We start from the raw sequence: 57671 nt of genomic DNA on the forward strand, positions 1-57671 counted from the left end.
TGTAAATGATGGAGGGCTGCCAAAGGGCACTGTTTTCTCATGCGGGCTCGTACTTGAAGAGGATGTTCCTCAAGGCCATAAGGTGGCCCTCACCGATCTCAATCAAGGGGACGAGATCGTGCGTTACGGAGAGGTGATCGGATTTGCTGATGAGACGATCAAACGCGGGAGCTGGATACGGGAAGCCCTCGTGAGAATGCCCGCTCCTCCGGCGTTAGACGATCTTCCTCTCGCAAACAGGGTGCCGCAGCCGCGGCCCCCACTTGAAGGATATACATTTGAAGGATACCGAAATGCGGATGGCAGTGCGGGGACAAAAAATATCCTCGGCATCACGACAAGTGTTCAATGTGTTGTTGGCGTTTTGGATTATGCAGTCAAACGAATAAAAGAAGAGCTGCTGCCGAAATACCCAAATGTCGATGACGTTGTGCCGCTGCATCATCAATACGGATGCGGCGTGGCGATCAATGCGCCCGACGCTGTCATTCCGATCCGCACGATTCAAAATCTTGCGAAGCATCCGAACTTCGGCGGTGAAGTAATGGTAATCGGATTGGGATGTGAAAAGCTCCTCCCGGAAAGAATTGCCTCCGAAAATGATGATGACATTCTATCGCTCCAGGATCACCGAGGTTTTGCGGCGATGATCCAATCCATTTTGGAAATGGCGGAGGAACGGTTAATCAGGCTGAACAGCAGAACCCGGGTGTCATGCCCTGTTTCGGATCTGGTTATCGGCCTGCAATGCGGCGGCAGTGATGCGTTTTCCGGCGTGACGGCGAACCCTGCCGTGGGGTATGCGGCTGATTTATTGGTTCGCGCAGGTGCAACGGTTTTGTTTTCTGAAGTGACAGAGGTGCGGGATGCCATTCATTTATTAACGCCGCGGGCTGTCAGTGAAGAGGTCGGACAATCGCTGATCAAAGAGATGAAGTGGTATGACAGCTATCTTCGGCGGGGAGACGCAGACCGTAGCGCAAACCCGTCACCAGGCAATAAAAAAGGCGGATTATCCAATGTGGTGGAAAAAGCGTTAGGTTCGGTAGCGAAATCAGGCACAAGCCCCATCTCCGGCGTGCTCGGCCCTGGTGAAAGAGCAAAGCAAAAAGGCCTGCTGTTCGCGGCGACACCGGCAAGCGATTTTGTGTGCGGCACCCTGCAGCTGGCTGCGGGCATGAATTTGCAGGTGTTTACGACAGGGAGAGGAACACCATATGGCCTGGCTGCTGCGCCGGTTCTGAAAGTATCGACGCGGCATTCCTTATCAGAGCATTGGGCTGATTTAATCGATATCAATGCCGGCCGAATCGCGACAGGAGAGGCCAGTATCGAAGACGTAGGCTGGGAAATCTTCAGGACGATTTTGGATGTGGCAAGCGGCCGCAAACAAACGTGGGCAGACCGTTGGGGTCTTCATAATGATTTGTGCTTGTTTAATCCTGCTCCAGTGACTTGATTCATGTTTTTATAGCGGAAAGATGGAATATGCTGTAAAATGAAAATCAGCGTATAGGAAACGGAGGGGTTACAGCATGGCATTCATTAGATTCCGAGTGACACGAATTCAATAGTGAACAACTCTCGCCTGAATGCGAGAGAATCGGGATGAATCCGCCTATGTATGAGCCCTTATATGGTTATCAAAAAAGAGGGTGGCGTGCCTGCCCTTTTTTGTGCCTTCAAGCATCCCTTCTCTCTACTGCAGGCCGGAGCATGAGAAAGGGGAAATGGGATGACAAACCTTAACGAAAAACAGCTTATCACTGAGATTGTCGGGCTTGCACGCAGCCAAGGTTTGACGGTTCATTCTGAGAACGCGCAATTGAATGAAACCGGAATGGACTTTCAAGTTGTATTTGCCAAGGACGACACAGGTATGCCATGGGTGCTGCGAAAACCGCGGCGAAGTGATGTTGTGGAAAGAGCATCTGCAGAAGGCATAACGCTTGCCTTTCTCCGCGCGAATCTGACTGCTGATGTGCCGGATTGGAGAATTCATACACCGGAATTGATCGCTTACCCCATGTTAAAAGGAACGCCGGCTGCTGGAATTGACTTGGAACAAAAGCAATATGTATGGAATATGGATCATCAGCCGCCGTCAGACGACTTTGTCCGCACACTTGCCGACATACTGGCTGAATTACATGGCACGGATCAAATATCTGCTGGGCAATCCGGAATAGAAGTGATAAGGCCAGAAGATTTCAGGCAAATGACAGCAGACTCTATGGTTGATGTGAAGAATAAGCTTGGCGTATCTACGACGCTTTGGGAAAGATGGCAAAAGTGGGTAGATGATGATGCATACTGGCCGGGTTTCTCTTCTTTGATACACGGCGATCTCCACCCGCCGCATATCCTTATCGATCAAAATGGACGTGTCACAGGACTTCTGGATTGGACAGAAGCGAAGGTTGCTGACCCAGCCAAGGATTTTGTTCTTTATCAAACCATTTTCGGAGAAAAAGAAACTGCCCGTTTGCTTGAATACTATGATCAAGCAGGCGGCCGAATATGGGCAAAAATGCAGGAACACATCTCAGAGATGCAGGCGGCGTATCCGGTGGAAATCGCCAAGCTAGCTCTGCAAACACAGCAGGAGGAACACATCAATATGGCGCTGGAAGCACTTGGTGTAACATCGGATTAAGAATTGACTTCGTTTCATGAACCGAGTATTATAAACTCTACAAATAATAGAACGGATTAACAATCGTGAGGAAGAGCAAGTACGCATCAGAATGGAGGTTCAGAGAGTCGGTGGCAGGTGTGAACCGATCCTCCCCTGATGCCGAATGGGCTTCTGAATTGCTTTGCTGAACGGATAGTAGGCGATGCCGGGTTTCTCTCCCCGTTACCAAGAGAGGAGTATCGAAACATAGGTTTTCTGTACTTAGAGTGAACGGCTGTATAGCTGTTAATAAAGGTGGTACCGCGAGACCCTCGTCCTTTGCATAGGACGGGGGTTTTTTGTGTTTCTTAAAGGAGGTGACGGCCAATGTACGATGGCTGGTGGTGGCATAGCAGATGAGTTAGAAAGGAGGATATCAAATGGTCATTGCAACTGATGATCTTGAGGTCGCATGTCCTAAATGTGAAAGAGCGGGAGAAATCGAAGGAACACCTTGCCCGGCCTGCAGCGGAAAAGGTGTTATTCTGACTGCTCAAGGATATACGCTTCTCGATTTTATCCAAAAGCATTTGAATAAGTAAAGGAGAAAAGCTGAGCTGAGATGAGAGCAGAAGAGCAGAGTAAGATTCGTGAGGCCGCAGCAGGTACGATTTTTTTGCTGATCGGAACAGTTTGTTTTGCGTCTAAATCGATTTGGATAAAATGGGCATACCAAATGGGTGCTGAGCCAGATGCCGTGCTGCTATACAGGCAGCTGCTGGCTGTTCCGCTGTTTTGGCTGATTTTTTTAATATACCGTCCTCCAATGCCAGACGGTAAGAAAAAAGGAGACCTATGGAAGGCTTGTGGCGCGGGAGTGTTTTGTTTTTTTCTGTCTCCCTTGCTTGATTTTATCGGGCTGAACCATGTATCCGCAATGGTTGAACGTATATTGCTGATGAGCTATCCGTTGTTTGTGTTTGGATTCACCGCGTGTCGTGACCGGAAAATGTCCTCAATTCAGGACCTTTTCGCAGTTCTGGCGGTCATGTTTGGGCTTTTCTTGGCGCTGGGCGGCTGGAATGCTGAGCTTTTCCAGGCGAATATGATTGGAGCTGTATTCATTTTGTTATCTTCGGCCGTCTATGCTGGTTATCTTGTCCTTTCCGGGCATCTCGTCCATCAAATCGGAGGGATCCGTCTCAATGCATACGGGATGACAGCTGCTGGAGCTGCCATGATGCTTTACACAGGGATAAAATCGGCGGCTGGCATGAATACGCCAATGGCAGCATATCCGCTTTCTATGTATGGTTTGTTCGCAGTAATTGCAGTCGTTACCACAGTGATTCCATTTGTGCTAATGCTTGAGGGCATAAAACGAATCGGGGCACAGCGAGCCGCCGCCATTTCAATGGCAGGGCCTATCCTGACGATTTTCTATGGAGCTTTATTTCTCGGTGAACGGCTCGGGCTCATTCAAGTCATTGGATGCGGTGGCGTATTTTTTGTCATTACGGGCATGGAATACAGGAAGCTGAAAACAGGAAAAAAAGAATAATTTTTATAAAACACACACGTTTTTCAATTACAATAAGTGTAATTACGTGTGTGTTTTTTGATTTTGTAAAGGTTAGGTGAGGAGATGCAGCGCATATTGCTTGTAGAAGACGACCACTCAATCAGTGAAATGGTGGATCATTATTTAACAAAAGAAGGCTTTGGAATTGTGCATGCTTTCGACGGAGAAGAGGGCATCCGGCTGTTTCAGCAGGGTTCATACGATTTGGTCCTCCTTGATATCATGCTCCCGAAGCTGAACGGCATGGATTTTCTGAAAATCATCCGGGAAAAAAGCAATATACCGGTCTTAATGATTTCGGCAAAAGATGGAGATGTGGACAAGGCATTGGGACTGGGCTTTGGGGCGGATGATTATATCGCCAAACCGTTTTCGATGATTGAGCTGACAGCCCGAGTAAAAGCCGCGATACGGCGGGCGACGCAATATTCGGCAGAGGAGCCGGCTGTGAATAAGGTGATCCGGATTCACCAGCTTGCGATAGATATAGACAATGTTTCCGTTTTGAAAAACGGAGAGCCGCTCCAGCTGACGTCAACAGAATGGCAGCTGCTGTGCTTATTTGCATCAAATCCTAAAAAAGTGTTTACGAAAGAACAAATCTACCGTTCCGTTTGGAATGAAGAGTACTTTGATGATCAGAACATCATTAACGTACATATGCGGCGGCTCAGAGAAAAGATTGAGGATGACCCCTCCTCCCCTCAATATATTAAAACGTTATGGGGCATCGGTTATAAATTAGGAGAGTTTTAGAATGACAGTGCTATGGGTGGCCGCTGTCATCGCTCTGGCGTGTCTGAATGTGATTCAATTCATAATGAAAAAGAAGCGGGACGGGAATCTGGCTTACACGGCTGACCAGCTTAGCTACATGCTCAGCCGGGATTCGGCAGGACAAATTTTGCTTCCTACAGACGATCATGCGCTCAAAGACTTGCTTGTTAACATCAATCTTATCGTTGAGAATCGTCAGCAGATCAGCGCCCAATTTGCCAAAACAGAGCAATCCATGAAGCGGATGCTGACCAATATGTCGCACGACCTGAAAACGCCGTTAACGGTCATTCTCGGTTATATTGAAGCCATTCAAAGTGACCCGAACATGCCGGACGAAGAGCGGGAAAGATTGCTGGGGAAGCTCCGCCAGAAAACAAATGAACTTATTCAGATGATCAATTCCTTTTTTGATTTAGCGAAATTAGAATCTGAAGATAAAGAGATCCCGATCACCAAAGTACATATGAACGACATATGCAAACGAAATATCCTGCACTATTATGACGCTGTTCAGTCAAAAGGCTTTCAAGCAGCCATCGATATCCCCGATACGCCGGTGTATGCGCAGGCGAATGAAGAGGCTCTGGACAGAATCCTGCAAAACCTATTGTCCAATGCGATTCAATATGGCGCGGCCGGCAAGTTAATCGGGCTGACGCTGTCTTATGATGAGAGGAACATCGCCATCACCGTATGGGATCGCGGAAAAGGGATTAGTGAAACCGATCAGCAGCGGGTGTTTGAGAGGCTGTACACACTGGAAGAATCCAGAAATAAAGCATTTCAAGGAAGCGGCTTGGGTTTAACCATCACAAAACGGCTTACAGAAAAAATGGGAGGCATCATATCCGTCCAAAGCAAGCCGTACGAACGGACTGCATTTACGATCACATTGAAACGCATGACATATTAATCGTAAGAATTTCTTAAGGTTTGAGAAATAAAAATGACAGGGCTCGCCGCTACAATAGAAAACAGGAAAAGAGAGGGAAGGAGAAACAAAGTTGACTTATATCGTACAAACAAACGGGCTGACCAAAACATATCAGGGCAAAGAGGTCGTATCCAATGTCAGCATGCATATTAAAAAAGGTGAAATCTATGGCTTTCTCGGCCCGAACGGCGCGGGGAAAACAACCATTATGAAAATGCTGACGAGCCTTGTCAAACCGACAAGCGGTGAAATCATCATCCTTGGGAACAAGTTCACCCACACGTCATATGAGGTGCTGGGGAACATCGGCAGCATGATTGAATATCCGATTTTTTATGAAAACCTGACAGCTGAAGAAAATTTAGATCTGCATTGTGAATATATGGGATACCACAATAAAAAAGCCATACAAGAAGTGCTGGATATGGTGAATTTAAAACAAATCGACAAAAAACCCGTCAAAACCTTTTCCCTCGGGATGAAGCAGCGCCTTGGAATTGCGCGTGCCATCCTCACGAAGCCGGACCTGCTTATTCTGGATGAGCCGGTGAATGGTCTTGACCCTCTCGGCATTAAAAAGATCAGGCAATTGTTTCAAGTGCTGAGCAAAGAGTACGGGATGACGCTGCTGATCTCAAGCCACCTGCTGGGTGAAATCGAACAAATCGCGGACACAATCGGCGTCATTCGGGACGGCAGGCTGCTTGAAGAGGTATCAATGGAGGATGTCAGGGGCCAGAACACTGAATACATCGAGCTTGTCACGCCGAATCAGACAAGGGCCTGCTTTGTGCTGGAGAAAGAGCTGCAATTAACCAACTTTAAAATATTAAATGAGAAAACGATTCGAATTTACGAGGCTGAAGCCTCTCAGGCTGCCATATCCAAAGCATTGATTTTAAATGATGTAGACATTGAATCAATGAACAAAAAGTATACGTCGCTGGAGGATTATTTTATCAAATTGATCAACGGCAATAGCATCAGTGCGTAAAGGAGGAGAGACACGTTGATGAATTTGATCAGAATCGAATTAAGAAAAATGAAAATGGGCTGGTATATCAGAGGTGCCCTCATTGCCAACGTGATCATTATGGGTTTTATGTGGCTGATCAGTTATTCCGAAAAAGCCGATGGCGGGGTTTCGTTCCAAAGTACGGATGAAGCATTCCTCATCATCGGCACCTTCGTCAGAGCGGTATTTATCGTATTTGGCGCTGTGCTGATCGTAAAATTGGTGATTTCGGAATATAAAAACAAAACCATTCTTGTGATGTTCACGTACCCGATCAGCCGTAAAAAGCTGCTCACCGCTAAGCTCATGATCGCGGGCGGACTGACGTTTATCACGATTTTACTTTCAAATATACTCATAGCCGCCGGTTTCTTTTGGCTGAACTCGATCTGCCATTTCATACCGGGAGAGCTTACTTCCGAGATCATTTCTCAACAGGCGGTCAAAATGGCGGTTTTCGCTTTTGGCGCCGCTGGAACCAGTTTAGTTCCCATCTTTTTTGGGATGCGTAGACACTCGGTTCCGGCGACCATCATTTCATCTGTAGTAATTGTGATGCTCATCAGCTCAACAAGTCCGGGCTTCTCGATTTCATCTGTTGTGTATATCCCGTTATCGTTAGCGGCATTCGGTTTGTTCTTTTCCTACATGGCGATCAGGAATGCGGACAAGCAGGATGCGTAAACAAAGGCGCCCAATATGTATAAAAGGCCGATGCTGTCAGCACCGGCCTTTCCATTATGAGTCTGTTCTTGTTTCAAGATAATGCTTCTTGCCAATCTCTTTGCTCATCATATAGAAATGGAAGCAATATTCACCGATTGCCATGACGATCGCGCCGAATAAAGCCGCCAATGCAACTTCACCGCCAGTCATCCCCATAGAAAGCGGCATGCCCATCAGCCAGATCACGAGAAAGGCCAAACCAAAATCAGCCAAAGTTGCAATCATATTATTCCATTTCGGCAATACATAAAGATCGCCCAGCAAATAAGAAATAACCCCTAACACAATCGTCATTAGCAGCGTATCACCAAACGTGAAACCAAAGCCCAGACCAAGCACCAGATACAACACAATAATCGTCATAATACCTTTAATAGCGAGCGCTTTCACATGTGTCATTACAATTCCTCCTTTTGTCATTTGATTTGTTATGTATAATTCCTCAAATGTAAAAAGTTAAACCTTATTTCTTTTCGGAGGCGGGTGCAAATCTGCTGGGGAGAGGTCAATGATGTGAATCCAGGAATTGAGGCTGCGGCGCTTCGACAGCGGAAACGTGAAGCTTGTACTGCACCGGACGCTGCTTTGATGCCCAACAGCCCATTATGTTTGCTGTTTTTAGATGAATAAATTTAAAAACTTCTCCTGTCCCTCCGTCATCACTTCTGAAGTAATGAAATATGATGAAAAGAGATCAAGGGGAGGTGACGTGATGGCGGTCGTGAGAGCAACGAGTGCGGATGTCGATTTGATGGCAAGGCTGCTCAGAGCGGAAGCGGAAGGCGAAGGCAAGCAGGGGATGCTGCTTGTCGGCAACGTTGGAATTAATCGGCTGCGGGCGAATTGCTCAGATTTTAAAGGCCTCCGCACCATCAGGCAGATGATTTATCAGCCACACGCGTTTGAGGCTGTGACTCATGGATATTTTTATCAAAGGGCGCGAGATAGCGAGCGTGCCCTTGCACGCCGGTCGATTAATGGTGAAAGGCGCTGGCCTGCAAAATTTAGTTTATGGTACTTCAGGCCGCAGGGGGACTGTCCAGCCCAGTGGTATAACCAGCCGTTTGTGGCCAGATTTAAGTCACACTGCTTTTATCAGCCGACGGCGGAGACGTGTGAAAATGTATATAACACATTTTAGAGACAGGACACCGTTCAAATTGAACGGTGTTTTTCTTTGAAAAGATGCAATGCAAAATATTCCTGTGAGATAATCAAAGAAAAAAGAGCTGACGGAGATGACAGAATGGCAACAATTGACCTGCAAAAGAAAAGTGTAAAGATCGTACTGGAGAAAAAGCAGTTAACGAAGGTGACGGCTCGTGTTGGACTGGTTCTTGATATTACGGGATCGATGAGACCGCTCTACAAAAACGGGACGGTTCAAAATGTGGTGGAGCGGATTTTGGCAGTGGCTGATCAGTTTGATGATAACGGTTTGCTGGATGTATGGGTGTATGATAATGAATTTTCCCGATTAAAGCCAGTTTCAGAAAAGGATTTTTCGGGCTATGTCGATCGTGAAATTTTAAATAATGACCGCTTGCATAAATTCGGCAGAAATGATGAGCCGCCAGTCATGAAGGACGTGCTGCGCAAATATGTTACGGAGGAACCGAGCTCGTATCCTGCTTTCATTGTTTTTATCAATGACGGGGGCTGTAAAAAGTCAATCAAACCGATAATTGAAGCTTCTTCTGATAAACCGGTGTTCTGGCAGTTTGTCGGCATCGGAAACGGAAACTTTGATTTTCTCAATAAACTGGATACGTTAGAAGGGCGTGTCATTGATAACACGAACTTCCTGCATATCGAAGAGATTGACCGCATTTCTGATGATGAGCTTTATGATGCTCTGCTTGCTGAATTTCCATTTTGGCTGAAAGAAGCGAAGGAAAAAGGGATTGTAAGAGAACAAGAGCCTCCTGCTGAAAAGCCGAAAAAGAAGGGCTTTTTCAGCAGATTGTTTTCGAAATAACTGATAAAGAGCACTGAGTCATTCTGCGAAATGGCTCGGTGTTTTTGTTTTTTTAAGATCATGTGAAGAAAAATAGGCCGAATGGGCGGCTTGCAAACGACAGGATATGCAGAAAACGCGTCATTCAGCCAGCTTTCGGCATGTTTCAGCAGCAGGCTTGTGAGGGAAGACCTGTTTTTAATGTTCAGCGCTTACAATCAGTTCACACTTCTTCACAGTCGTTTAACAATGATTTCCTATAATGGAGACGATCAATGAGGAGAGAGGGGATCTTGAATGGCATACGACAGTCGTTTTGATGAATGGGTACAGAAACTGAAAGAGGAAAGCTTTCAAAACAATACGTTTGACCGCCGCAAATTTATTCAAGGAGCGGGGAAGATTGCAGGACTTTCTCTTGGATTAACGATTGCCCAGTCGGTTGGGGCCTTTGAAGTAAATGCTGCGCCTAAATTCTCAAGCTATCCGTTTACATTAGGGGTAGCGTCAGGTGATCCGCTTTCTGACAGTGTCGTGCTTTGGACACGTCTGGCACCAGATCCGCTGAATGGCGGGGGAATGCCGAAGCAAGCAGTGCCTGTCAAATGGGAGGTCGCAAAGGATGAGCATTTCCGCAAAATCGTAAGAAAAGGCACTGAAATGGCTAAACCAAGTCTTGCCCATTCCGTTCATGTGGAAGCGGACGGGCTTGAGCCAAACAAAGTGTACTATTACCGTTTCAAAACCGGCCATGAACTAAGCCCTGTCGGAAAAACAAAAACACTGCCTGCCCCTGGCGCCAATGTGCCGCAAATGACCTTTGCATTTGCTTCCTGCCAGCAATATGAGCACGGATATTATACGGCCTACAAGCATATGGCAAAGGAAAAGCTTGATCTTGTCTTCCATCTCGGTGATTACATATATGAATACGGCCCAAATGAATATGTATCAAAAACAGGCAATGTCCGCACGCACAACAGCGCGGAAATCATTACGCTGCAAGACTATCGGAACCGTCACGCTCAATACCGTTCTGACGCCAATCTTAAAGCTGCACATGCGGCATTCCCTTGGGTTGTAACTTGGGATGACCATGAAGTTGAAAACAACTATGCCAATAAAATACCTGAAAAAGGACAGTCGGTTGAAGCATTCGTGCTCCGCCGCGCGGCAGCATACCAGGCATACTATGAACATATGCCGCTCCGCATTTCCTCTTTGCCGAATGGCCCAGATATGCAGCTGTACCGGCACTTTACGTACGGAAACCTGGCGTCCTTCAATGTGCTTGATACCCGCCAGTACAGGGACGACCAAGCCAATAACGACGGCAATAAGCCGCCTTCTGATGAATCGCGCAATCCGAATCGGACTCTGCTTGGAAAAGAACAGGAGCAGTGGCTCTTCAACAATTTGGGCAGCTCGACAGCCCACTGGAATGTGCTGGCGCAGCAGATTTTCTTTGCCAAGTGGAATTTCGGGACAAGCGCAAGCCCGATCTACAGCATGGATTCGTGGGACGGCTACCCGGCTCAGCGCGAACGGGTTATCAATTTCATTAAAAGCAAAAATCTGAATAATGTTGTCGTACTGACAGGTGATGTACACGCAAGCTGGGCATCGAATTTGCATGTCGATTTCGAGAAGACAAGTTCAAAAATATTCGGAGCCGAATTTGTTGGAACCTCGATCACTTCCGGAGGGAACGGAGCGGATAAGCGAGCGGATACGGACCAAATTTTAAAAGAAAATCCGCACATCCAGTTCTTTAACGACTATCGCGGATATGTCCGCTGTACAGTGACGCCTCACCAGTGGAAAGCCGATTATCGGGTGATGCCATTTGTGACCGAGCCGGGCGCAGCCATTTCCACGCGGGCTTCATTCGTTTACCAGAAAGACCAAACCGGGTTGAGAAAGGTATCATCCACAACAATCCAAGGCGGGGTGAAGCAATCCGATGAGGTCGAAGAGGATCGTTTCTTTTCGCACAACAAAGCCCACGAAAAACAAATGATTAAGAAGCGTGCAAAAATCACGAATTAAGGAGTGGAAATTATGTTTTCAAACATTGGAATACCGGGCTTGATTCTCATCTTCGTCATCGCCCTCATTATTTTTGGCCCTTCCAAGCTGCCGGAAATCGGGCGTGCCGCCGGACGGACACTGCTGGAATTTAAAAGCGCCACAAAATCACTTGTGTCTGGTGATGAAAAAGAAGAGAAATCAGCTGAGCTGACAGCGGTAAAGCAGGACAAAAACGCGGGCTGAATGCTGATGAGGCAGACACCGGGTCTGCCTCTTTTTTTATGAAAGGGAGGGCTTTTTTGAATGGATAAAAAAGAAACCCATCTGATCGGGCATTTAGAAGAGCTTCGCCGCCGGATTATCGTCACCCTTGCGGCATTTTTTCTATTTCTCATCACGGCTTTTTTGTTCGTACAGGACATTTATGACTGGCTGATCAGGGATTTGGATGGAAAGCTGGCTGTGCTAGGACCGAGTGAAATCCTCTGGGTGTATATGATGCTTTCCGGCATTTGTGCCATTGCGGCTTCTATCCCTGTTGCCGCGTACCAGCTGTGGCGTTTCGTTGCACCGGCGCTGACTAAAACGGAGCGCAAGGTGACGCTCATGTACATACCAGGTTTATTTGCGTTGTTTTTGGCGGGCATCTCCTTCGGATACTTTGTCTTGTTTCCGATCGTGCTCAGCTTTTTGACTCATTTATCCTCCGGCCACTTTGAAACGATGTTTACGGCTGACCGCTACTTTAGGTTTATGGTGAATTTGAGCCTGCCGTTCGGCTTCTTGTTTGAGATGCCCTTGGTGGTGATGTTTTTAACAAGGCTGGGCATCTTAAATCCTTACAGACTGGCCAAAGCGAGAAAGCTTTCCTATTTTCTGCTGATTGTCGTGTCCATATTGATTACACCGCCTGATTTTATTTCTGATTTTCTCGTGATGATCCCGCTTCTTGTCCTGTTTGAAGTGAGTGTCACCCTATCGGCGTTTGTCTACAAAAAGAGGATGAGGGAAGAAACAGCGGCGGCCGCTTAGTGCAGCGTACCACCCGGTGACTTCACATCCTCATCATATTGTGCGGCCGTAACAGCGGCGATTCTCAATGCCCGGACAATCGTGTCCAGGCTGAGGCTCGGCGCTGTTTTGTCGATTGTTTGCTGCGGAATGTAAGGAATATGAATAAAACCGCCGCGAATGTGTGGGGATGTCCGGCTAATGTGATCCATTAACCCGTAGAACAAATAGTTGCATACAAAGGTCCCCGCTGTGTAGGAAACCGCAGCTGGAATGCCGTGTTCCTTCATCTTAGCAGTCATTCGTTTCACGGGAAGCCTTGTCCAGTAAGCGGCGGGCCCATCTGGAGAAATCTCTTCATCAATCGGCTGATGTCCTTCGTTATCGGGGATTCGCGCATCTGCAAGGTTGATTGCCACTCGTTCCGGTGTAATCTGCATCCGTCCTCCTGCTTGGCCGACACAAATTACGATATCTGGCTGATGTTTTTGAATGGCTTGGCGCAGAGTGTCCAGAGCGGATCTAAAGACGGTTGGAATTTGTTCCGCTGTAATAATGGCTTCTTCTGTCTCGAAGCCATTAAGCCGTTTCGCCGCTTCCCATGATGGATTGACGGTTTCTTTGTCAAAAGGGTCAAAGCCTGTGATCAGCACTTTTTTTCTCATTCTCCCATCTCCTTTTTCTTTTATTCTATTGTTTATTTATGGGTTTTTCATCAAAATAATGTAAAGGAGTGAATCATAATGGAGCATTTGCCGGAGCAGTATCGCCAGTTATTCCCAACCTTGCAGACGCATACGATGCTTGCCAGCTGTTCTCAGAGCGCATTGGCAGAGCCTGTATCAAGGGCGATCCAGGATTATTATGATAGCCTGCTGTATAAAGGGACGAACTGGAAAGAAGCGATTGAAAAAACAGAGTTTGCGAGAAACGAGTTTGCAAAGCTGATCGGGGCTGAACCGGATGAAGTGGCGATTGTGCCGTCAGTTTCTGATGCACTGGTTTCTGTAGCATCGTCCTTAACTGCATTTGGAAAGAAGCACGTTGTATATACAGATATGGATTTTCCGGCGGTGCCTCATGTTTGGCAGGCACACTCCGATTATACCGTATCCGTCATTCCATCAATAGACGGCGTGCTGCCGCTTGAACAATATGAAACGCATATTTCGGATGAAACAGTACTGACGTGTGTTCCTCACGTTCATTATCGTGACGGCTATGTTCAGGATATAAAAGCGATTGCCGAGATTTCTCAGAGAAAGGGCTCTTTATTGTTTGTAGATGCTTATCAATCAGCCGGGCATATTCCCATTGATGTGAAGGAATGGGGCGTAGATATGCTGGCAGCAGGCACCCGGAAGTATTTGCTCGGCATACCGGGTGTGGCGTTTCTTTATGTGAGAAAGGAGCTGGCTGACGCACTGAAGCCGAAAGCATCAGCTTGGTTCGGAAGAGAGAGCGGATTTGATGGGGCTTATGCAAAAGTCGCGCGCCGTTTTCAAACGGGCACCCCAGCTTTTATCAGCGTATACGCAGCTGCAGCGGCTTTATCGCTGCTGAATCATATTGGGGTTTCTCATATCAGGGATCATGTGAAAACGATCTGTGCCGATGCAGTTCAATATGCCGCTGAAAAAGGCCTGCAGCTGGCGGCGGCACAAGGTGGGATTCAGCCGGGCATGGTTGCGATCCGGGATGAGCGGGCATCGGAAACGGCGGGGTTGCTGAAGAAGAAAAAAGTGATTTGCGCGCCGCGGGAAAATGTTATCCGTCTCGCTCCCCATTTTTATAATACGAAGGAGGAAATGCGGCACGCGATTGATGAAATCGCGGCGAAAACGATCCACAAGTAAACATGAAAAAGCCCCTGAACACTAGTCAGGGGCTTTTCATATTAATGATCTACTTTAACGCGTTTCATAAAGAAAGCGCCAATTAAACCGATAATGGCAACAATCATTGCAAACACAAATGCGTGCTGTACGCCTGCTGTCAAAGCTTGCGGGATGACTGCCGGATCGGCAGGGTTTTTAACTGTACTCATATAATCATGCTGGCCTGCAGCCATAATGCTGACCGCAACCGCTGTTCCGATAGCGCCGGCCATTTGCTGCAGCGTGTTCATAATGGCGGTGCCGTCTGGATAAAATTCACGCGGCAGTTGGTTTAAACCGTTTGTCTGTGCAGGCATCATGATCATAGAAATCCCGATCATCAAGCAGGTGTGCAGGATGATAATCAGCACAGCTGTTGAAGTGGTCGTGACATTTGAGAAGAACCATAGTACAACGGTGACAATCACAAATCCCGGAATGACAAGCCATTTCGGCCCGTATTTATCGAACAAGCGGCCTGTAACAGGGGACATAAATCCATTTAAAATACCGCCCGGCAAGAGAACAAGACCAGATGCAAATGCAGTGAGGACTAAGCCGCCTTGCAGATACATCGGCAGAAGCAGCATAGATGACAGAATGACCATCATACAAATGAACACCATGATCACACCCAAAATAAACATCGGGTATTTGAACGCACGGAGGTTCATCATAGGCTGCTTCATTGTCAGCTGGCGGATTGAAAATAAGATAAGGCCGACAACGCCGACAATCAGCGACACGATAACAGTCGGGCTGGACCATCCCCCGGAGCCTTCACCCGCGTTGCTGAATCCGAATACAATGCCGCCGAAGCCAATCGTCGACAGGATGATAGACAATACATCGATTTTCGGCTTTGTCGTTTCAGATACATTTTGCATATATGCGATACCGAAAACAAGCGCCAGCACAAGGAATGGAAGAGAGATCCAGAAAATCCAGTGCCAGTTGAGATGCTCCAGAACCAATCCTGAGAAAGTTGGGCCGATGGCGGGCGCGAACATAATGACAAGCCCGATCGTTCCCATTGCGGCACCCCGTTTATGAGGCGGGAAAATCACCAAGATTGTGTTAAACATCAGCGGCAGTAAAAGACCGGTTCCAAGTGCCTGAACGATCCTTGCCGCTAATAAAAACGAGAAGCTCGGCGCAAGCGCCGCAATGAATGTACCTAAAATTGAAAAGATAAGTGACACGGTAAAAAGCTGTCTTGTTGTGAACCACTGCAACAGCAGTCCTGAAACAGGAACAAGGATACCGAGTACAAGCAGGTAGCCCGTCGTTAACCATTGGACGGTTGCCGCTGTAATGTTCAATTCCTTCATAAGGTCGGTTAACGCAATATTCAGCGCTGTTTCACTGAACATGCCGATAAAACCGGCCAACAGCAAGGAAATCATAATCGGCATCACTTTGTATTGCTGAGATGCTTTAGCTGTTGTTTCCAAAATCATTTCCCCTCTCTATCAACTGCATGTAGTATGTCGTTTTTTTTATCTCTTCAGCAGGTCAGGAATGCAGCTGGAGATATGAAGGAGCGGCGTACTGTTTTTTGCCGTCAAAGATAAAAGGATGCCGCCTTCAATCATCGCGTTAACCACAGTGCTGGCTTCTTTTGCACGGCTCTCGCTGCAGCCAGTCTGCCGCAGTTTTTCCTCATACACAGAGGCCCATTCTTTGTAGGCTTCATGACAGGCTTCGCGCAACGGTTCGCTTTTCAATGACGTCTCAGCCGCTAGCAAGCCCACAGGCAAGCCTTCAATGTCTTCCGTACATGAAAACTGGCAGGAGAGCTCCTTCAAAAAGGCTTGAATGCCTTCCGCTGGATCGGTGCAGGCTTCCATGCAGTCCGCGATTTTCTGACGGATATACTCCTTCATCTCATTCACGGCTTCGATCGCAAGCTGTTCTTTACCCCCGGGAAAGTGGTAGTAAAGAGAGCCTTTAGGCGCGCCGCTTTCCTTTATAATCTGGTTCAGCCCCGTGCCGTAATACCCTTGCAGCTGAAAAAGCCGGGTAGCTGCCGAAAGGATTTTCTCACGGGAATCTCCATAACTCATAACATTCCCACCTTACTGAATTGCAATCAAAAATATAGTGACTGGTCTATTATCTTGATTCAATCATCAATTGTCAAGAAAAATTCATTGTATGAAAAGACAAAAAAAGAAGGATATGACAACAAAAAATACTGAGAGAAAAGCTGACTGATCTTTTGACTGAATAGATAAAATGTACAATGATTAATCATCATATGGATGTAAGGAGAGAAATAGATGAAAAAACAACGAATGCTCGTACTTTTTACCGCACTATTGTTTGTTTTTACCGGATGTTCACATTCTCCTGAAACAAAAGAATCCCCGAAAGAAAAAGCTCAGACACAAAAAGTCTCTTCGGCTTCTGCCTCTGAAAAAAAGGATCTGCCAAACATTAGAATTTTAGCGACAGGAGGCACGATAGCTGGTGCCGATCAATCGAAAACCTCAACAACTGAATATAAAGCAGGTGTTGTCGGCGTTGAATCACTGATCGAGGCAGTTCCAGAAATGAAGGACATTGCAAACGTCAGCGGCGAGCAGATTGTTAACGTCGGCAGCACAAATATTGATAATAAAATATTGCTGAAGCTGGCGAAACGCATCAACCACTTGCTCGCTTCAGATGATGTAGACGGAATCGTCGTGACTCATGGAACAGATACATTGGAGGAAACCGCTTATTTTTTGAATCTTACCGTGAAAAGTGATAAACCGGTTGTTATTGTCGGTTCGATGAGACCTTCCACAGCCATCAGCGCTGATGGGCCTTCTAACCTGTACAATGCAGTGAAAGTGGCAGGTGCCCCTGAGGCAAAAGGGAAAGGGACGCTTGTTGTTCTTAACGACCGGATTGCCTCAGCCCGATATGTCACCAAAACAAACACAACTACAACAGATACATTTAAATCAGAAGAAATGGGCTTCGTCGGAACAATTGCAGATGATATCTATTTTAATAATGAGATTACCCGTAAGCATACGAAGGACACGGATTTCTCGGTTTCTAATCTTGATGAGCTGCCGCAGGTTGACATTATCTATGGATACCAAAATGACGGAAGCTACCTGTTTGACGCTGCTGTAAAAGCCGGAGCAAAGGGGATTGTATTTGCCGGTTCTGGGAACGGGTCTTTATCTGATGCAGCCGAAAAAGGGGCGGACAGCGCAGTCAAAAAAGGCGTTACAGTGGTGCGCTCTACCCGCACGGGAAATGGTGTCGTCACACCAAACCAAGACTATGCGGAAAAGGACTTGCTGGCATCGAACTCTTTAAACCCCCAAAAAGCACGGATGTTGCTGATGCTTGCGCTTACCAAAACAAATGATCCTCAAAAAATCCAAGCTTATTTCAATGAGTATTGAAGAAAAGAAGGCGAATAAGCCTTCTTTTTTTTGGCTTTTTAGGACCAATAATGACCTCTGAATCTTAAAATTTCTTTAAAAATAAGCCAAAATTACCCTTTACTTAATTAATTTGGTAACGTAATATAATTGGAGAATTTGTTACAAAAAAAGGAGGATATTATGAAATTTGTAAAAAGAAGGATCATTGCACTTGTAACAATTTTGATGCTGTCTGTTACATCGCTGTTTGCGTTGCAGCCGTCAGCAAAAGCCGCTGAACACAATCCAGTCGTTATGGTTCACGGTATTGGAGGGGCATCATTCAATTTTGCGGGAATTAAGAGCTATCTCGTATCTCAGGGCTGGTCGCGGGACAAGCTGTATGCAGTTGATTTTTGGGACAAGACAGGCACAAATTATAACAATGGACCGGTATTATCACGATTTGTGCAAAAGGTTTTAGATGAAACGGGTGCGAAAAAAGTGGATATTGTCGCTCACAGCATGGGGGGCGCGAACACACTTTACTACATAAAAAATCTGGACGGCGGAAATAAAGTTGCAAACGTCGTGACGCTTGGCGGCGCGAACCGTTTGACGACAGGCAAGGCGCTTCCGGGAACAGATCCAAATCAAAAGATTTTATACACATCCATTTACAGCAGTGCCGATATGATTGTCATGAATTACTTATCAAGATTAGATGGTGCTAGAAACGTTCAAATCCATGGCGTTGGACACATCGGCCTTCTGTACAGCAGCCAAGTCAACAGCCTGATTAAAGAAGGGCTGAACGGCGGGGGCCAGAATACGAATTAATGAAAAACAAAACCTTGAAGAATGCTATTCTTCAAGGTTATTCTGCTTTCAGCACAATGGTTTTCGCAGCCATATCATGAACGGTTTGTTTTTTCTTCGTAAATGCGGCAGTCAAATAGATCAGGCGGGAGAACACATGCACCCACGCTATCAGGTAACGGACAATGGCTTGCGGGAAGGATATTTTTTTATATGTTTCGTCCCTCACGATTTGCAGCCCGATGATTTTTTTGCCCAGTGTGCCCTTCCAATTTGTCAGCGGCATCAGCAAAGGGTACACAATCAGCATCAATATGGCGACAATAATGACACCGGCGGACCCATCGCCAAACGTAAATCCGGCTGCCAAAATCACTGCTGCGGCAATGATTACATCAAGTAAAAGAGCGCAGGCGCGCAGCATGAAACCAGCTAGTTCCAATAGAAACACTCCTTAAAATGTTAAATAAACACCTAATGATTGTAAAAAAGAAGGGCCTAAAGTGGGAATAGGTGATAAGCCTTAAATCACAAAAGTTGGTGAAAATGTCATAGGTAAATTGGCATAATCAGCCAGCTTATCACATTACCAAATTCTTTTTTAGCCCGAAACCAAGCCCTCAGAAGTTATTTTTGTTAAAATAGAAAAGTTACAACAGAATTCGGAGGGTTTATTGTGGGAAAAGTGAAACGAAATGCCCCTTGCCCATGCGGCAGCGGCAAGAAATATAAAAAATGCTGCGGAAGTAAAGTTGTCGACTTCCCGGCGGAACTAGCGGCAAAAGAAGCGAAACAAATTCAGGAAGACTTAGTGGAGTATGCCTTCACAGTACATAGAGAAAGCATTTCAGGCTTTATCAACCAGCATGATTTTCTTTCTGCTATGGACAGACAGACGAAAGACATCAGCGTATTTAACTTAGGAATCTGGGGAATCTTCTTCCACCCGCTTGCTGGTGAGAAGACAATCTTCGAAGAGTACCTTCAGAAAAAAGGCGATTCGATCACTCGTCCGAAAACGCGTGAGATCGTAGAATCATGGCAGAGCATGACGCCTGCTTTATTGCTGCTGAAGGACCTGAAGGAAGGCATCATTCACTTTGAAGATGTCATTACGGCAAAACAATTCGAAGTGGAAATGGACGCCAGCAATCAAGACCTTCCTCCAGTGGGAAGCCTGATTCTTGGATACCCAATCCACGAAGCGGAAAAAGCAGAATTCTTCATGCAGTTCACGATCTTCCCGGTGAAGAGAACAGAAGCGCTGATCAGCAAGGTGAAGAAATATGCGGATGCCGCTGTGAAGGACGGCAAAACGCCGGAGGACTTCATGAAGCAGGAATTCAACAACGTTCTGTTCGCGTTGTTAGCTGAGAAAGATGAAGAGCCACAAGCAGAGAAAGCGGAAGTAAGCACTGTTGAGTGGGCAAACGACTTGGAGAAAGAAACCGCTGCGGCTATTGAAGAAGGCATGAGCGGGGAAGAGTATCCGACTGAATTGATCCCAGCTGTTATTGACATCTGGAAAACATTCTGCGAGAAAAAATCACCTGTCATCAGAAAGCCGGAAGCTTTTGCGGCGGCAGTTGAATATTATGTAAACGCAATTTCTCTTAACGGCGCGTCCGTTTCCCAGGCTAAACTGGCGAAAAAATACGGCGTTAGCGCATCAACGATTTCCAGCCGTTACAAAGAAATTGAAAGCACGCTGCAAGATGAAGCAGATCGTTTTGCACAAGCGTTATCCTCATAATGGAAAAAACCTTGAAAAGCCAGGCTTTTCAAGGTTTTTTTATTTCTGAAACGGAATTTTGATTTCTAACCGGAAGATGGGGTGGCGGTAGGTAAAATCCAGCCTGCCAAAAGCGCCCTTCACCAGTTTTTGAATGATATATGTGCCCATGCCTTCATGAGCGCCGTTTTTCGTTGAGCGGCCAAACGATTGATAAATTGTATCGAGCACTTTTGGGTCCATCCCGGGAGTGCTGTTTTCACAAGTCAGTACATAAAGCCCGCTGCGCAGTGAAGTCTCCAGTTTAATCTCTGCTTTTTCTCGGGCCTCCGCCGCGCTGTCGAGCGCATTTTCTAATATGTTGCCGACCAAGCTGACCTGATCAGCAGGCGAAAACGGAAGGGAAGAAAGCGGTGTATGCATATGCAGCGAAACACTCACATTCGAGGCGCGGGCTTTTTCTAAAAAATCATAAAGCACCCCTGCAACGTACGCGTTCTCTCCTTTCAAAAAACGGTCATATTGGCTGTATTGATCCGCCCAGTTTTGAATATATGCTTGTGTATCTGCCTTGGGCTGAGCTGATTTGATTGCAGTGATATGTTTCATTGTGTCATGATTCCGGCTTCTGACATCAATCAGCATTTGATTGGCGTGCTGTTCAGCTTGAGTCAGCTTATCAATTTGATCAGAAAGCCTTGCCTGCAAAGCAGACTGTCCGATACGGAGCCCTTCACACCCTGCAAATATCGCGATTACACATAATACCGGCATGATGTCTGTGCCAATCAACACCACTCCCACCGACATCACTTGAATCACCGCAATCCACGCACAAAGCCCTGAGGAACAGTGTTTCCACACCCGCTTCGTATTCCAAATGTACAATCCTGCAGCAGCTGCGCCTAAAGCAGCGGCGAGCCAAGAGGCGGCTGTGCTGTGTGAAAAAGCAGCAGCTCCCTGATAACATATGAAACTAAATAAAATCAGATAAAGACATTGAAAAAGGGTAATCACGTACTAAACTCCTCAAAAATAGTAGTTTTGAAAATAATCAAGCTGCTGCTTAGTGATCATCGCTTTTTTAGACGTTCCCTCAAAGGAAACTGTGAATGAATGCTTGGTATAAGCGGAAAAATGCTTTATGTAATGAATGTTGATAATAAAGGAACGATGCGAACGAAGAAAATCTTTTTCGGGCAGGTCGCCTTTAATATCATTTAATGTTTGATACGTTTGCACCTCTTCGGCGGTTGTCACAATCGTCGTCGAACGTCCCGTCCGTTCTGCGAAAATAATATCCTTCTTTTGCAGGACGTGCATTTCAGACTTTTGCTTTATCAATATACGCCCATTCAAACTCGTTTCCGTTTTCTTTTTCAAGTACCGGTCGAAGGAAGCGGCCAGACGGTCGGCATAGTACGGCTTCATAATATAATCATGGACGTTCAGGTCAAAGGCGTGAACCGCATAACCGCCGTGGCCGGTAACAAAAATCACATCCACATCAAGTGAATGGGATTTGATCAAATCAGCAAGCTCGTAGCCAGACATATGGGGCATCTCGATATCGGCAAGCAGCAGATCAATGTCTCCGTTCTTTACCCGCCTGTAGGCTTCCTTCGCTGAATCGGTGGAAAAGACAATTTCGACGTCCTGCATTCTGGACACGATCGCTTCTAACTTCTCTAAATCTACTCGATAATCATCTACAAGTCCGACTTTTACCATTATCATTCCCCTAGTTACATAGAATCATCTTTATTCTATCCCATTTCACGACATAAAAAGAACTCTTCGCGACAACTTTATCCAACTAATCCAGCTTTTCGTATATAGTCATTACTAGAAATAAAGATAAGGGAGATTGTGACATGATTACACTGACCGATTGCAGCCGCAGGTTTCAGGATAAGAAAAAAGTAGTCAAAGCGGTGCGAGATGTAAGCTTAACAATTGAAAAAGGAGAAGTCGTCGGCATTCTCGGAGAAAACGGTGCCGGCAAAACGACGATGCTGAGAATGATTGCTTCCTTGCTTGAACCATCACAGGGTGTAATCACAGTAGACGGCTTTGACACGGTCAAGCAGCCGGCTGAGGTCAAACAAAGAATCGGTGTCTTATTCGGAGGAGAAACCGGGCTTTACGACAGGATGACCGCTAAAGAAAATCTCCAATACTTCGGCAGGCTGTATGGGCTGAACCGCCACGAGATCAAAGCAAGAATAGAAGATTTATCGAAACGGTTCGGCATGCGCGATTATATGAACCGGAGAGTGGGCGGGTTTTCGAAAGGCATGAGGCAGAAAGTCGCCATTGCCAGAGCGCTGATTCACGATCCGGACATCATTTTATTTGATGAGCCGACAACTGGGCTTGATATTACGTCAAGCAACATCTTCCGCGAATTTATACAGCAGCTGAAAAGAGAACAAAAAACGATTCTTTTCTCCAGCCACATTATGGAGGAAGTGCAGGCGCTCTGTGACAGTGTCATCATGATTCACAGCGGAGAGGTGATTTACCGAGGGGCGCTTGAATCACTATACGAGAGCGAGCGCAGTGAGGATTTGAATTACATCTTTATGTCTAAGCTTGTCAGGGGGATTTCTTAAATGCTGAGCCATATTTATAAAAAAGAAATGATCGACGCTTTACGCGACAGAAAAACGATATTACTCACAATCTTAGTGCCGATGATTATGATGCTTGGACTTGTCTTTTTTTATGAAAGCATGCTGTCCGACAAAGGGGAGCAGTACACGCTGGCTGTCGGCCATTCGCTTCCGCCCGCACTGGAAAGCAAGCTTAATGAGATTGACGAAATCAGCGTAAAAACATTTGCAAAGCCTGAAGAGGCAGTTGATGAAGGAAAAGCAGATGCCTATCTGAACGTCCCGAAAGAGTTCGACTCATATGTCAACAGCATGACACCTTTTAAGGTTGATGTTTACGGCAATTCAATCGATCAAGGGTCGTCAAATGCCATGCAGCTTGTGCAGTCTGCCTTAGATCAGTACAAAAATGAAATTGTGCAGCAACGTTTAACAAATAAGCATATTGATCAATCGGTGATCCAGCCGTTTACAATTCAGCAAAAGGAAGCGGATGAGGAGAAAGGGACTTCCGCTATTATGCTTTCCGCCATTCTGCCCATGCTGATTCTGACTTCCATTGTTTCCGGCGCAATGCCGATCGCTCTTGATATCATGGCCGGTGAAAAGGACCGAAAGTCAATCGAGGCGCTGCTATTAACGCCAGTCAGCAGAAACAAAGTGCTGGTCGGCAAGTGGCTTGCGGTTTCCACTTTTGGCGTGGCTTCAGGTGTATTTGCTTTGGTGTTTTTGATTTTGTCCACCGTGTTATTTACCGAAAATTTAAAAACGGCCTTCCAGCTGGGAGATCATATGTGGAGTGTAATCGGCGCTTCAGCCTTAATCATTGTGCTCTCTGCATTGCTGATATCTGCGATGGAGCTTTTCATCAGCATCATGTCCAGCTCGGTAAAAGAAGCGCAAAGTTATATGTCTCTCGTCGTCTTTCTGCCTGTGTTCCCGATGTTTTTCATCTTCAGCAAGGCACCGAACCAATTTGACTTATCATACTTTCTCATCCCGTTTCTGAACCTGCATGCGTTATTTAAACAGCTTTTATTCGGGATGGTTGACCCGGCTACCATTTTGTCTACGTCAGGAACCATCGCCGTGCTCATCGCCATCTTCTTTTTACTAGCCAGAGCCTGCTTCCTGAAAGACAAATGGGTTCTTCCAAAATAAACTTGCGAAAGGAGAAATACACTTTCTCCTTTTTGTATATCCTGAAAAAAGAAGGAAAATAGAAAAAGGATATCTAATACAAAAAGTGACCCTGCACTATTTTTCATCAAAATTGGTTTCAAAGGAGAAGGAACAATGGATCAAACACGTACACTCGGCAAAACGAAGCTGAAGGTGAAGCGGATCGGATTCGGCGCGAATGCGGTCGGCGGGCATAATCTATTTCCAAATCTAAATGATGAAACAGGGAAGGATTTAGTGCGCACGGCATTGGATGGCGGCGTCAATTTTATCGATACCGCCTTTATATATGGATTGGGGCGATCTGAAGAATTAATCGGCGAAGTCGTACAGGAACGCGGCGTGCGGAATGAGCTCATCATCGCCACCAAAGGAGCTCATAAAGAAGTGGACGGCAGCATTGAATTAGACAATAGCCGGGAGTTTCTTCGCAGCGAGGTGGAGAAGAGCCTGAAGCGGCTGAAAACAGATTACATTGATTTGTATTATGTTCACTTTCCGGATGGAAAAACACCTCTCGCTGAAGTGGCGGGCACTTTGAAAGAGCTGAAGGATGAGGGGAAAATCAAAGCGATCGGCGCTTCGAACCTCGATTATCAGCAATTGCAGGATTTTAATGCTGACGGCTATTTGGAGGTCTTCCAGGCCGAATATTCTCTCATACAGCGTGATGCCGAGAAAGAGCTTCTTCCATACTGTGAAAAACAAGGCATCTCCTTTATTCCTTACTTTCCGCTTGCGTCCGGACTGCTGACAGGAAAATTCACGCAAGACACAGTCTTTGATGATTTCAGAAAGGATAAACCTCAATTTCAGGGTGAAACGTTTATCCACAATCTCAAAAAAGTAGATAAGCTGAAAGCAGTAGCGGAGGAAAAACAAGCGGATACGGCACATGTCGCCTTGGCGTGGCTGTTAACGAGACCGGCGATTGATGCCATTATTCCAGGAGCTAAACGACCGGAGCAATTACAGGATAACCTGAAAACCTTGAACATTGAACTGACCGAAGATGAAGTGAATTTCATCAGCGACATTTTCAAATAAAAAAGGAAATAGCCGTCATGGCTATTTCCTTTTGGTGTTTTATTCTTTGATGAATGCTTCGACTAATTCTGCTGCTCTGTAATCATCCATATCAAGCTGCCATTGGTCGATGTCATTTTTCTTCATTTTCACTTCAACTGTTTTTTCAGATGAAGCAGGTCCAAGCTTTTTGAATTCCTCAGGATAGACTTGAAGCGCGTATTTCACTGCCTCTTCATAGCTGGCACTAGAGTTTTTACTGTAGTAGTCTTTCACTTTGTCTTCGATGCGGTCTGAAAGAGAAGATGCATCTACAGGTTTAACTGTGGCTTCAACAATTGCTTCGTCTTTAGAGATTGAAGTCGTTTTTGCTTGAATGGAAGAGTTTTTGCTTAATCCCTCTTTAATGCCGTTCACGATATTATCAAGCGCTTTGCTGTCCGCATATGTGCTGGAAAGGCCGGAAGCTGAGAGATAACCGTCTTTGGCTGATTCATTAAAATCATTTACAATTTCATTTTTGTTAGCGCCGGTGATTTTTTCGAAATCGGCGTTATCTTTGCCGAAAAGAAGGACATCAACATAAGCTGATAACGCTTTTGCAGAATCTTGGAGCTTATCTGCCGTCGCCAGGATTTTTTTGTCTTTTCCGTCAATTTTAAAAGTAACTGATTTTGGCTTTTTATCACCGTAAGATTCCGGCGTATAGTTAAGCTCGTATTGCTTGCCTTTATCTACAACGAAGAAAAGATTTCCTTCAACGGATTTGTCAGCGTTAATCGTGCTGCCCTGAAGCTTTTCGCTATAGTCTTCAGGGTCTGTGTCAGACATTTTGGTATCACCTTGATACAATGTGAAATCCATACTGTCTACATTCAGCGGGTCTTTTCCTGTGTTTTTCACCGCGACATTGACTTTTAACACAAGCTGGTCATCTGAAGTGGACTTATCATATTTAGACGGAAGTGTGTAAGAGACATCCTTGATTTTGACTTGAGCTATATCTGAGCTTTTTTCTGTTTCTGATTCTTTCTTCTCCGCGCTTGTTTTGCTGCCGGAACAAGCAGCTGTAAACATCATCAGCAGAAGAATTAGGAAAACAGCGTACGTTTTTTTCTGAAACATTCATTTTTCCTCCTCAAATGGTTTAGGAAAGGGGAGTCTTTTGTCTTTGAGAAATGGATCTTTTTGAATGGATTAGCATCATATAACCAAAAAAATCAGTTCTTTTCTCACGGTTTTCACCGGATTTTCTGGAAACTCCGCCCTCCTTTGTCATGAATGGACCTATAAAAAGTTACAACGGAATTAATTTTAAGATTATTAGCTTTTATATTGAATAGGTTCATCATCCTATTTTTGGTGAAAAATGTTCTGGTAAAACTGGTAAACTCAGAAAACTGTGTATTTTAGACTATTACTTTTTGATTAGTTGGAGGGAACTTAAGAAGGATGAAAGGGGCCGCCTTTGTGAAGAAAGAGGGACTGAAACAAAAAGCACTGGAAATCGGCCGGGTGCCGACACACTTAAAACTGGAAATTGAAGATTATGGCGGTGATGATAAAAGAGCTCATTTTTGTTGGGCAGATCCTCAGGATGAGAATACCGGCATTATCGTGGAGCTTGGACCGGACGGAGAGCTGGAATCCCTTTCCCGTGATATTGAGCCTGAAAGCGGAGAAAGGCTGTCTGAGGAGAAACTAGAGGATATCATGCGCCAATTTGTCGAGACTCATCATCCGGGGGCACTCTCTGCCTTTGTTCGTGAAGAAAATGACCGTGCATACGGCGATAAAGTGAGATTTTCATATGTTCAAATGGAGGCTGGGCTTCCTCTCCCCATGAGCGGATTTATGGCTGATGTTTCCTTATCAGGTGAGATTGTTTACTTCCGTTATTACGGCGAAGCGGGCAGCATCATCAAGCCAAAGCGGGTCGCGGATGTTGAAGAGGCACTTGCCTTTATCAAGAAGGACGTGGAGTTCGACCTTTTGTTTGAGGTTCTCCATCGTTCTGTTTACAAAAACGGAGATGATCAGCCGCATTTGGTGTACGAGCCTGAAGGTAGGGCGATTACCGTACCTGCGGATTTGGTTCAAGAAGAACAAGCAGTTGATGATGACGATGATTACAGGGAGCCGGAGAGCTTTCCTCTCCCTTTATTCGAGGGCATCCGCGAAAAGGCCGATCCTGACAGCATGATTGGTATTGAAAATGGGTTTGTCAAAGAGCGGGAAGCGGATTTGGGAGATGGGAGAATTGGAATCGTTTGGCGGAATCCGGATGACCCTGTGTATCAGCCGGCGGATAAAAGCATGGACAGCTGGTTTAAGGGACGGACTCATCAAGTGCTGAAAACCATCTATAACAAAGAAACCGGAAAACTCGAAGGCGTCATGTCATTTATGGAGAAAAAAGGGCCGCTGACAGTAACCTTGGCAGAGTGTGAAAAAATCGCGCTTCGCTTTCTATTTGCTTTATTTCCGAATGCCGATCAATATTTTAGGATCAGATACGACGAAAAAGATGAAGAAGAAAACGCAGTCGCTGGTTTTACGTTTGAAGCGCATTGTCACGGAGTTCCGCTCCGATTTGGGCAGATCAGAATTTGTGTCAGCCGCCAGACAGGGTATATCACCGTTTATATGGGACCGGATATTGACCCAAATAAGCTGGCAACCATTGATCCTGTGCCGGCTATTTCAGTTGAACAAGCCAAGTCTATCTTTTGGCAGCATTTTAAAGTTGAGCTTGGCTGGGAAAGAGAGTACGGGGATGATGAAGAACACAGCTACCGGCTCGTCTATAAGCCGGTGTATCCGCATTTTATCGATGCACATACAGGGGAGCCTGTCTTCAGCATATGGTGAAACAGCCAAAAGTCACGCAATTGCCTCAGATATAGAAGAGAGTATGTGATGAAAGTAACAGAAAGAATCTCAAAAAACAATGACAATAATAGAAAAGGACCTTTCTTCACTTTAAATGAAGAAAGGTCTTTTTATATAATAAACAGGATTCTCTTTGTCGTAGACTCTTTGAAAGGGATGACTTCATTGGTTAATAAACAGCTGAAAAAGAAGGCGCAGGAGATCGGAAATGTACCGACGCATTATGAGCTTGAGATAGAAGATTACGACCAAAAGCAAAAGAAGTACGGGCAGGCATATTTTATCTGGAAGGACCCTAAAGATCCGGAAAAGCACATTACAGTTGAACTTAGAAATGACGGCGCCTTGCTCACCTTTTCAACAACTGTCCACTCCGAGACAGACAAAAAACTTCCAGATGCCGAGCTGAAGCTGACGGCTCTTCAGTTTGCCGCTGCCAATCATCCCGGCACATTTATGAATTTTCATTTTCAAGGCAAGGAAGAAAGGGGGCAGCACATCCGGTTTGTCTATACCAAAATGGAGCTGGGGCTTCCGATTCCCAATTCAGGCTTTTTAATTGATATGACACGAAGCGGTCAGATTGTCCACTTTCTATATTACGGGGAAGGGCATAAAGCCGAAGTTCCGACGGAATTTGTAGCAAAAGAGAAGGTTGTATCCCATTACTTAAACACAATGTCTTTTGAGCTGATGTACGATGTCATTGATGGCGAACAGGAACCAAGGCTTGTATATGAACCGATTCTACCGGGATACAGCTATCCCGCAGATGTAGACGAAATTGTGCCCGACCAGCATATCGCAGATGAAAGAATAGAAAACACGGCGCCACTGCCGCCGCTTCAGAACAAGGAAGAAGTTGATATATTTGCCTTGCTGGGTTTTACCTCTGATATGCAGAAAGTCAGTGAAAGAGACTTTGGAGAACAAATTGGAAGCACGTGGCGCAGGGGCGCTGCGCCGGAGCGTAAGGATTTAAGCATAGGAAGCTATTTTGAAACGAGAAATAAAAATACAATCAAAATGAAGACGGATAAAAGAACCGGAAAATTAAAAGCAGCGCTTTCTTTTATGGACTGGCGGAACAACCTCCAATGCTCCACGGAAGAATGCCAAGAGATAGCGCTTCAATTTTTGTATGCCCTCTATCCGAGAGCGGCTGAGTTTTTCAGGGTGAATCCCGTCCGAATTGATGAAAGAGGGAGAGTCCGCAACCATTTTTCTGTCTGGTATAAAGGAGTGCCGCTGCGGTTCGGCGCTGCCCGCATCATTGTCAATCCGGAAACTGGGTTGATTGACGCTTTTATGGCGCCTGATATTGAACCTGAACAATTGGAAGCGATAAATCACAGGCCGGATGTTTCCGCTGAAGAAGCGAAAGAAGCATTTTTAGCCGCTTTTGATGTGAAACTGGAATGGCAGCCTGATTTTACAGCAGGCAGTGACCAGCACTGCAAACTTGTCTATAAGCCGGTTTACCCTTCCTATATTGATGCGCACATAAGGAAAAAGAAAAGGCTGTGAGGGGTGTCTAGTTAGGAATCATCTCCAAGTGGGGGTAGTCCTTGAATCGTTTCCAATCCCCGCCCCATTCGAAACCGAGTGTCTTAGCGATCTCGACAACCTCCAGCCAATCTGATTTTCCGTTTTGATTGCCGTCATATTCCATATCCCATATGATGCTGCCATCCTTTTTTTGAAGGGCGAAATCAATCGCTAAACCATAGTTATGATACGATTCCCCTCCTCTTGCATAGGTGACAATATTCCCTTTTTTTGTACGTCCCTGTTTATATAATTCATCTTGTTCCTTAAAGGACCTGAATCCTTCAGTAATGACGACGTCAATGCCTTTATTCGCTGCAGCGGCTTTGAGTGCATCGGCATTCTGCTTCACAATCGGATGAAGATCCGAGGGGACAGGCATGTCCTGCAAGGCGTTTTGAGAATGCCATTCATGCCGAATATAACTAAAACAAAGATCTAGAAGAAATAGAATACATAAGATAACAAATGTTTTTGCGGGTAAGTTCATATCGGTCTCACTTTCTCAAGATGTGCTGAATGTTAACGCTTTTAAGTGATTGACTCTCTCTAAAAGCGAACAGCTATGATAAAATATAACATAAATAGTAGCAGGAGGAAGGAGGCAGACCGATGAGAGCAAAGATTCCATCAGAAGAAGTAGCAGTAAAGCTGAATGAATGGTACAAGCTCATTCGCGCATTTGAAGCAGATCAAGCAGAAGCGTTAAAGCAGGAGATTGAATATGATTTAGAAGATATGGAAGAGAATCAGGACTTGCTTTTATATTTTTCTTTGATGGAATTCCGGCATCGAATCATGCTTGATAAGCTGATGCCGGTGAAAGACAGCGATACCAAGCCTCCGTTCTCTGATATGCTGAACGAAATTGAAAGCAATCAGCAAAAACTCACGGGCTTACTGGAATACTACTTTTATTATTTCAGAGGAATGTACGAATTCAAGCAGAAAAATTTCATATTAGCGATTGACCATTATAAACATGCCGAGGAAAAGCTCGAGTATGTCGAGGATGAGATCGAAAAAGCTGAGTTTCTTTTTAAAGTCGCAGAAGTGTATTATCACATCAAACAAACGTATTTTTCCATGAATTATGCGAGCCAGGCGCTTGATATCTATACGAAATATGAACTGTACGGTCGCCGCCGGGTTCAGTGTGAATTTATCATCGCCGGAAATTTGACCGATGTGTATCATCATGAAAAAGCACTGACCCACTTGTGCAGCGCTTTAGAACATGCCAGGCAGCTTGAAGAAGCGTACATGATCGCTGCTGCCTATTATAATGTCGGACACTGTAAGTACAGTCTGGGTGATTACAAAGAAGCGGAGGGCTATTTCAAAACAGCCGCCGCCATTTTTGAGGAGCACAACTTTCAGCAAGCTGTTCAAGCTGTATTTTCACTGACCCATATCTACTGTAAAGAGGGAAAATACGACAAGGCAGTAGAGGCTTATGACCGCGGGATAAAGAGCGCGGCTGAATGGGAGGATGACATGTACTTGACGAAATTCCGCCTCATTCATGAGCTGTATCTTGGAAGCGGCGACCTGAACGTGCTTACAGAATGCTTTGACCTGCTGGAATCCAGGCAGCTTCTTGCTGACGCCGAAGATCTGCTGCATGATACAGCGGAACGTTTCAATCAGTTGGAACATTACGAGTCCGCCGCTTTCTTTTACCGCAGGCTGATGAATATTAAAAAGAAGCTTGCCGAGCAGCGTTTTCAATAGGAAATGGCAGAGAACTACAGGTTCTCTGCTTTTTTTGTGCTGTTTTCAACTCGGAAAAACAGGGTATTTTCCACTGCATAGTGAGAAACAGAGGAGGATATCAAGTATGTACAAAGATTTAACCGGAAAAACAGCGATTGTGACAGGGTCTTCAAAAGGAATCGGGAAAGCCATTGCGGAACGGTTCGGAAAGGAGAAAATGAATGTTGTTGTAAATTACCACAGCGACCCGTCTGGAGCAGATGAAACTCTGGAAATCATTAAGCAGAACGGAGGGAAAGCCGTCTCAGTTGAGGCGGACGTGTCAAAAGAAGAGGGGATTCAGGCGCTCTTGGACACAGCTTTAGAGCATTTCGGCACGCTCGATGTGATGGTAAACAACTCCGGTTTTAACGGCGTTGAGGCGATGCCGCATGAGATGAGTCTTGAAGATTGGCAGAGAGTGATTGATGTCAATGTTACCGGAACCTTTCTGGGAGCGAAAGCAGCACTTAACCACATGATGAAAAACAATATCAAGGGCAATGTGCTGAATATCTCAAGTGTTCATCAGCAGATTCCGCGCCCTGTAAACGTTCAGTATTCCACATCCAAAGGCGGCATCAAGATGATGACGGAAACGCTGGCGCTCAATTATGCGGATAAGGGAATCCGCGTCAATGCGATAGCGCCCGGCACCATTGCCACAGAATCAAATGTTGATACGAAAAAGGAAGAGAGCAGGCAAAAACAATTGAAAAAAATCCCGATGAAAGCCTTCGGAAAGCCTGAAGAAGTGGCGGCAGCAGCAGCTTGGCTCGTATCTGAGGAAGCAAGCTATGTGACCGGCGCAACACTTTTCGTCGACGGCGGAATGACACTTTATCCATCTCAGCTTGAATAGAAGACAAAACAGGGGGATTGCGGGATGAAAACAGACTGGTGGAAGGATGCAGTGGTGTACCAAATTTACCCGAGAAGCTTTCAGGACAGCAATGGAGACGGAATTGGGGACTTGCGGGGGATTATTTCCCGTCTTGACTACATAAAGGAGCTCGGGGCAGATGTGATTTGGATTTGCCCGATCTATCCTTCTCCGAATGTTGATTACGGCTATGATGTGACAAACCATAAGGCGATTATGGATTCTTACGGAACAATGGACGATTTTCACGAGCTGCTGGACCAGGTGCATCAGCGGGGATTAAAGCTGGTGATGGACTTTGTGTTAAATCACACCTCGGTCGAGCATCCGTGGTTTAAAGAAGCGGAGCTGGACAAAAACAGCAAATACCGTAGCTATTATTATTGGCGTCCCGGCACAAAGAACGGCCCGCCGACGGACTGGCTCTCAAACTATGGATGCCCGGTCTGGCAATACGAAGAGCACACCGGAGAATACTATCTCCATATGAATGCCGTCAAACAAGCTGATTTAAACTGGGAAAATCCCGAAGTTCGCCAGGCGGTGTATGACATGATGAAATTTTGGCTCGATAAAGGGGTCGACGGTTTGCGAATTGATCAGCTCCATCTCATTTCTAAGAAAGAATATCTTCCTTCGTATGAGGACTATATCAATCAGCAGGCAGAGCCGAAGCCCTTTCAGCCAAATGGCGAACGAATCCATGACTATTTAAAAGAAATCACAGATGAAGTGTTTTCTCATTATGATGTCATGTCTGTCGGAGAGGTCGGCAGTGTCACACCGGAAGAAGGCCTGAAATATACGGGAACAGATAAGCATGAGCTGAATATGATTTTTCACTTTCAGCATATGGAGCTTGATCAGCAGCCCGGAAAAGAACATTGGGATTTGAAGCCCCTTGAGCTTTCTGATTTAAAATCGGTTTTGACAAAATGGCAAAAGAAGCTTGAACATCAAGGCTGGAATACATTGTTTTGGTGCAACCACGACCAGCCCCGGATTGTGTCCAGATTCGGAGACGATGGGGAATACCGCAAAGCATCAGCGAAAATGCTGGCAGCCGTAATTTATTTTATGAAGGGCACGCCGTATATTTATCAGGGAGAAGAAATCGGGATGACAAACGCGCCGTTCACCCGGATTGAAGACTACAAAGATATCCAAACGATCAATATGTATCATAAACGGGTGTTTGAAAAAGGCTATGATCCAAATGATGTGATGAGATCGATCTTAGCCAAAAGCCGGGATCACGCCCGGACCCCGATGCAGTGGAACAGCGGCAAAAATGCCGGATTTACTGACGGCACGCCTTGGCTGAAGGTCAATCCGAACTTCACCGCAATCAATGTGGAGGAAGCGCAGGGAGATCCTGATTCTGTCTTAAACTATTACAAAAAGCTGATCAGCCTGAGAAAGCAGTACGCTGACCTCATGAAAGGGAGCTTTGATCTTTTGCTTCCGGACGATCCGCAGTTGTTTGTATACATGAGAGAAAACAGTAAACAACAGCTTTTGTCGGTCAATAATTTTTCAAAAGAGCAGGCTGTTTTTCAGTGGCCTAAGAACTGCGGCAAAGCTCAGGCCTCACTGCTTCTCAGCAATTATAACAACGATGATCTTGATGACGAAATGGTGTTCCGGCCTTATGAGAGCAGGGTCTATCTTCTGGACAAAACAAACTAATGATTGAAGTAGCCCGGCATTTTTAGCCGGGTTTTTTTAGTACATATATTCGCTCTGCAGGCGGGAAGAATAAATGAAAATGAAATTTATTCTTGCAAAACGTAATGACTTCGGTTTATTATGATATAGGATTACAAAATCGTTATCATTTTGATTTAAAGTTACTGAAAAAGAGGGGATATACGATATGTTTAAAAAATGGAGCGGTTTGTTTGTGATTGCAGCGTGCTTTTTATTAGTTGCAGCATGCGGCAACTCATCAACAAAAGGGTCGGCGGATTCAAAGGGTGATAAACTGCACGTTGTCACAACGTTCTACCCGATGTATGAATTCACAAAACAAATTGTAAAAGACAAAGGCGATGTGGATCTGTTAATCCCATCTTCCGTTGAACCGCATGATTGGGAACCGACGCCGAAAGACATTGCCAACATTCAGGATGCTGATTTGTTCGTTTATAATAGTGAATACATGGAGACATGGGTTCCGTCAGCTGAAAAAAGCATGGGCCAAGGCCATGCCGTTTTCGTTAATGCAAGCAAAGGCATTGATTTAATGGAAGGCTCTGAAGAAGAACACGAAGAGCATGATCATGGGGAGCATGAGCACAGTCATGCAATGGACCCTCACGTATGGCTTAGCCCTGTTCTGGCACAGAAGGAAGTTAAAAATATTACGGCTCAAATCGTGAAGCAGGACCCGGATAACAAAGAATACTATGAGAAAAATAGTAAAGAATATATTGCAAAACTGCAGGATCTTGATAAACTATATCGTACAACCGCAAAAAAAGCGGAGAAAAAAGAATTTATCACGCAGCATACAGCTTTTGGCTATCTGGCAAAAGAATACGGCTTGAAGCAGGTTCCGATTGCAGGGCTTTCACCTGACCAAGAACCGAGCGCAGCCAGCTTGGCAAAGCTGAAAACATATGCCAAAGAACATAATGTAAAAGTTATTTACTTTGAAGAAATTGCATCCTCAAAGGTCGCAGATACGCTCGCCAGTGAAATCGGCGCGAAGACAGAAGTGCTGAATACACTGGAAGGCTTGAGCAAAGAAGAACAGGATAAAGGTTTAGGGTATATCGACATTATGAAACAAAACCTCGATGCCCTGAAAGATTCACTATTGGTTAAATCATAAGATAGTGTGCGCCGGAGGGGTGCACACTATTTCTTTGTGAGAAAGGAAGATTAACATGAATCTCGTCTCATTGAAAGATATCGTTTTCGGCTATTCCCATACGCCTGTTTTAGATAAAGTATCACTTGATATTGAAAGCGGTGAGTTCGTCGGCATCACTGGACCAAACGGCGCCTCTAAATCGACGCTCATAAAGGTAATGCTCGGCATGCTGAAACCGTGGGAAGGCACAGTGACGATCAGTAAAAGGAATACAGAAGGGAAACGCCTGACCATAGGGTACGTCCCGCAGCAAATTTCTTCATTTAATGCCGGATTTCCGAGCACGGTGCTGGAGCTTGTTCAGTCAGGCCGCTATACAAAAGGGAAATGGTTTAAACGTTTAAATGAAGAAGATCATCTTGAAGTAGAAAAAGCATTGAAAATGGTGGAAATGTGGGACCTCCGCCATCGTAAAATCGGTGATTTATCAGGCGGACAGAAACAGAAAATCTGTATCGCCAGAATGCTCGCCAGCAACCCGGATCTGCTGATGCTGGACGAACCGACGACAGCTGTTGATTACGACAGCAGAAAAGGATTTTACGAATTTATGCATCATCTCGTGAAAAATCACAACCGCACAGTTGTGATGGTTACTCACGAACAAAACGAAGTACAGCAATTTTTAGATAAAGTGATTCGATTAGAGAGAGGAGAAAAAGGCGGATGGAAATGTTTGACTTGGAATTCATGCGACGAGCTTTTCTAGCAGGCGGCATGATCGCCGTCATGGCTCCGATACTAGGAGTGTATCTCGTTCTCAGAAGACAGGCCTTAATGGCTGACACACTTTCACATATCTCATTGTCAGGTGTTGCCATCGGCTTTTTTCTCAGCACCAATATAACCGCAGCAAGCATAGTCGTCGTGACCATCGGCGCGATCGGAATTGAATACATGCGGCGGGCGTATCGGACTTATTCAGAAGTGTCCATTGCCATCTTAATGGCAGCTGGTTTGTCCTTCGCGATGTTTTTAATCAGCCTTTCCAAAGGCACAGCCAATATGAGCATCGATCAATACCTATTTGGATCGCTTGTGACAGTAAACCAGCAGCAGGTCTATATTATCAGTATTATCACACTGCTGATCCTGCTTTATTTTATTGTACTGAGAAGGCCGCTCTACCTGCTGACGTTTGATGAAGCTACAGCCAAAACATCGGGAATCAATACAAACGTTCTCTCGTTGTCATTCAGTATTGTCACAGGCCTTGCGATTTCAGTCATTATTCCGATCATCGGGGTCCTTCTTGTATCGGCCCTGCTCGTATTGCCGGCAGCCTTCGCCATCAGAATTGCAAAAGGCTTTAACATGGTTTTCATTACAGCCATACTCATTTCATTATTCAGCGTATTTACGGGACTGACATCATCCTATCAGCTCGGGACGCCGCCAGGTCCGTCTATTACCCTGCTATTGATCGTTTTGCTATTAATCGGATTTGCAGTTCAGGGAGTTTGGACGTTTATCAAAAAAGAAGCTCAGCGCAAAAAAAGAAGCCGATAACATGAAAAGCAGTTTTCCCTAGGGAAAACTGCTTTTTTTATAGAAACAATTCGGCAAGGCGCTCATAAGATTCTTTTTTCGCCTCAAAATCAAACACATTGCACAGAACCATGATTTCATTTGTTTCGTAGCAGCCTGTGAGGTCTAACAGCTGTTGTTTGACAGTGGTGGGAGAACCGATCACCATCCGCTTTCTGTTTTCTTCTATGAGTTTTTTATCGGACGCTGTATAGGGATGAGCTTTCGCTTCCTCGATGCTTGGCACGCGGCTGTCCAAGCCTTTTCCGACGCGAAGAAGCCACAGATCCTGGCTTAATGCGAGTTCTTCTGCCTCTTCATCTGTTTTTGCGCAAATGACAAAAATCGTAAACAGTGCGGATGGATTCGAAAAATGGGCTGAGGGCCGAAAGCTTTCCCGGTAGATGCGGAATGCATTTTCTCCTCGCTCGGGATTAATGAAATGCCCAAATACATATCCAATCCCCTGGTGCGCCGCGCGTCTTGCGCTGTTTTCACCAAGACCGAGCACCCATAGCTCGGGTGCCGTACCAATAAGGGGCGCCGCTTTGATTCCGGCATACGGATGGTCGGGAGGAAGGGAATCTGTTAGAAAATAAGAGACATCCTGCAGCTGTCTGTTAAATTCGGTTAAGCTTTTTTTCACCCCGTCCGTTAATGCAAGTCTGGTTTTTGTCGTGCCGCCGGGGGAGCGACCGACGCCGAGGTCAATCCGGTTTGGATACAGGGCCTCAAGCTGGCGAAAGGTTTCAGCCACTTTAAATGGGCTGTATTGGGGCAGAAGCACGCCGCCTGATCCGACACGAATGGTGTTTGTCTGTGCTGCGATGCGGGCGATCATGATTTCAGGCGCTGTGCTTGCCAGTCCTTTCGTGCTGTGATGCTCGGCAAACCAATAACGCTTATAGCCCCACTGTTCGCTTAATTGGGCAAGCTCAACCGAATGCTGGAGAGTTGTCACAGGGCTTTCTCCTTTAGAAACAGGTGCCTGATCAAGTATGCTTAAATGAATCAAAAGGCCGCTTCCTTTCTGTCTGTTTTTAGATGGTGACACCAGAATAGGCAAAATGACTTGCCCGCGTCAAATGGTTTGTTTAAGAAGCGCACTTTATAGCATTTGCAAATCATATATCAAATATGGAAGTTTTTTTTCGAGGTTTTTCGTCAATTATTCTTAACTTTTACGAAACTTTGATATAATAACAAACGTATATATTAGTAATTTACGGCTTATTTTCCTTGTGAGCGTAAAAATAAATGTGACTATCTTCACATTTTGATGAGTAGGAGTGAATCGTGTGGCAATTTCTTTAGAAAAAGGTCAACGAATTGATTTAACAAAAGGAAAAGCCGGTCTGTCAAAATTGATGGTCGGTCTCGGCTGGGACCCAGTGTCCTCAGGCGGAGGATTCTTCAGCAAACTGCTTGGCGGAGGCGGTCCGAATATCGACTGTGACGCTTCAGTGCTGATGCTGGAAAACGGAAAATTCACCGATAAGAAAAACCTGATTTATTTCGGCAACCTGAAAAGCCGCTGCGGCGGTGTACAGCATACAGGCGACAACCTGACGGGTGACGGTGCGGGCGATGACGAGCAAATTATGATAGATTTAGATAAAGTGCCTGGAAACATCGATAAGCTTGTATTTGTAGTGAACATTTACGATTGTGTCAGAAGAAAACAAGATTTCGGCATGATTCAAAATGCGTTTATCCGCGTAGTTGATCAATCTAATCACGAGGAAATGCTCAAGTACAATTTGAGAGACAATTACGCCGGCAGAACAAGCCTGATTACAGCAGAAATCTACCGCAGCGGCAGTGAGTGGAAGTTTGCGGCGGTCGGTGAAGGCACAAACGATACGAGATTAGAAGATATTATCAGTCGATACGTATAAAAGAAAAGGAGTGGATGAAACATGACAATTTCATTGGCAAAAGGACAAAAAGTAGATTTAACAAAAACAAATCCGGGTCTTTCAAAGGTTGTTGTCGGTTTAGGCTGGGATACGAACAAGTATGACGGCGGGCACGACTTTGATCTTGACTCAAGTGTGTTTCTGTTAGACGCCGCGGGCAAATGCGCGTCACCAAACGACTTTATTTTCTACAACCAGCTTGAAGGCGGCAACGGTTCAGTCGTTCATTCAGGCGACAACCTGACTGGTGCTGGCGAAGGCGACGATGAGAATGTAAAAGTAAATCTCAGCGCTGTACCGGCAAACATTGATAAAATCTCATTTGTTATTACCATTCACGATGCAGAAGCGCGCAGCCAAAACTTTGGACAAGTATCAAACGCGTTTGTCCGCATCGTAAATGAAGAAACAAATGAAGAGCTCATCCGTTACGATCTTGCAGAAGATTTCTCTATTGAAACGGCAATCATTGCAGGGGAGCTTTACAGACATAACGGCGAGTGGAAATTCTCAGCAATCGGCTCAGGCTACCAAGGCGGCCTTGCCCGCATTGCAACAGACTACGGTTTGCAAGTCGGTTAAGACAAATACGAAGAGCAGAAAGGAGAGAGGCAGTATGGCCATTCAATTATCAAAAGGACAGCGCATTGATTTAACAAAAACAAATCCGGGACTGACTAAAGCGGTGATCGGCTTAGGCTGGGATACAAACAAGTACTCCGGCGGACACGATTTTGACCTGGATGCTTCGGCCTTTTTAGTTGATGCGCATGATAACTGCGTAAATGATCTCGATTTCGTCTTCTATAATAACCTTGAACATCCGAGCGGCGGTGTCATCCATACGGGTGACAACCGCACGGGTGAGGGCGACGGAGATGATGAGCAGATTATCGTTGATTTCTCAAAAATCCCTGCTCACATTGAGAAAATCGGCATCACAGTGACCATTCACGACGCTGAAGCACGCAGCCAAAACTTTGGACAAGTTTCCAATGCATTTGTCCGCGTTGTGGATGAAGAAACGCAGAATGAGCTTCTTCGCTTCGATTTGGGAGAAGACTTCTCCATTGAAACAGCTGTTGTCGTTTGTGAGCTTTACAGACACGGCGGCGAGTGGAAATTCAATGCAATCGGCAGCGGATTTTCCGGCGGGCTGGCTGCATTGTGCCGGAATTACGGTTTGCAAGTGTAAGCGAGTGACAAATAGAGAAGTCACCGTTTCAAATTATAGGAGGAAAAAACTTGGACTTTTTACATCATATTTTGTCTACGTATGCTTCATTTTTCGATTGGAAAATGTGGGGGGAAGTTCTGACTGATCCTGTTTCCTGGGGTTTGATCGGTTCCCTTGTTGTTCTGGAAGGCCTTTTATCGGCCGATAACGCGCTTGTTCTTGCGGTCATGGTTAAACACCTGCCGGAAAAACAGCGGAAAAAAGCGTTAACGTATGGTTTGTTTGGAGCTTATATTTTCAGGTTTATTTTCATCGGGCTCGGTATGCTTCTCATTAAATTCTGGTGGATCAAGGTGCTTGGCGCGCTTTACCTGGCTTGGCTCGTCATTAAGCACTTCTGGATAGGCGAAAAAGAAGAGGAAGCGGACGGCATGAAGAAAAACTCTTGGATGGTCCGCACGTTCGGGATCTTCTGGGCGACTGTCATTTCAGTAGAATTAATGGATCTTGCCTTCTCTGTGGACAGCATCCTGGCCGCGTTTGCAGTATCTGAAAAAGTATGGGTGCTTCTGATTGGCGGTATGCTTGGTATTTTAATGATGCGTACAGTGGCAAAAGTGTTCCTTGTGCTGATTGATAAAATTCCTGAGCTGGAAAACACAGCATTCGTCTTAATCGGCATTATCGCGCTGAAAATGGCGGGGAGCGCTTTCCATTACGAAATGCCGCACTCTGTATTCTTCATTATCATTATCGCTGCATTTGCGGTAACATTGATCATTCACTACATCAATAAACAAAAGCAGGTGCGCGAACAAACAGCCGCTTCAAAAGAAGAATAAAACAAAACAAGGAGGGAGGTTCAATGTCCTTCCTTTTTTGTTACCGAAATATCGTTTCAATGACAAACCGGAAAGGAGGATATGATGAGACAAGAAGAACTAACCATTCATAAAGCACTTCCGGCTGATGGCGATTGGAAAAGCCTGCTGTTTCAGCCATTGCCGGAGCGGGATCACTATGAAACTGCACAAGGCCTTTCTTTTTCTCGTCTTGCCGGTCAGATATTGGGCACGCCTATTGATGAGACGGACTACTATAACGAGCTGTATGAGCTGTCTGTAAACGACCGCATAACGATTTTGAGTGAAACGCTTGATAAAACAATCGAACCGGAAACATTTCAAAAGCTTCAGCATATTCATTCCATCAATCAGAAAGAAAAAGGGCTGTCAGTCAGCCGCTTTGTTGCCTTTCTGGACGGGGAAAAGCTGATTGCGAAGCACTCAAATCCCTTGATGCACCGCCATTTAAGAAAAGCGTTGATGACGCTTTTACATACCTTTGCGGACAGTCATGAAAAGGGGCTGAATCATCCTGATTTTCGCAGAGTGCTGCTTGATGTCTCGAAGTTTTCCTTAAACCATCTGAACCCTTGGCTGGAAAAAACCGATATAGAGCGGGAGATGCCGAAGGTTGTTTGGTATGGAGATGCGACGAAAAGCCAGCTCTATTTCTTATATTATCTGATGCTGGTCGGCTGTGATGTACTGCTGTTCCATCCGGCGGGAACGGATCAGCTGGCGCTTGTCGACCCGAAGCAGGAGCTCGGTTTTACGGAAAAGCTCCCGGATGTTTCGGAGCTTCAGCCGTTTCCGAAAGAAAAACCAGACCGGAAATCAACAGTGGCTTACCGCTCAACAAAGGAAATTGAACATGTGCTGAATCACGAGGAATCCATGCTATATAAGCCGTGGCAGTTCAGAGATCACACACCGGTGTCCGTTACGCTGAAAACGACCTATGATGAATTGTTTTTAATCACGAAAGAACGCGCCTTTATTCGGCCGAATTTCAAAGCTGATAAACATTCCATTGAGATTCCGAATGTATTCGCCAAAATTATGGGCGTGTCGAAAGACAATAAGGAATATTGGAACAGGCTTCATACTCTAGCGGATTATCAGGAAACAGAAATGGTCAGAAGCTTTCCATTTACAGAAGAAATAAAGTCGAACTATCAATTTCACTACAGCCACGCACTTGATCAAGAAGGGAACATTGATCCGGACAAGCTGATGGCAAGCAATGTGTGGCAGTACAAACAGCTGCCGGCGGGCGTTCAGACTGCCATTGCCAAAACGATTTCGAGAATGTGCAGGTACCCGCGGCTTAAAGCCTTGCATCAGGAACAAGTCAAGGATGTTCAAATCTATTTGTTTAAACAAACAACAAACCTGCCTGCTAATCTGCTGAAATTGATTCAAATGTTCGACTATGCGCAAACCGTTCCGAAACTCGTTTTATATCATACGGAAATGAGCGGCGGACTCACGCGTTCGGATGCTGCCGCCCTGCTGTTCCTGAATGAAATCGGAATCGATATCATCATTTATAATCCGCCCGGACACCAAGATATTGAGCAGTTTATTGAAGAGGATCAGTATGATATCCACTGGCTGGATGACATGGTGTTTCAGCAGGACTACAAAGAGCCTTCGCTTGTGAAAAGGCTCTTCAGAACCATTACCCAAAAATAAGGAGAGAAGAAAAGCATGACAACAGAAAATCAAAATCCGCTTGTTCTCGATAAAAATGAAGAGATTTCCCAGCAAAAAGCTGACGATATCCGTCTTCAGCTCCGTCAGGAACCAGAAGTGAAGCGGCTTGCTCAACAAATTGACGTCAAAAACCAAATGGAGCTGCTTGAGTACGGCAAGGAGCCGGCCGTTGAAATATCCAAGTTCTCTGACCGCATCTTGGGGATGATGAAAACAACAAGCGTGACAGACTCCGGCACAATGCTGACTCAGCTTGGGAAAATCATGGACCGCTTCGACAAAAATGATTTTGATGAGCCAAAGGGATTAATGGCGAAAATTTTCAAACGCGGCGGCAGCATGATTGAAAAAATCTTTAAAAAGTATCAGACGCTTGGCGGAGAGATTGAAAAAATCCACGTTGAGATTTCAAAATACAAAGATGAGATGACGAAGACGAACTACACGCTCGATGAAATGTATGAAAACAATATCAAATACTATATGGAGCTTGAAAAATACGTCGTTGCCGGGCAGATGAAACTGGAAGAGATGCAGTCGATCCTTCCTTCATATGAGGAAAAAGCGGCAAGCGGGAACCAGCTGGCGCAAATGCAGCTCGATACGTTGCGCAACGGCATTCAGGCGCTTGAGGAACGGGTGTATGATCTTGACATGGCACGGATGGTGGCGCTTCAAACCGCACCTCAAATCCGTCTCCTGCAGCGAGGAAATGCAAAGCTGATCGGGAAAATCAACTCCGCGTTTATCATTACCATTCCGATTTTCAAAAACGGCATTATTCAGGCTGTTACGGTAAAGCGGCAAAAGCTTGTGGCTGATTCCATGAGCGAGCTTGACCGCCGGACAAACGAGATGCTGAAACGAAATGCTGAAAACATCTCGAGCCAAAGTGTTGAAATTGCGAGAATGGCCGGCAGACCGAGCATAGATATTGAAACGATTGAATCGTCTTGGAACACGATTGTCAGCGGCATGCAGGAAACAAAACAAATCGAAGAAGAAAACAAGCGCCTCCGCGAAGACGGCGCGAGACGAATTGCCCAGCTTCAGGATAATATTAAAAAAGCAGCATTGCAGCAATAATAAAAACCCCGCTTGTGGAACATAAGCGGGGTATTTCAATTACATCATTTAGTTAATGACAATGTGTAAAGACAGGTGTAAACTTAAACGGTAATCATTTTGCATATCAGAGGTGTTGGCAATGGGAAAACAACAGCCTATATCCCAGCGTAAACTGCTGGGCGTCGCCGGTTTGGGGTGGCTGTTTGATGCAATGGATGTCGGAATATTATCGTTTATTATCGCCGCGCTCCATGTAGAGTGGAATCTGTCGCCCGAAGAAATGAAATGGATCGGAAGCGTCAATTCCATCGGCATGGCTGCGGGTGCGTTTTTGTTTGGTTTGCTTGCTGATCGAATCGGCCGCAAAAAAGTGTTCATCATCACCCTTTTATGCTTTTCCATCGGAAGCGGCATTTCCGCTTTTGTGACGAGCTTATCGGCATTTCTAATCCTTCGTTTCGTGATTGGTATGGGACTTGGCGGCGAGCTTCCAGTCGCTTCAACACTCGTTTCGGAAGCGGTTGTGCCTGAAAAGCGGGGCAGAGTGATTGTGCTTTTGGAAAGCTTTTGGGCCGTGGGCTGGCTCGCAGCGGCCTTGATTTCTTACTTTGTGATACCAAGCTTCGGCTGGCAGGCTGCCCTTCTGTTAACTGCGCTGACTGCTTTTTATGCGCTGTACCTGCGGACGAGTCTACCTGATTCGCCGAAATATGAATCGCTTTCTGCCAAAAAGAGGTCGATGTGGGAGAATGTAAAAAGCGTCTGGGCAAGACAGTATATACGGCCGACGGTGATGCTGTCGATCGTTTGGTTCTGTGTGGTGTTTTCTTATTACGGCATGTTCCTATGGCTCCCGAGTGTCATGCTGCTGAAAGGCTTCAGCATGATTCAAAGCTTTGAATATGTCCTGCTGATGACGCTTGCTCAGCTACCTGGCTATTTCTCTGCCGCATGGCTGATTGAAAAAGCGGGCCGGAAGTGGATACTCGTCGTTTACTTGATTGGCACAGCAGGAAGCGCCTATTTCTTCGGAACGGCGGATTCCTTAAGTCTTCTGCTTACGGCTGGAGTGCTGTTATCGTTTTTCAATCTCGGTGCGTGGGGCGTGCTGTATGCTTATACCCCGGAGCAATACCCGACTGCGATTCGAGCAACAGGTTCAGGAACGACAGCAGCGTTTGGAAGAATCGGCGGCATCTTCGGGCCTTTGCTCGTCGGAACCCTGGCAGCCCGTCATATTTCGTTTTCGGTCATCTTTTCAATCTTTTGCATTGCAATCTTACTTGCGGTTGCTTGTATTTTGATTATGGGGAAAGAAACGAAACAAACTGAGCTAGAATAGGAAAAGCACCTCTTAAAAGAGGTGCTTTCAGCGTGTCGACAAACCCTCGCATTCGTTGTCAGGACTGCGCTTCGGTGCTCAATGCGAAGTGGATCAACGGCTAAATTCTCAGGCGTCCTGCCTAAACGCCGTCGTCATCACATCCTGTGAATGTCCGCTCCTATGCTCGTCCTTCCTAGACTTCAAGGGTTTTCAATCACGCTGAAAAGATTTTGTCAACAATCTGAGGCACCTCTTGAATGAGGTGCTTTTTTACAATTGCGCCCGGGCTGTGGATTGGCGTTTCCCGGTTTTACTGATTGTCTGGTAGAGCGTCATAGAAAGTATGAACAGAATGGCAGTAAATCCTGTGACAGCTCCGAAATGCTGTGTGCTTTGATATAAAAAACCTGCAATACTTGTACCGACAGTGGTTCCGGCATACATAGCGGCATTGGAAAGGGAAGCGATGGTTCCTCGCGCATTTGGTGCAATGGATTGAAAGACACCCATCATTAACGGAAAGATGATGCCAGCTGTAAAGAACGTGAGAAAAAAGCCGGCTTCTACTAAAAACAAGTTTGGAAAGAACGGAAGAGCGAAATAGAGAGCGCCCATTAGCAGCATCCCGCTGATCAGTGTTTTAAACATGCCCAGCTTTTCTGAAACCCGGCTGCCGATAAGGCTCCCGAGCATATTTCCCAGTCCGAGTACAAGCATAGCTGCGCCAATTTGTGACACGGTTAAATGATAATCCGCGGAAAGCCAAGTACCCAGAAAGCTGAACGATGCGAAGTTTCCGGTTTGAAACAGAAAATAGGCAAGCAGAATGACCGATGTTTTCGGCAATGAAAAAAGCTCCCGATAGGGGTTGACAATTGATGGGCGCGCCAATGGTTCAGAAGGCCGGATGCCAGGCATGACCGCCGCCAGGATCAATAGAAGAATAAGCGAGCACGCTGACAAAACGAAAAATGGCGTATGCCATGTAAAGGAAGCGAGAAACCCTCCAATAGGAAGTCCGAGCATTTGTGAAGCGGCCAAACCTGCTGTCGCAATCCCCATGCCTTTTATGATCTGAGAAGGCTGGACAATGACTGGGATGGACGCCCAAATTTGAGGCGTCACAAACGCAGCGCTAACGCCTGCGGCAAAACGGAACAGGCACATGGCGGCAAAAGAGGGAGCGATGCCGCATAAAAATGTGGATACGATAAAGCCTGCAAGTCCCCACAGCATGACTGTTTTCCTGTTCAGCCGGTCTGAGATTGGGCCTGCAATGAAAGCGAAGAGTGCATAACCGAGTGCATAAGCACTGACCATCCAGCCTGACAAATCAGTAGAGACATGAAACTGATCCTGTAAAAGGGGGAGAAGCGGCGAAAGCAAAAAGGTATCCGTGCCAATGACAAACATGACACTGAAGAAAAGCCAAATGCGATTCAAATTTTATCACTCCTATTGTTTTATAACTTTAAAACTATGAAACAGATATGTATAGAGAAAACCCTTTGTTAGAGGGTTTCCAAAAAGCCAGGCAGGTATGTTTGAAATGTGTCTTCACGCAGACTGACGTATTTTGTCCGCGAATCTTTCCGGGTTGCCGTCAATCCCGCTTCACGCAGCGTTTTAAAATGATAAGATGCCGTGGTTTTGACAATATTGCACTTTTCACCTACTTCACCGCAGCTGAGTTCTTTTCCGCTGACATAAAGCGTACGAATAATGGCAAGCCTTGATTCATCAGACAGTGCTTTAAAAATTTGCGCTCTGATTTGATCATCTGATTGTTTCATAGTCATGAAACTATAATACATAATGGGTGTTGAAAAAGCAACTTATTTTTCCAGTAAAGGAGCAGGAAGTCATAAGAGGAAGGAGGAATTCAATTCCAATAAAAGCGTTTTCAACTAAAGGTAGGAGAAAAATCACCCGTAAAATACAATCATATAGGAGGATTACAGAGCATTTAGAAGCATAAATAAGATCATGTGGTCACATGGATGTTTATAAAGAAATGGTACAGAATAAAAGAGAATATGCTGTTTGTGTGGGAAGTTACATAAATGTTACGGTAATAAAGATTGCTTAATATGGAGGGAAAATATGAGTGTAGATGAGAAACCAATTAAGATAAAAGTCGAGAAAGTCTCTAAGATTTTTGGGAAACAAACAAAGAAGGCAGTTCAAATGCTTGCCAACGGAAAGACAAAAAAAGAGATCCTGAAAGCAACCGGATCAACCGTTGGGGTTAATCAGGCAGATTTTGAAGTATATGATGGTGAGATATTTGTCATCATGGGTCTATCAGGGAGCGGTAAATCAACTTTAGTACGGATGTTAAACCGGCTTATTGAACCGACTGCCGGAAATATTTACATTGATGGTGACATGATAACAAATATGTCAAAAGACCAGCTCCGGGAAGTCCGCCGGAAAAAAATCAGCATGGTCTTCCAAAAGTTCGCTCTGTTTCCGCACAGAACGATACTTGAAAACACAGAATACGGACTGGAGCTTCAAGGTGTAGACAAACAAGAGCGGCAGCAAAAAGCGCTTGAGTCTCTTAAGCTCGTTGGACTGGAAGGATTTGAACACCAATATCCCGACCAGCTTTCCGGCGGGATGCAGCAGCGTGTCGGCCTTGCCCGCGCGTTGACGAATGACCCGGACATCCTTCTGATGGACGAAGCGTTCAGTGCGCTCGATCCACTGATTCGTAAAGATATGCAGGATGAGCTTCTTGATCTTCACGATAATGTCGGAAAAACAATTATCTTTATTACGCATGACTTGGACGAAGCGTTGCGGATCGGCGACAGAATTGTCCTAATGAAGGACGGCAACATCGTTCAAATCGGCACGCCTGAAGAAATCCTGATGAATCCATCTAACGAATATGTTGAGAAATTCGTCGAAGATGTTGATTTGTCTAAAGTCCTCACAGCAGGCCACATTATGAAACGCGCTGAAACAGTGCGGATTGATAAAGGGCCTCGCGTAGCATTGACACTGATGAAAAACCTTGGAATTTCTTCAATTTATGCAGTGGATAAACAAAAGAAATTATTAGGTGTTATCTATGCGTCTGATGCGAAAAAAGCGGCTGAGTCTGATTTGTCACTTCAAGACATCTTGAATACAGAATTTACGACTGTACCAGAGAATACGTATCTGACTGAGATTTTTGACGTTGTGTCCGATGCGAATATTCCAATTGCGGTTGTGGATGAGAAGCAAAGAATGAAAGGAATTGTCGTAAGAGGCGCGCTGATTGGCGCACTTGCCGGCAATAACGAGTATATCAATGCTGAAGGCACTAACGAACAAACACAAGATCCTTCTGCACAGGAGGTGAAATAAGATGGATAGACTGCCTAGAATACCTTTAGCAGATATTATTGACCGTTTTGTTGACTGGATTACGATGACGTTTGGCGGATTCTTCGACGGAATCGCTAACGGATTGGCCGCTTTTGTAAATGGAATTGTCACCGGTCTTGGATTTATTCCATCTATTTTGTTAACGATTATTTTCGCCGCACTTGCGTGGTGGATCAGTACAAGGGGAATTGCGTTATTTACGTTGATTGGATTCCTCCTGATCGATTATTTAGGATATTGGGACCCAATGCTGCAAACATTGGCGCTTGTTTTGACATCTGTGATTATTTCGATTGTGGTCGGGGTTCCGATCGGAATTTGGGCGTCTCAGAAAGAAACGGTTCGCCGTATTGTAACGCCAATTCTTGATTTAATGCAGACAATGCCTGCTTTCGTATATCTATTGCCGGCGATTTTCTTCTTTAACATCGGTGTTGTGCCGGGTGTTGTTGCATCTGTTATCTTCGCGATGCCGCCGACAATCCGCATGACTGTTCTCGGTATTAAACAAGTGCCGGCGGATTTGATTGAAGCGACTGAGGCATTCGGTTCTACAACAGCTCAGCGTTTGTTTAAAGTTCAGCTCCCGCTTGCGACAAAAACGATTTTGGCCGGGATCAACCAGAGCATCATGCTTGCGTTATCAATGGTTGTTATCGCCGCAATGGTCGGTGCACCGGGACTTGGTTCTGAAGTATACAGTGCCGTTACACAGCTGAAAACCGGGGTCGGAGTAGAGGCCGGTATCGCCATCGTTATCGTTGCCATTACCCTGGACCGTATTACTCAAAATATTAAAGTGAAGAAGAAAAGCAGGGGGAATGCCTGATGCTTAAAAAAATCATAGGCATCGGCGTTTCCGCCATGCTGGCGCTCTCACTTGCGGCTTGCGGTTCAGAAAACGATGAAAATGCATCCGCAGCAGAACAAGTGAATAAGACCATCATCGGGATTGACCCCGGTTCAGGGATTATGTCCCTGACTGACAAAGCGATGAAGGATTATGACCTGAATGACTGGACATTGATTTCAGCGTCAAGTGCTGCGATGACCGCTACGCTTAAAAAGTCATACGACCGTAAGAAACCGATTATCATTACAGGATGGACACCGCACTGGATGTTCTCCAGATATAAGCTGAAATATCTCGATGATCCGAAACAATCTTATGGCAGCGCAGAGGAAATCCATACGATCACACGCAAAGGCTTCAGCAAAGAGCAGCCGAATGCCGCAAAGCTTCTGAGCCAGTTTAAATGGACGCAGGACGAAATGGGCGAAATCATGATCAAGGTGGAAGAAGGCGAGAAACCTGCCAAAGTTGCTGCTGAGTACGTCAATAAACACAAGGATCAGATTGCCGAATGGACAAAAGGCGTTCAAAAGGTGAAGGGAGACAAAATCAACCTTGCCTATGTGGCGTGGGACAGTGAGATTGCAAGTACAAACGTCATAGGCAAAGTCTTAGAAGACTTGGGCTATGAGGTAACACTTACTCAGGTAGAGGCTGGGCCGATGTGGACTGCAATTGCGACGGGAAGTGCGGATGCATCCCTTTCCGCATGGCTGCCGAATACCCATAAAGCATACGCCGCTAAATATAAAGGCAAATATGATGATATTGGCACCAGTATGACTGGTGTGAAGATGGGGCTTGTTGTTCCTCAATATATGAAAAATGTCAACTCAATTGAAGATTTGAAGAAGTAATCAAAAAAGCAGCCTGTGTCAGGCTGCTTTTTTTGCGTTAAGAAGCGTTAGCGGCAGCAAGTGATTCCGCCTTCTGAAATGTTTTGAGCACGGCGTTCGCCAAAATATGAATGCCGGTAAACATCGCATTTCTGTCAAAGGTCATGTGCGGATGATGGAGCCCCGGCTGGAGCCCGCAGCCTAGTCCGAGCATCGTTGTTTTCAGATTCGGCACCTTCACGGCGTAAAAATGGAAATCCTCGCCGCCGGTGGTGACAAGCGGGTCATCAAGCCGCTCAGCCCCGATGATTTCCGTAATGGCTTCTGCCATGATCGCTTCAGCTTCTTTATTTTGTGTTGCCGCAGGAAGGCTGTGTTCTTTGTGCAGCTCGATCTTTGCGCCAAATGCAGCGGCGGCCGCTTCACAGGCTCTTTCTGTTTCGGCGATTAATGCCTCCATGGCTTCATTGGTCTGTGCGCGCAAATCAAGGCTGAACGATGCTTTTCCTGGAATGATGTTAGAGCTTTCACCGCCGGCTTGCAGTTTTGTCATTTTGACGGTATGCGGGATTTGCGGGTCAATATGAATGAGTCCGAGCTTGTGTACAAGAAATGCCGCAATTTCAATGCTGTTTTTCCCGAGGTGCGGACGGGCGCCATGAGCCTCTTCCCCGATGATCGTTCCCTCAATGTGCTGGCTTGATCCGTGCAGAATAGAAGGAGCGCAGCGGCCGTTCTGTGTTTCCTGGATCGGACGGACGTGAACGCCATACAAATAGTCGATATCATCAAGCACGCCTTCTTCTATCATTTTCAAGGCGCCGCCGCCTTTTTCTTCTGCCGGCTGAAAGATAAAACGGATTGTGCCCTTCGGAAGCTCAGGTTGTTTTTTTAGCAGCATTAACGTGCCCAATGCCATTGTCATATGTGAATCGTGTCCGCAGGAATGGTTGGCGCGAAATGTGCCGTTAACCTCCTGCCACAGCGCGTCAATATCAGCGCGTACCGCTACAACAGGTGAGCCTGAGCCGATTTCGCCGACAACCCCGGTGCAGTCTGAAAACGTGCGCGTCCGGCACCCTAAATCCTCAAGCTTTTGTTTCAAAAATGAAGTTGTCTCATATTCCTTCCAGCTGACTTCAGGGTTCGCGTGCAGATGCTCGAAGATGTCCATAATGGTTTGTTTCATTTCTTCTGAAAGCTTTTGCATGGTAAGAAATACCTCCTTCTATCAGAATGAATTTTTACCTTCTTTACTTTATTTATATTGAAACAGGAAGATAGGCTGTATATAATATAGCACATATTGCTACTATTCAGAATAATTAATATTTTCAAACAGAGGGGATGGATCGAAATATGAGTATGCCAGCAGCCGAAACACAGCCTAAGAAAAAACGTATGACATTTAAAATGCCTGACGCCTATGTCCTCTTATTTATGATTGCTTTCATTTGCGCAATCGCTTCATATATTGTGCCGGCAGGTGAATTTGACCGCGTGACAAAGGGGGATGTCACGACCGCTGTTCCGGGAAGCTATCATTCAATTGAACAGTCTCCGGTCAGCTTGATCAGCTTTTTTACTTCTCTACAGGATGGAATGGTTGGATCAGCACCCATCATCTTTCTGATTTTATTCACAGGCGGCACCATTGCTATTCTAGAAAAAACGGGTGCCATCAATGGCCTGATTTACAATGTCATCAGCAAATTCCGCACAAAGCAATTATTATTTATTTGTATTGTCGGCGCATTGTTCTCCATTCTCGGAACAACCGGGATTGTCGTGAATTCAGTTATCGGTTTTATCCCCATCGGCCTCATTGTGGCACGATCCTTAAAATGGGACGCAGTCGCGGGAGCCGCTGTTATATACATCGGCTGCTACGCTGGATTTAACTCCACCATATTATCACCGTCACCGCTCGGTTTATCACAATCAATCGCGGAGCTCCCTCTTTTCTCAGGAATCGGCCTGCGAGTTGTGATATACATATGCTTTTTGCTGTCTTCTATTATTTATATCTATTTGTATACGAGAAAATTAAAAAAATCAAAAGATGCCAGTGTGTTAGGAACAGATTGGTTCCCTGCGGCAGGAATGGGCGAAGCCGGTAAAGAAGAAGATCAGTCAGTGCCGTTTACCGTTCGCCATAAGCTGATTTTGGCTGTGGCGGGACTCTCACTTGTCGGATTTTTATACGGCGCTTTGAAGCTTGGCTGGTCAGATTCCCAAATGGCTGCGACATTTATTTTTATTTCTGTCCTTGCCGGTTTAATAGGCGGGCTTGCGGCGAACGATATTGCCAAAACCTTCATTACGGGCTGCCAAAGTCTTGTATACGGGGCGCTGATTGTCGGGATGGCACGAAGCATTTCCGTTATCCTTGAAAATGGAAAGCTTCTCGATACTGTCGTCAATGCTTTGGCTTCACTTTTGGATGGATTCAGCCCGATTGCTGGGGCAATCGGCATGTATATCGCCAGTGCGCTGCTTCATTTTCTCATCTCTTCAGGTTCTGGCGAAGCCGTTGTATTTATTCCAATCCTGGCGCCGCTCGCTGATTTGATGGGAATCACGAGACAGGTTGCGGTTGAAGCGGTTATGCTTGGAGAAGGGGTCGTCAACTGTGTGAACCCGACATCCGGCGTTCTCATGGCGGTGCTTGCCGCCAGCGGTATTCCGTATGTCAAGTGGCTGCGGTTTATGGTGCCGCTTGCTCTGATTTGGTTCTTGATCGGGCTTGTCTTTATCGTGATCGGAGTCATGATCAATTGGGGGCCGTTTTAACGATTGCTGCCCGCCGGCTTGTACGGCGGGCTTTTGAGTTATTCATTGCAGAAGCGCAGGCTGTTATTGTAACATGTAAGCCATAAGCCATTCGTAAAAGTGCGGGAGGAAGGTCATGAATAATCTGCGTAATAGACTTTCAGGCGTGAATGGGAAAAATAAGAGAGTAAAAGAAAAAGAACAAAAAATCTGGTCGGAGATTGGGATGATAGCGGGAGCATTTGCGCTGCTTGATGTGATCATCCGCGGCATTATGTTTGAATTTCCGTTTAAAGAATGGGCTGCAAGCCTTGTGTTTTTGTTCATCATTATCTTATATTACTGCATCAGGGCTGCGGCATCCGGAATGCTCATGCCGAGAATAGACACCAAAGAAGAACTGCAAAAACGGGTGAAGCAGCAGCGAATAGAATCAATTGCGGTCGCCTTTGCGGTAGTGGTGCTTACGATGTACGACAGGGGGATTCCCCATACATTCTTCGCTTGGCTGAAAATGATTCTTCTTTTTATCGTCTGCGGCGGCGTTCTGTTTCTGCTTCGGTATGTGATTGTGAAGCTGGCTTACAGAAGAGCGGTAAAAGAAGAAATAAAAAAGAAATCATCTTTTTTGTTTGGAAAGCGAGGGAAGCGTTCACAGTTTCGGGCAGCTTTTTTTATAGGAACATTGATTTGTATTCACTCTGCCAAGTTGTTTTGATAGAGTGATTGTGATAATTTTAAATGTAAGCGTTAACAAAATTCTCCAGTCTTCACATCGGTTTGAAAGGAGGAAGCGGAAGAATGAAGTAAGAGGGATTTTTGACTCCGAAGTAAGTCTTCAAAAAATCAAATAAGGAGTGTCAAGAATGTTTGCAAAACGATTCAAAACCTCTTTACTGCCGTTATTCGCTGGATTTTTATTGCTGTTTCATTTGGTTCTGGCAGGACCGGCGGCTGCGAGTGCTGAAACGGCGAACAAATCGAATGAGCTTACAGCACCGTCGATCAAAAGCGGAACCATTCTTCATGCATGGAATTGGTCGTTCAATACGTTAAAACACAATATGAAGGATATTCATGATGCAGGATATACAGCCATTCAGACATCTCCGATTAACCAAGTAAAGGAAGGGAATCAAGGAGATAAAAGCATGTCGAACTGGTACTGGCTGTATCAGCCGACATCGTATCAAATTGGCAACCGTTACTTAGGTACTGAACAAGAATTTAAAGAAATGTGTGCAGCCGCTGAAGAATATGGCATAAAGGTCATTGTTGACGCGGTCATCAATCATACCACCAGTGATTATGCCGCGATTTCCAATGAGGTTAAGAGTATTCCAAACTGGACACATGGAAACACACAAATTAAAAACTGGTCTGATCGATGGGATGTCACGCAGAATTCATTGCTCGGGCTGTATGACTGGAATACACAAAATACACAAGTACAGTCCTATCTGAAACGGTTCTTAGACAGGGCATTGAATGACGGGGCAGACGGTTTTCGATTTGATGCCGCCAAACATATAGAGCTTCCAGATGATGGCAGTTACGGCAGTCAATTTTGGCCGAATATCACAAATACATCTGCAGAGTTCCAATACGGAGAAATCCTGCAGGATAGTGCCTCCAGAGATGCTGCATATGCGAATTATATGGATGTGACAGCGTCTAACTATGGGCATTCCATAAGGTCCGCTTTAAAGAATCGTAATCTGGGCGTGTCGAATATCTCCCACTATGCATCTGATGTGTCTGCGGACAAGCTAGTGACATGGGTAGAGTCGCATGATACGTATGCCAATGATGATGAAGAGTCGACATGGATGAGCGATGATGATATCCGTTTAGGCTGGGCGGTGATAGCTTCTCGTTCAGGCAGTACGCCTCTTTTCTTTTCCAGACCTGAGGGAGGCGGAAATGGTGTGAGGTTCCCGGGGAAAAGCCAAATAGGCGATCGCGGGAGTGCTTTATTTGAAGATCAGGCTATCACTGCGGTCAATAGATTTCACAATGTGATGGCTGGACAGCCTGAGGAACTCTCGAACCCGAATGGAAACAACCAGATATTTATGAATCAGCGCGGCTCACATGGCGTTGTGCTGGCAAATGCAGGTTCATCCTCTGTCTCTATCAATACGGCAACAAAATTGCCTGATGGCAGGTATGACAATAAAGCTGGAGCGGGTTCATTTCAAGTGAACGATGGTAAACTGACAGGCACGATCAATGCCAGGTCTGTAGCTGTGCTTTATCCTGATGATATTGCAAAAGCGCCTCATGTTTTCCTTGAGAATTACAAAACAGGTGTAACACATTCTTTCAATGATCAACTGACGATTACCTTGCGTGCAGATGCGAATACAACAAAAGCCGTTTATCAAATCAATAATGGACCAGAGACGGCGTTTAAGGATGGAGATCAATTCACAATCGGAAAAGGAGATCCATTTGGCAAAACATACACCATCATGTTAAAAGGAACGAACAGTGATGGTGTAACGAGGACCGAGAAATACAGTTTTGTTAAAAGAGATCCAGCGTCGGCCAAAACCATCGGCTATCAAAATCCGAATCATTGGAGCCAGGTAAATGCTTATATCTATAAACATGATGGGAGCCGAGTAATTGAATTGACCGGATCTTGGCCTGGAAAACCAATGACTAAAAATGCAGACGGAATTTACACGCTGACGCTGCCTGCGGACACGGATACAACCAACGCAAAAGTGATTTTTAATAATGGCAGCGCCCAAGTGCCCGGTCAGAATCAGCCTGGCTTTGATTACGTGCTAAATGGTTTATATAATGACTCGGGCTTAAGCGGTTCTCTTCCCCATTGAGGGCAAGGCTAGACGGGACTTACCGAAAGAAACCATCAATGATGGTTTCTTTTTTGTTCATAAATCAGACAAAACTTTTCTCTTGCAAAAGTTTGTGAAGTGTTGCACAATATAAATGTGAAATACTTCACAAACAAAAAGACATCAAAGAGAAACATACCCTGGAAGGATGATTAATGATGAACAAACATGTAAATAAAGTAGCTTTAATCGGAGCGGGTTTTGTTGGAAGCAGTTATGCATTTGCGTTAATTAACCAAGGAATCACAGATGAGCTTGTGGTCATTGATGTAAATAAAGAAAAAGCAATGGGCGATGTGATGGATTTAAACCACGGAAAGGCGTTTGCGCCACAACCGGTCAAAACATCTTACGGAACATATGAAGACTGCAAGGATGCTGATATTGTCTGCATTTGCGCCGGAGCAAACCAAAAACCTGGTGAGACACGCCTTGAATTAGTAGAAAAGAACTTGAAGATTTTCAAAGGCATCGTTAGTGAAGTCATGGCGAGCGGATTTGACGGCATTTTCTTAGTCGCGACAAATCCGGTTGATATCCTGACTTACGCAACATGGAAATTCAGCGGCCTGCCAAAAGAGCGGGTGATTGGAAGCGGCACAACACTTGATTCTGCGAGATTCCGTTTCATGCTGAGCGAATACTTTGGCGCAGCGCCTCAAAACGTACACGCGCATATTATCGGAGAGCACGGCGACACAGAGCTTCCTGTTTGGAGCCACGCGAATGTCGGCGGTGTGCCGGTCAGTGAACTCGTTGAGAAAAACGATGCGTACAAACAAGAGGAGCTGGACCAAATTGTAGATGATGTGAAAAACGCAGCTTACCATATCATTGAGAAAAAAGGCGCGACTTATTATGGGGTTGCGATGAGTCTTGCTCGCATTACAAAAGCCATTCTTCATAATGAAAACAGCATATTAACTGTCAGCACATATTTGGACGGGCAATACGGTGCAGATGACGTGTACATCGGTGTGCCGGCTGTCGTGAATCGCGGAGGGATCGCAGGTATCACTGAGCTGAACTTAAATGAGAAAGAAAAAGAACAGTTCCTTCACAGCGCCGGCGTCCTTAAAAACATTTTAAAACCTCATTTTGCAGAACAAAAAGTCAACTAACCGCAACTTTAGAGTAAAGGGCTGATTGTCAATGTGGGAGCAGTTGTATGATCCGTTTGGAAACGAGTATGTGAGCGCACTTGTGGCGCTCACTCCGATTCTCTTTTTTCTTTTGGCTTTAACTGTTTTGAAAATGAAAGGCATTCTTGCGGCATTTCTTACCCTAGCCGTCAGTTTCTTCGTCTCCGTTTGGGCATTTCATATGCCGGTTGAAAAAGCGATTTCTTCTGTTTTGTTAGGAATCGGGAGCGGGCTGTGGCCCATTGGCTACATCGTCCTGATGGCGGTGTGGCTGTATAAAATCGCCGTGAAAACCGGGAAATTTACCATTATTCGGTCCAGCATTGCCGGCATTTCGCCTGACCAACGATTACAGCTATTATTAATTGGTTTTTGTTTTAACGCGTTTTTAGAAGGCGCGGCCGGTTTTGGTGTTCCGATTGCGATTAGTGCGGCGCTGCTCGTCGAACTTGGTTTTAAACCGTTAAAAGCGGCGGCGCTCTGCTTGATTGCAAACGCTGCCTCCGGAGCCTTTGGGGCGATTGGGATTCCTGTCATCACAGGGGCGCAGATTGGTGATTTGTCTGCTCTTGAGCTGTCTCGGACATTAATGTGGACACTGCCGATGATCTCATTTTTAATACCATTCCTGCTTGTATTCTTATTAGACCGAATGAAAGGAATCAAACAGACATGGCCCGCTCTTCTGGTTGTGAGCGGTGGGTATACAGCGGTTCAGACACTGACAATGGCGGTGCTCGGGCCGGAATTAGCAAACATTTTGGCGGCCTTATTCAGCATGGGCGGGCTTGCCCTCTTCCTCCGCAAATGGCAGCCGAAAGAGATTTACCGCGAGGAAGGGGCCGGCGATGCTGGTGAGAAAAAGGCATACCGTGCCGCTGACATTGCGAAAGCGTGGTCTCCTTTCTACATTTTAACTGCGGCGATCACCATCTGGAGCCTTCCTGCCTTCAAAGCGCTTTTCCAAGAAGGCGGGCTGTTATATCAATCAACGCTCCTGTTCAAAATGCCTT

Annotated in this window: 59 protein-coding genes and 1 other annotated feature (2 of these 60 cut by a window edge); of the genes, 44 read left to right on the plus strand and 15 right to left on the minus strand. The window is 45.6% G+C overall.

Going from position 1 to position 57671, the window contains the following annotated elements; genetic code table 11:
- From garD to NST22_RS01530, 8 genes are all read left to right on the plus strand, one after another.
- Positions 1-1459: the 3' portion of a galactarate dehydratase gene (garD, locus tag NST22_RS01495; protein WP_003246362.1), read on the plus strand. 74 nt of this gene lie to the left of the window's left edge; only the last 1459 of its 1533 coding nucleotides appear in the window; its start codon lies beyond the left edge, outside the window; it ends in the stop codon at positions 1457-1459.
- A gap of 276 nt (positions 1460-1735) precedes the next feature.
- Entirely contained in the window at positions 1736-2656 is a 921-nt protein-coding gene (mphK, locus tag NST22_RS01500) for a macrolide 2'-phosphotransferase MphK (RefSeq protein ID WP_003246254.1), read from the plus strand.
- A gap of 56 nt (positions 2657-2712) precedes the next feature.
- Positions 2713-2960: a binding site (T-box leader), on the plus strand.
- A gap of 97 nt (positions 2961-3057) precedes the next feature.
- Positions 3058-3219 carry an anti-TRAP regulator gene (gene rtpA, locus NST22_RS01505; RefSeq protein ID WP_003234807.1) on the plus strand — a complete coding sequence of 54 codons (162 nt, stop codon included), beginning with the start codon at positions 3058-3060 and terminating at the stop codon, positions 3217-3219.
- Between the two features lie 20 nt (positions 3220-3239).
- Positions 3240-4178: an EamA family transporter gene (locus NST22_RS01510; RefSeq protein ID WP_003246325.1), complete on the plus strand. Its 939-nt coding sequence runs from the start codon at positions 3240-3242 to the stop codon at positions 4176-4178.
- Positions 4179-4274: 96 nt separating this feature from the next.
- On the plus strand, positions 4275-4955 hold the full coding sequence (gene ycbL, locus NST22_RS01515; protein ID WP_009966453.1) for a two-component system response regulator YcbL: 681 nt from the start codon (positions 4275-4277) through the stop codon (positions 4953-4955).
- 1 nt (position 4956) lies between these two features.
- A complete protein-coding gene (gene ycbM / locus NST22_RS01520) occupies positions 4957-5892 on the plus strand; it encodes a two-component system sensor histidine kinase YcbM (protein WP_003246497.1) in 936 nt (311 codons plus the stop codon).
- A gap of 91 nt (positions 5893-5983) precedes the next feature.
- Complete coding sequence (locus NST22_RS01525; RefSeq protein WP_003246292.1) at positions 5984-6907, plus strand: ABC transporter ATP-binding protein; 924 nt, start codon at positions 5984-5986, stop codon at positions 6905-6907.
- 18 nt (positions 6908-6925) lie between these two features.
- On the plus strand, positions 6926-7612 hold the full coding sequence (locus tag NST22_RS01530; RefSeq protein WP_010886395.1) for an ABC transporter permease: 687 nt from the start codon (positions 6926-6928) through the stop codon (positions 7610-7612).
- Here the strand turns inward: NST22_RS01530 and NST22_RS01535 are convergent.
- Positions 7573-7707, minus strand: coding sequence for a hypothetical protein (locus tag NST22_RS01535; RefSeq protein WP_119122840.1), 135 nt, complete (start codon positions 7705-7707; stop codon positions 7573-7575). The genes NST22_RS01530 and NST22_RS01535 overlap by 40 nt on opposite strands.
- Entirely contained in the window at positions 7667-8053 is a 387-nt protein-coding gene (locus tag NST22_RS01540) for a YndM family protein (RefSeq protein ID WP_003246313.1), read from the minus strand. The genes NST22_RS01535 and NST22_RS01540 overlap by 41 nt, the downstream gene beginning before the upstream one ends.
- Positions 8054-8366: 313 nt before the next feature.
- Here NST22_RS01540 and cwlJ point away from each other — a divergent pair, with 313 nt between their 5' ends.
- From cwlJ to tatC, 6 genes are all read left to right on the plus strand, one after another.
- Positions 8367-8795: a cell wall hydrolase CwlJ gene (gene cwlJ, locus NST22_RS01545; RefSeq protein ID WP_003246500.1), complete on the plus strand. Its 429-nt coding sequence runs from the start codon at positions 8367-8369 to the stop codon at positions 8793-8795.
- Between the two features lie 105 nt (positions 8796-8900).
- Positions 8901-9632: a VWA domain-containing protein gene (locus NST22_RS01550; protein ID WP_003246379.1), complete on the plus strand. Its 732-nt coding sequence runs from the start codon at positions 8901-8903 to the stop codon at positions 9630-9632.
- 81 nt (positions 9633-9713) lie between these two features.
- Positions 9714-9890 carry a hypothetical protein gene (locus tag NST22_RS01555; protein WP_003246278.1) on the plus strand — a complete coding sequence of 59 codons (177 nt, stop codon included), beginning with the start codon at positions 9714-9716 and terminating at the stop codon, positions 9888-9890.
- A gap of 18 nt (positions 9891-9908) precedes the next feature.
- Complete coding sequence (gene phoD / locus NST22_RS01560; protein WP_003246386.1) at positions 9909-11660, plus strand: alkaline phosphatase PhoD; 1752 nt, start codon at positions 9909-9911, stop codon at positions 11658-11660.
- A 12-nt stretch (positions 11661-11672) separates the two neighbouring features.
- Positions 11673-11885 (plus strand): sec-independent protein translocase protein TatAD, encoded by a 213-nt coding sequence (tatAD, locus tag NST22_RS01565; protein WP_003223835.1) that lies wholly within the window; start codon positions 11673-11675, stop codon positions 11883-11885.
- 60 nt (positions 11886-11945) lie between these two features.
- Positions 11946-12674, plus strand: a complete 729-nt coding sequence (gene tatC, locus NST22_RS01570) for a twin-arginine translocase subunit TatC (protein ID WP_003246495.1) — start codon at positions 11946-11948, stop codon at positions 12672-12674.
- On the opposite strand, the gene pcp is transcribed toward tatC, so the two are convergent.
- Entirely contained in the window at positions 12671-13318 is a 648-nt protein-coding gene (gene pcp, locus NST22_RS01575) for a pyroglutamyl-peptidase I (protein WP_003246307.1), read from the minus strand. The two genes, tatC and pcp, sit on opposite strands and share 4 nt — an antisense overlap.
- A gap of 78 nt (positions 13319-13396) precedes the next feature.
- Here pcp and NST22_RS01580 point away from each other — a divergent pair, with 78 nt between their 5' ends.
- Positions 13397-14509 (plus strand): aminotransferase class V-fold PLP-dependent enzyme, encoded by a 1113-nt coding sequence (locus NST22_RS01580; protein ID WP_003246392.1) that lies wholly within the window; start codon positions 13397-13399, stop codon positions 14507-14509.
- A 41-nt stretch (positions 14510-14550) separates the two neighbouring features.
- On the opposite strand, the gene lmr(B) is transcribed toward NST22_RS01580, so the two are convergent.
- The gene (gene lmr(B), locus NST22_RS01585; protein WP_010886396.1) at positions 14551-15990 is read right to left on the minus strand and encodes a lincomycin efflux MFS transporter Lmr(B); all 1440 of its coding nucleotides are present in this window, start codon (positions 15988-15990) and stop codon (positions 14551-14553) included.
- 39 nt (positions 15991-16029) lie between these two features.
- Positions 16030-16596 (minus strand): transcriptional regulator LmrA, encoded by a 567-nt coding sequence (gene lmrA, locus NST22_RS01590; RefSeq protein ID WP_003246449.1) that lies wholly within the window; start codon positions 16594-16596, stop codon positions 16030-16032.
- Between the two features lie 216 nt (positions 16597-16812).
- Between lmrA and ansZ the strand changes: the two genes are divergently transcribed.
- A complete protein-coding gene (gene ansZ, locus NST22_RS01595) occupies positions 16813-17940 on the plus strand; it encodes an asparaginase AnsZ (RefSeq protein WP_003246337.1) in 1128 nt (375 codons plus the stop codon).
- 162 nt (positions 17941-18102) lie between these two features.
- Positions 18103-18741, plus strand: coding sequence for a lipase LipA (gene lipA / locus NST22_RS01600; protein ID WP_003246250.1), 639 nt, complete (start codon positions 18103-18105; stop codon positions 18739-18741).
- A 37-nt stretch (positions 18742-18778) separates the two neighbouring features.
- On the opposite strand, the gene NST22_RS01605 is transcribed toward lipA, so the two are convergent.
- On the minus strand, positions 18779-19162 hold the full coding sequence (locus NST22_RS01605; RefSeq protein WP_009966469.1) for an RDD family protein: 384 nt from the start codon (positions 19160-19162) through the stop codon (positions 18779-18781).
- 234 nt (positions 19163-19396) lie between these two features.
- On the opposite strand from NST22_RS01605, the gene NST22_RS01610 reads away from it, so the two are divergent.
- Positions 19397-20473 (plus strand): helix-turn-helix domain-containing protein, encoded by a 1077-nt coding sequence (locus NST22_RS01610; RefSeq protein ID WP_003246276.1) that lies wholly within the window; start codon positions 19397-19399, stop codon positions 20471-20473.
- A gap of 39 nt (positions 20474-20512) precedes the next feature.
- On the opposite strand, the gene natK is transcribed toward NST22_RS01610, so the two are convergent.
- Together natK and natR are read right to left on the minus strand one after the other, a co-directional pair.
- Entirely contained in the window at positions 20513-21469 is a 957-nt protein-coding gene (gene natK / locus NST22_RS01615) for a two-component system sensor histidine kinase NatK (RefSeq protein WP_003246454.1), read from the minus strand.
- 12 nt (positions 21470-21481) lie between these two features.
- Positions 21482-22183, minus strand: coding sequence for a two-component system response regulator NatR (gene natR, locus NST22_RS01620; RefSeq protein WP_003234759.1), 702 nt, complete (start codon positions 22181-22183; stop codon positions 21482-21484).
- A gap of 143 nt (positions 22184-22326) precedes the next feature.
- On the opposite strand from natR, the gene natA reads away from it, so the two are divergent.
- From natA to NST22_RS01635, 3 genes are all read left to right on the plus strand, one after another.
- Positions 22327-23067: a sodium ABC transporter ATP-binding protein NatA gene (natA, locus tag NST22_RS01625; RefSeq protein WP_003234757.1), complete on the plus strand. Its 741-nt coding sequence runs from the start codon at positions 22327-22329 to the stop codon at positions 23065-23067.
- Positions 23068-24228, plus strand: a complete 1161-nt coding sequence (gene natB, locus NST22_RS01630) for a sodium ABC transporter permease NatB (RefSeq protein ID WP_003246346.1) — start codon at positions 23068-23070, stop codon at positions 24226-24228.
- A gap of 135 nt (positions 24229-24363) precedes the next feature.
- Entirely contained in the window at positions 24364-25296 is a 933-nt protein-coding gene (locus NST22_RS01635) for an aldo/keto reductase (protein WP_003246289.1), read from the plus strand.
- Between the two features lie 39 nt (positions 25297-25335).
- Here NST22_RS01635 and NST22_RS01640 read toward each other — a convergent pair whose 3' ends face one another.
- Both NST22_RS01640 and NST22_RS01645 read right to left on the minus strand, forming a co-directional pair.
- Entirely contained in the window at positions 25336-26400 is a 1065-nt protein-coding gene (locus NST22_RS01640; protein WP_003234750.1) for a DUF4352 domain-containing protein, read from the minus strand.
- A gap of 22 nt (positions 26401-26422) precedes the next feature.
- The gene (locus tag NST22_RS01645) at positions 26423-26554 is read right to left on the minus strand and encodes a hypothetical protein (protein WP_003246334.1); all 132 of its coding nucleotides are present in this window, start codon (positions 26552-26554) and stop codon (positions 26423-26425) included.
- Positions 26555-26727: 173 nt separating this feature from the next.
- Between NST22_RS01645 and NST22_RS01650 the strand changes: the two genes are divergently transcribed.
- Entirely contained in the window at positions 26728-28146 is a 1419-nt protein-coding gene (locus NST22_RS01650; RefSeq protein WP_003246352.1) for a YcdB/YcdC domain-containing protein, read from the plus strand.
- 186 nt (positions 28147-28332) lie between these two features.
- A complete protein-coding gene (locus NST22_RS01655) occupies positions 28333-29694 on the plus strand; it encodes a YcdB/YcdC domain-containing protein (protein WP_010886397.1) in 1362 nt (453 codons plus the stop codon).
- Between the two features lie 7 nt (positions 29695-29701).
- Here the strand turns inward: NST22_RS01655 and cwlK are convergent, their stop codons facing one another.
- Positions 29702-30205 (minus strand): peptidoglycan L-alanyl-D-glutamate endopeptidase CwlK, encoded by a 504-nt coding sequence (cwlK, locus tag NST22_RS01660; RefSeq protein WP_009966473.1) that lies wholly within the window; start codon positions 30203-30205, stop codon positions 29702-29704.
- Between the two features lie 122 nt (positions 30206-30327).
- On the opposite strand from cwlK, the gene rapJ reads away from it, so the two are divergent.
- From rapJ to znuB, 6 genes are all read left to right on the plus strand, one after another.
- A complete protein-coding gene (gene rapJ, locus NST22_RS01665) occupies positions 30328-31449 on the plus strand; it encodes a response regulator aspartate phosphatase RapJ (protein ID WP_003246478.1) in 1122 nt (373 codons plus the stop codon).
- A gap of 106 nt (positions 31450-31555) precedes the next feature.
- On the plus strand, positions 31556-32332 hold the full coding sequence (locus tag NST22_RS01670) for an SDR family oxidoreductase (protein ID WP_003246415.1): 777 nt from the start codon (positions 31556-31558) through the stop codon (positions 32330-32332).
- Positions 32333-32356: 24 nt separating this feature from the next.
- Positions 32357-34042, plus strand: coding sequence for an alpha-glucosidase (locus NST22_RS01675; RefSeq protein ID WP_003234736.1), 1686 nt, complete (start codon positions 32357-32359; stop codon positions 34040-34042).
- A 187-nt stretch (positions 34043-34229) separates the two neighbouring features.
- Entirely contained in the window at positions 34230-35189 is a 960-nt protein-coding gene (locus NST22_RS01680) for a metal ABC transporter substrate-binding protein (RefSeq protein WP_003234733.1), read from the plus strand.
- A 55-nt stretch (positions 35190-35244) separates the two neighbouring features.
- A complete protein-coding gene (gene znuC, locus NST22_RS01685) occupies positions 35245-35940 on the plus strand; it encodes a zinc ABC transporter ATP-binding protein ZnuC (protein ID WP_003234730.1) in 696 nt (231 codons plus the stop codon).
- Positions 35898-36740, plus strand: a complete 843-nt coding sequence (gene znuB / locus NST22_RS01690; RefSeq protein WP_003246340.1) for a zinc ABC transporter permease ZnuB — start codon at positions 35898-35900, stop codon at positions 36738-36740. Before znuC ends, znuB begins: the two co-directional genes overlap by 43 nt.
- A gap of 37 nt (positions 36741-36777) precedes the next feature.
- On the opposite strand, the gene NST22_RS01695 is transcribed toward znuB, so the two are convergent.
- Positions 36778-37773 carry an LLM class flavin-dependent oxidoreductase gene (locus NST22_RS01695; protein WP_003246351.1) on the minus strand — a complete coding sequence of 332 codons (996 nt, stop codon included), beginning with the start codon at positions 37771-37773 and terminating at the stop codon, positions 36778-36780.
- A gap of 283 nt (positions 37774-38056) precedes the next feature.
- Here NST22_RS01695 and NST22_RS01700 point away from each other — a divergent pair, with 283 nt between their 5' ends.
- The 7 genes from NST22_RS01700 to niaP all read left to right on the plus strand — a co-directional run bounded on the left by NST22_RS01700 (position 38057) and on the right by niaP (position 44825).
- A complete protein-coding gene (locus tag NST22_RS01700; RefSeq protein WP_003246350.1) occupies positions 38057-38656 on the plus strand; it encodes a TerD family protein in 600 nt (199 codons plus the stop codon).
- Between the two features lie 21 nt (positions 38657-38677).
- The gene (locus NST22_RS01705) at positions 38678-39259 is read left to right on the plus strand and encodes a TerD family protein (protein ID WP_003234723.1); all 582 of its coding nucleotides are present in this window, start codon (positions 38678-38680) and stop codon (positions 39257-39259) included.
- A gap of 34 nt (positions 39260-39293) precedes the next feature.
- Positions 39294-39872, plus strand: coding sequence for a TerD family protein (locus NST22_RS01710; RefSeq protein WP_003241242.1), 579 nt, complete (start codon positions 39294-39296; stop codon positions 39870-39872).
- A 50-nt stretch (positions 39873-39922) separates the two neighbouring features.
- Entirely contained in the window at positions 39923-40696 is a 774-nt protein-coding gene (locus tag NST22_RS01715) for a TerC family protein (RefSeq protein ID WP_003246458.1), read from the plus strand.
- Between the two features lie 84 nt (positions 40697-40780).
- On the plus strand, positions 40781-42394 hold the full coding sequence (locus NST22_RS01720; protein ID WP_003246317.1) for a YceG family protein: 1614 nt from the start codon (positions 40781-40783) through the stop codon (positions 42392-42394).
- Between the two features lie 15 nt (positions 42395-42409).
- On the plus strand, positions 42410-43501 hold the full coding sequence (locus tag NST22_RS01725; protein ID WP_003234715.1) for a toxic anion resistance protein: 1092 nt from the start codon (positions 42410-42412) through the stop codon (positions 43499-43501).
- 121 nt (positions 43502-43622) lie between these two features.
- On the plus strand, positions 43623-44825 hold the full coding sequence (gene niaP / locus NST22_RS01730; protein WP_003246397.1) for a niacin permease NiaP: 1203 nt from the start codon (positions 43623-43625) through the stop codon (positions 44823-44825).
- Between the two features lie 252 nt (positions 44826-45077).
- On the opposite strand, the gene NST22_RS01735 is transcribed toward niaP, so the two are convergent.
- Both NST22_RS01735 and NST22_RS01740 read right to left on the minus strand, forming a co-directional pair.
- Complete coding sequence (locus NST22_RS01735) at positions 45078-46250, minus strand: MFS transporter (RefSeq protein WP_003246304.1); 1173 nt, start codon at positions 46248-46250, stop codon at positions 45078-45080.
- Between the two features lie 68 nt (positions 46251-46318).
- The gene (locus tag NST22_RS01740) at positions 46319-46621 is read right to left on the minus strand and encodes a metalloregulator ArsR/SmtB family transcription factor (protein ID WP_010886398.1); all 303 of its coding nucleotides are present in this window, start codon (positions 46619-46621) and stop codon (positions 46319-46321) included.
- Between the two features lie 289 nt (positions 46622-46910).
- On the opposite strand from NST22_RS01740, the gene opuAA reads away from it, so the two are divergent.
- Genes opuAA through opuAC form a run of 3 tightly spaced genes read left to right on the plus strand, consistent with a single transcriptional unit; the run spans position 46911 to position 49898 of the window.
- Complete coding sequence (gene opuAA / locus NST22_RS01745; RefSeq protein ID WP_003246301.1) at positions 46911-48167, plus strand: glycine/proline betaine ABC transporter ATP-binding protein OpuAA; 1257 nt, start codon at positions 46911-46913, stop codon at positions 48165-48167.
- A gap of 1 nt (position 48168) precedes the next feature.
- Positions 48169-49017, plus strand: a complete 849-nt coding sequence (opuAB, locus tag NST22_RS01750; RefSeq protein ID WP_003234703.1) for a glycine/proline betaine ABC transporter permease subunit OpuAB — start codon at positions 48169-48171, stop codon at positions 49015-49017.
- Positions 49017-49898, plus strand: coding sequence for a glycine/proline betaine ABC transporter substrate-binding protein OpuAC (opuAC, locus tag NST22_RS01755; RefSeq protein WP_003246462.1), 882 nt, complete (start codon positions 49017-49019; stop codon positions 49896-49898). The genes opuAB and opuAC overlap by 1 nt, the downstream gene beginning before the upstream one ends.
- Positions 49899-49935: 37 nt before the next feature.
- Here the strand turns inward: opuAC and NST22_RS01760 are convergent, their stop codons facing one another.
- On the minus strand, positions 49936-51087 hold the full coding sequence (locus NST22_RS01760) for a M20 peptidase aminoacylase family protein (protein WP_003246319.1): 1152 nt from the start codon (positions 51085-51087) through the stop codon (positions 49936-49938).
- 149 nt (positions 51088-51236) lie between these two features.
- On the opposite strand from NST22_RS01760, the gene NST22_RS01765 reads away from it, so the two are divergent.
- The 5 genes from NST22_RS01765 to NST22_RS01785 all read left to right on the plus strand — a co-directional run.
- The gene (locus NST22_RS01765) at positions 51237-52670 is read left to right on the plus strand and encodes a YfcC family protein (RefSeq protein WP_003246402.1); all 1434 of its coding nucleotides are present in this window, start codon (positions 51237-51239) and stop codon (positions 52668-52670) included.
- Between the two features lie 115 nt (positions 52671-52785).
- Positions 52786-53367 carry a DUF6773 family protein gene (locus NST22_RS01770; RefSeq protein ID WP_003246445.1) on the plus strand — a complete coding sequence of 194 codons (582 nt, stop codon included), beginning with the start codon at positions 52786-52788 and terminating at the stop codon, positions 53365-53367.
- 148 nt (positions 53368-53515) lie between these two features.
- Positions 53516-55495 (plus strand): alpha-amylase, encoded by a 1980-nt coding sequence (gene amyE / locus NST22_RS01775; protein ID WP_003234692.1) that lies wholly within the window; start codon positions 53516-53518, stop codon positions 55493-55495.
- 176 nt (positions 55496-55671) lie between these two features.
- Positions 55672-56637 carry an L-lactate dehydrogenase gene (locus NST22_RS01780; protein ID WP_003234685.1) on the plus strand — a complete coding sequence of 322 codons (966 nt, stop codon included), beginning with the start codon at positions 55672-55674 and terminating at the stop codon, positions 56635-56637.
- Between the two features lie 31 nt (positions 56638-56668).
- Positions 56669-57671, plus strand: partial view of an L-lactate permease gene (locus NST22_RS01785; RefSeq protein ID WP_003246465.1) — the 5' portion only. 623 nt of this gene lie beyond the right edge of the window; only the first 1003 of its 1626 coding nucleotides appear in the window; the start codon lies at positions 56669-56671; its stop codon lies off the right edge, out of view.

The sequence above is a fragment of the Bacillus sp. PS237 genome, from assembly GCF_037963345.1.
Classification (GTDB): Bacteria; Bacillota; Bacilli; order Bacillales; family Bacillaceae; genus Bacillus; species Bacillus subtilis.

Coding starts and splice junctions, on each gene's coding strand:
- mphK (WP_003246254.1), top strand. CDS start 1,736: ATGACAAACCTTAACGAAAAACAGCTTATCACTGAGATTGTCGGGCTT.
- rtpA (WP_003234807.1), top strand. CDS start 3,058: ATGGTCATTGCAACTGATGATCTTGAGGTCGCATGTCCTAAATGTGAA.
- NST22_RS01510 (WP_003246325.1), top strand. CDS start 3,240: ATGAGAGCAGAAGAGCAGAGTAAGATTCGTGAGGCCGCAGCAGGTACG.
- ycbM (WP_003246497.1), top strand. CDS start 4,957: ATGACAGTGCTATGGGTGGCCGCTGTCATCGCTCTGGCGTGTCTGAAT.
- NST22_RS01530 (WP_010886395.1), top strand. CDS start 6,926: ATGAATTTGATCAGAATCGAATTAAGAAAAATGAAAATGGGCTGGTAT.
- NST22_RS01540 (WP_003246313.1), bottom strand. CDS start 8,053: ATGACACATGTGAAAGCGCTCGCTATTAAAGGTATTATGACGATTATT.
- cwlJ (WP_003246500.1), top strand. CDS start 8,367: ATGGCGGTCGTGAGAGCAACGAGTGCGGATGTCGATTTGATGGCAAGG.
- NST22_RS01550 (WP_003246379.1), top strand. CDS start 8,901: ATGGCAACAATTGACCTGCAAAAGAAAAGTGTAAAGATCGTACTGGAG.
- NST22_RS01555 (WP_003246278.1), top strand. CDS start 9,714: ATGGGCGGCTTGCAAACGACAGGATATGCAGAAAACGCGTCATTCAGC.
- phoD (WP_003246386.1), top strand. CDS start 9,909: ATGGCATACGACAGTCGTTTTGATGAATGGGTACAGAAACTGAAAGAG.
- tatAD (WP_003223835.1), top strand. CDS start 11,673: ATGTTTTCAAACATTGGAATACCGGGCTTGATTCTCATCTTCGTCATC.
- tatC (WP_003246495.1), top strand. CDS start 11,946: ATGGATAAAAAAGAAACCCATCTGATCGGGCATTTAGAAGAGCTTCGC.
- pcp (WP_003246307.1), bottom strand. CDS start 13,318: ATGAGAAAAAAAGTGCTGATCACAGGCTTTGACCCTTTTGACAAAGAA.
- NST22_RS01580 (WP_003246392.1), top strand. CDS start 13,397: ATGGAGCATTTGCCGGAGCAGTATCGCCAGTTATTCCCAACCTTGCAG.
- lmrA (WP_003246449.1), bottom strand. CDS start 16,596: ATGAGTTATGGAGATTCCCGTGAGAAAATCCTTTCGGCAGCTACCCGG.
- ansZ (WP_003246337.1), top strand. CDS start 16,813: ATGAAAAAACAACGAATGCTCGTACTTTTTACCGCACTATTGTTTGTT.
- lipA (WP_003246250.1), top strand. CDS start 18,103: ATGAAATTTGTAAAAAGAAGGATCATTGCACTTGTAACAATTTTGATG.
- natR (WP_003234759.1), bottom strand. CDS start 22,183: ATGGTAAAAGTCGGACTTGTAGATGATTATCGAGTAGATTTAGAGAAG.
- natA (WP_003234757.1), top strand. CDS start 22,327: ATGATTACACTGACCGATTGCAGCCGCAGGTTTCAGGATAAGAAAAAA.
- natB (WP_003246346.1), top strand. CDS start 23,068: ATGCTGAGCCATATTTATAAAAAAGAAATGATCGACGCTTTACGCGAC.
- NST22_RS01635 (WP_003246289.1), top strand. CDS start 24,364: ATGGATCAAACACGTACACTCGGCAAAACGAAGCTGAAGGTGAAGCGG.
- NST22_RS01640 (WP_003234750.1), bottom strand. CDS start 26,400: ATGTTTCAGAAAAAAACGTACGCTGTTTTCCTAATTCTTCTGCTGATG.
- NST22_RS01645 (WP_003246334.1), bottom strand. CDS start 26,554: ATGACAAAGGAGGGCGGAGTTTCCAGAAAATCCGGTGAAAACCGTGAG.
- NST22_RS01650 (WP_003246352.1), top strand. CDS start 26,728: ATGAAAGGGGCCGCCTTTGTGAAGAAAGAGGGACTGAAACAAAAAGCA.
- cwlK (WP_009966473.1), bottom strand. CDS start 30,205: ATGAACTTACCCGCAAAAACATTTGTTATCTTATGTATTCTATTTCTT.
- rapJ (WP_003246478.1), top strand. CDS start 30,328: ATGAGAGCAAAGATTCCATCAGAAGAAGTAGCAGTAAAGCTGAATGAA.
- NST22_RS01670 (WP_003246415.1), top strand. CDS start 31,556: ATGTACAAAGATTTAACCGGAAAAACAGCGATTGTGACAGGGTCTTCA.
- NST22_RS01675 (WP_003234736.1), top strand. CDS start 32,357: ATGAAAACAGACTGGTGGAAGGATGCAGTGGTGTACCAAATTTACCCG.
- NST22_RS01680 (WP_003234733.1), top strand. CDS start 34,230: ATGTTTAAAAAATGGAGCGGTTTGTTTGTGATTGCAGCGTGCTTTTTA.
- znuC (WP_003234730.1), top strand. CDS start 35,245: ATGAATCTCGTCTCATTGAAAGATATCGTTTTCGGCTATTCCCATACG.
- znuB (WP_003246340.1), top strand. CDS start 35,898: ATGGAAATGTTTGACTTGGAATTCATGCGACGAGCTTTTCTAGCAGGC.
- NST22_RS01705 (WP_003234723.1), top strand. CDS start 38,678: ATGACAATTTCATTGGCAAAAGGACAAAAAGTAGATTTAACAAAAACA.
- NST22_RS01710 (WP_003241242.1), top strand. CDS start 39,294: ATGGCCATTCAATTATCAAAAGGACAGCGCATTGATTTAACAAAAACA.
- NST22_RS01720 (WP_003246317.1), top strand. CDS start 40,781: ATGAGACAAGAAGAACTAACCATTCATAAAGCACTTCCGGCTGATGGC.
- NST22_RS01725 (WP_003234715.1), top strand. CDS start 42,410: ATGACAACAGAAAATCAAAATCCGCTTGTTCTCGATAAAAATGAAGAG.
- niaP (WP_003246397.1), top strand. CDS start 43,623: ATGGGAAAACAACAGCCTATATCCCAGCGTAAACTGCTGGGCGTCGCC.
- NST22_RS01740 (WP_010886398.1), bottom strand. CDS start 46,621: ATGTATTATAGTTTCATGACTATGAAACAATCAGATGATCAAATCAGA.
- opuAA (WP_003246301.1), top strand. CDS start 46,911: ATGAGTGTAGATGAGAAACCAATTAAGATAAAAGTCGAGAAAGTCTCT.
- opuAB (WP_003234703.1), top strand. CDS start 48,169: ATGGATAGACTGCCTAGAATACCTTTAGCAGATATTATTGACCGTTTT.
- opuAC (WP_003246462.1), top strand. CDS start 49,017: ATGCTTAAAAAAATCATAGGCATCGGCGTTTCCGCCATGCTGGCGCTC.
- NST22_RS01760 (WP_003246319.1), bottom strand. CDS start 51,087: ATGCAAAAGCTTTCAGAAGAAATGAAACAAACCATTATGGACATCTTC.
- NST22_RS01765 (WP_003246402.1), top strand. CDS start 51,237: ATGAGTATGCCAGCAGCCGAAACACAGCCTAAGAAAAAACGTATGACA.
- NST22_RS01770 (WP_003246445.1), top strand. CDS start 52,786: ATGAATAATCTGCGTAATAGACTTTCAGGCGTGAATGGGAAAAATAAG.
- amyE (WP_003234692.1), top strand. CDS start 53,516: ATGTTTGCAAAACGATTCAAAACCTCTTTACTGCCGTTATTCGCTGGA.
- NST22_RS01780 (WP_003234685.1), top strand. CDS start 55,672: ATGATGAACAAACATGTAAATAAAGTAGCTTTAATCGGAGCGGGTTTT.